The sequence below is a fragment of the Eubacterium aggregans genome, assembly GCF_900107815.1.
Taxonomy (GTDB): domain Bacteria; phylum Bacillota; class Clostridia; order Eubacteriales; family Eubacteriaceae; genus Eubacterium_O; species Eubacterium_O aggregans.
Genome location: NZ_FNRK01000020.1, coordinates 1 through 43,714, shown reverse-complemented (window position 1 = coordinate 43,714; position 43,714 = coordinate 1). Strand labels below are relative to the sequence as shown.

Genomic DNA, 43,714 nt, shown 5'->3' with positions numbered 1-43,714 from the left:
TCAATTCAAGTCCAAAGTGCTGTTTATTCCTTATTCTATGCGGGTTTCGACGTTTCAACATCGTCGTTCCTCGTGATGTAAGACGGGAATGTAGGATATAACAGTCTGCGTCAATCTCCCGGAACATCCGACGCACAACATTGCCTTTTCCCTGCTTGTACTCATATCGGACGATTGCCCCCGCTTCCCGGGCAATTTCATCGGTTCCATCGGTCGAATTGTTGTCATAAACATAGATTACCGCATTTGGCATCGATTTTTTGAAATCTTTGATAACTTTCTCAATTGTTTTTGCCTCGTTATAGCATGGGATTAGAATTGCTGTTTTCATTGGGATTTTTCCTGTTTTTCTAATTCCCGTACCCTTTTTTCTAGTAGAGCCACTGCTTGTATCAACCGCCTCGATTTGGCATTGAGATGCGAAACAATTGCCGTTAGCGATAATAATATCAACAGAACAAACATAGCTTCAATCACAAAAACAACATTAACAGGATCGATCACCCCTATGAACCTTGCCAATTGGTTAATAATTTCAGGGAAAACAGCTATGATTAACATAACCAAAGCAGAAATGAGCCAAACCAGAGTATATCTAAGATTTAGATTTTTTTTACGAAGCATATTTATAATAATTGCCAAATATATGAAAATTGCTATGACTAAAAAAACTCGCAAACTAGTATTCATTTTTTTCCTCCCTTCCTTTTGTCACCAATAATTCCCAGTCGGTAAATAATAATAGCCAATGATACTTTAATCATATAGTAAATCGACTTAAATGCATTTATCGAAGATTCTCCACCTTGTCTTTCCTGCATTACAACGGGAACTTCTTGAATCTTAAAGCCGTTTAACACTGTGGCAATGATTGCCTCTGGCTCTGGATAATCCTGTGCATAATCTTTTGCAAAAAAAGAGGTTAACTCCTTGGATGTCGCTCTAAAACCACTAGTTGTATCAGTTATTTTCACACCACAACAAAATTGGATTAACTTTTTCAAAAAAACAATTCCAGCTCGGCGCATTGCCGATGACTGAAAACCATCCTTGGTAATGAAACGCGATCCTATTACCATATCTGCTTGTCCTTTCAACAGGGGTTGTATCAATATCTCTAAATATTCAGGATCATGTTGACCGTCACCATCCATCTGAATGGCAATATCATAATCGTTCTCAACAGCATACTGATAACCGGATTGCACTCCCCCACCAATTCCCAAATTAACGGGCAAGGTTAAATATGCAAAATCATTCTCTTTGCATATTCGCTCCGTTTGATCTGTAGAACAATCATTAATAATAATGTAATCCACTTGAGGTACACATTTCTTAAGATTCTTAATCACTAACTCAATTGATTCTTCCTCATTGTATGCAGGAACAATTACTAAAACTTTTTTATCATTTATCATTTTACCACGTTTTCTCCTGACTTTTTTTGTAGAAGCATCTCGTCAATTCCTTTTTAAAATTAGATTTGATTCATAGAATATTGTCCAGATGATTAATGAGTAGCCCATCTTTTTAAGAGTATATTCTGTCATCCTCCTAATACCCATTCTTAAACACCGCTGCTGGCGTCATAAACAATATTTTTACATCAAACCACGGTGTCCACTTTTCGATATATTCAATATCACACCGGATTCGCGGCTCAATATCTGTATCTCCCCGCCAACCATTCACCTGGGCCCATCCGGTAAGACCTGGACGCACGTGATGCTTAATCATATATTTGGGAATCTCGTCCTTAAACTTGCTCACATAAAAGGGACGCTCCGGGCGGGGACCGACAATACTCATATCCCCTTTAAGCACATTAATCAGCTGTGGCAGCTCATCAATACTTGTTTTTCGGATAAAAGACCCAAACTTCGTCTTTCGGGGATCATCCTCAGTGGTCCACACCGTATTTCCAACCTCTGGCATATCATTTCGCATCGACCGGAATTTATAAATCTCAAAATCCCTTCGATTCATGCCCACGCGCACCTGCTTATAAATAATCGGACCCGGCGATGTCAGCTTTACCAAAATTGCCGTCACCAATAGTAACGGGGACAACACAATCAAAACAAGCAAAGAGAAGAGGATATCGAACAACCGCTTGATAAATTTATTAAAGGGCTCGTCCAGAGGAATATATCGTGTATTAATAAGCGGAATCCCATCCAGCTCATCAAAGGCGGGCTTGGATCCCTGAACCAAGTTAAAATAGTCCGGGATAATCTGGGTCTTAATCCCCTGGTATTCACATTTATCAATCACCTCATCAATTCGGCGGTAGCTGGTGTTCGGCAAGGCGATTACCACCTCATCCACACGGTATTCCTCCAGGATTTCATTCATCTCCCGGGTCGATCCTAAAATTGGTATCCCCTCTTTCTCGCTTTTGGGATAATAATCATCGACAAAGCCACAGATTTTATAGCCGAGCTGGCGATCGTTCATCACCTTCTTGGCAAACCGTTGTCCAAGGGCACCGGCCCCCACGATGATGATGTACTTAATATTAAAGCCGCGCTCCCGCATGCTTCTTAAAATCTTTCGAATAATTCCCCGCTCAGCCGACACTAAAACCACAGAGAAAATATAGAACAGCCCCAGCATATATCGGGAGAAATGAATGCTTTTTCCCGTGTATAAAAATGCCAATAGAATCAAAATCCCAATGGTATTTGATAAAATAATCTCCTGACATTCCTTGGTAAAACGCTGCTTCCGATAGGGTTTATACAACCCAAAGATAAGGAATAAAACCAAGTAGACGGGTACCACAAAGGCAAGCAACGCCATATAGGCTTCAAAACGCAGAGTCCGTATGCCATCATTAAAAAAGGGCGATGCAAACCGAATATACCAAGCTAACAGCAGTGCGCCACTGACCACAAGCATATCTGCCAAAACCTGGAGAAAATTAAAAAAATGTTGGTTGCTTTTAATCATTAGTCCACCTCCTTATCGATTTCGCCGAAGGGCAAGCTTTTTCATCACCTGGGTTCCCCACAAGACGGCATTGGTGGTCAGGGGATTGTACTTTCCACGATAGTGCTTTTGATAAAAAATTCCCATGGAATCATAAAAAGCCTCAATGGTTTTGGGGTTCCGTTTTCCAATCCCACTAGCCTTTTTGTAATGAAAAATCCGAACCTTTGGATAATAGATAATCTGAAAACCCGCTTTTTTAATCCGATAGCACCAATCCACATCCTCACCATACATAAAATAGTCTTCATCTAAAAGGCCAACCGCATCAATAGCCTGGCGACTCACCATCATAAAGGCCCCCATAATGCAATCAACCGAGCAGATTTTATCCTCATCGACAAAGGTGAGGTTGTACTCCCCAAAGCGTTTGCTTTTAGGAAAGCGTTTGTCCAGCTTCAGAGAATGGTAGATCCCATTCGTCGGTGTGGGAAAACTCCGTTTACAGGCCAGATCCAAGGCCCCTGATTCCAGAAGCACCTTGCATCCCAAGGCCCCCACGTGTCGATGGTTTCTCATAAACGCTAACGCATCACCAATAGTATTGCCCTCCACAATGGTGTCGGAATTCAACAGCAATATAAAATCTGCCACCGAGCTGCGTATTCCCATATTATTGGCCTTGGAAAACCCGAGGTTCTCAGAGTTCTTGATGATTTTTACCTGGGGATAGTGTCCCTCAATCGCTTCAATACTGCCATCCTCCGATGCATTATCCACCACGATGACCTCAAAATTGATCCCCTTCATATTGGCTTCGTAAATGGAATCCAGACAGTTTGATGTCAGCTCCAGGGTTTTATAATTAACGATGATGATTGATAAATCCATCTTTACCTCATTTCCGATTGCGCTAATGTTTCGCTTTTGCTTTTAATAATATAGATCGGGCGTCCCTTGGTTTCCAAATATGTTTTTGCCAAATATTGACCGAGGATCCCAATACAAAAAAGTTGTACTCCCCCAATAAAAAGCACAATACACACGAGGGAAGGATATCCTGCAACAGGATCCCCCCAAATCAAAGTTTTTGCAATGAAGAAACCAATTAATCCAATGGCCAATAGGCAGAGAATGAACCCCATTACCGAAGCCAAGGACAGCGGCACTGTTGAGTAGGCAACCACACCATCCAGGGAATACAAGAAAAGATGCCAAAAGGACCATTTGGTTTCTCCCGTCACACGCTGTCTATTTTCATATTCCAGCCATTTCGTCTCAAAGCCAACCCAGCTAAAAATCCCCTTTGTAAAGCGATTGTATTCTTTTACGGACAAAACCGCCTTGACGACATCGCGCGTCATCAACCGATAATCCCGGGCCCCATCAACAATGGTCATCTTTGACATGCGATTCAGTACGTGATAATAGCGCCGCGCAAAAAAAGAACGAATGAAAGGTTCTCCTTTACGGGATACACGCCTGGCTGCCACACAATCATATCCTTCTGCGACAATGCCCAAATACATCTCGGACAAAAGCTCCGGCGGGTCCTGAAGATCCACATCCATCACCGCAACAAAATCACCGGATGCATGGGACAATCCCGCCAGAATCGCCGCTTCTTTTCCAAAATTTCGGGAAAAACTCAAAAATTGTATCGCGCCATCTTCTTCAGCTAGTGTTTTTAAAATATTGATGGTCCCGTCACAAGAGCCATCGTCGACAAAAAGTAGTGTGATTTCAACGCCAAACTCAGTACTAAATTGAGAGCGAATCGGATTCATCGCTTTGTAAAAGCAATGAATCGTTTTTGCTTCATTATAACAGGGGACCACTACCGTGAGCCGTTGATTATTCATCGTCGATACTTCGTTTCTAATTGTTTTAGTAATCCATCGATCAGCATTAATTCTATTTTCAAATAATTTAATGTACGTTTTGCCTTAAAGGGTGATTTCTTCAGTGATTTAACGCCTTTTAAACCCGCCATCAATCCACTAATATACTCTTTACCATATCCACGTACTGCAAACATCGCTGCTTTGGCTGTAAAGCCGCAGAATAGGAAAGGGAAATTCAATAATAATTGCCCTAAAGGCATATTTTTATAGACTAAATAAATGTTATTTCGTGCTGAAATTCGAACCTTAAAGGGTGAGTATTTATTGCCATCAGCGGTTGTTGCACTGCCGATGTGGTAGCAAATGGCCGTCGGCTCATACCAATTTTCATAACCATGGATTAATGCCCGATAAGAAACGTCCACATCCTCAAGATATGCAAAAAAACGCTCGTCAAAGAGACCGATTTCATCAAATACTGATTTTCGGTACAAAGCGGCGCCAGCACACACAGAAAAGACCTTTGTTGGCTTATGATACTGGGAAATTGGATTCCCGTCACCTCGCTTAAAAGCCCATCCCAGAATATTATAAAAATCACCAGTGTCATCTAGCTTATCCCGCTCATTAAAGCGAACCATGCGTGACGAAATGGCAAAGCGGCGTTTATCAACATCAATCGCCCGGTACAGAGCCTCTACAAAATCAGATTCAACAACAACATCGTTATTTAAAAGAAGTACAAACTCACCATAGCAAGCTTGAATCCCACGGTTAACCGATGCCGCAAATCCAGAGTTCACTTCATTTTGTAACACTCGCACATTTTTATAATCTGAAAGTATAGCCATGCTATCATCACTCGAACAATCATCCACTACGATGATTTCTATTTCGTCGTTACACTGCCCCATCAAGCTATCCAAACAGGGCTCTAGATACTTTTCTCCATTAAAATTAGGGATAATAATCGAAATTCTTTTAAATTCATCCATTTTATAATCATAACGTAAAAAAGGTGTAAACACAAGAGATGTCGCTCCAAAACTAAAAATAATACCCCTCACAGCTTTGTCTTGATTGTTTATCTCAAGGTATTTGCTATAAAGGGCATTGTGATTTAATTATTGTAATTTTTGTTGAATCCCATTCGCATGGTACCATTTTTGAGATGGTTCTGATAGCTTGACGATGATCACGCCATCTTTTTCTAAGATACTCCCCTCATTCGGCCATGTTGCCATCATCTGTGACGCATTGACAGCTGCCTGTTTTTGATCTGTTGAGGATGGTAATACGGTGTAACCCAATGTTTTTAAAAAGCCACTGATTCGTCCATTATTCCCATCATCCCACAAAAAGTAGGAGCCTTTCATTCCCAATGTATCATGTTGATCCATAGCGATAGCATCCGGCTGCTTTGCACCAATGAATACCACTGGCTTTGAATGATAATCGTATCCTGATTTTTCAATTTCTAGCATAATTTCATTCCCAACGGTACAGTCATACTGGTAACGGATATAATCGTTGAAATAAATACGATTCATATTGGATAAATTGAGGAATAAAAGATAAATCACCAGGACGATCACAACCTGATGAAGACGCCTATGCTGCTTAGTGGCATTGAGTATCAAAACCATCTGAAGCGCCCCTGTAAGACATAGGCCAAACAACATTCGTCCCATGGTATTATTGGTCCCCATTAGTACGTACATAATAAAAGGTCCGCATACAAACATAATTGCATAAAATAGGAACTGCGCTTTTTCTTTCATTTCTTTAATGGTAAAAAAGGTGAATATAGCGTAGCAAATATAGGCAATGGTCAGTATACAAATGACCGTTCCACCAAAAACACTCTCTGCCCCGAGGAATGGAGACCCAAAAGATACCCGGCAAATATTATAAAGTGCCTTAAAAAAGGTAAGAAAAACACTTTCACCACTCCACCAACCAATAAAGCCCTCGGTAATATATGAATCATAGGAGCCGCGTATGGTGACAATGCTGAAAAAAACAATAAAATAAGCCACTGTGGAAATAATAGCAATCATTGCCGATTTCCAGACGATTTCAAAGGTTTTAAAGTCACGATTTAAGACTCGGATAAAGCAAAGACCGACGATGGCTGTAATGTACAAACCCAGAATTGCTTGGTAAATGGAAATTCCATAAAACAAGAGGACAATCGCCCAAATCAAATTTACTTTTGACTTTGTTTTTAGCCATAAACGCGTATTCCCAAAAGAAAAAGCCGCCGCTAGCAAACCCGTGGCCACGGGAAAGCTGGACATGGAAAATGCCATCATGTCACCTGCCACAAAGGGAATCGTTGCATAATAAACTAAAAAAACAATCTTAACAAAGACCTTAAGCTCCTGCAATTCTTCAGAGAAAATAAAAAGAAAAATAAGACCGGAAGAAAACCATGTTAGAATTGCAAGAAAATCCCAAAGAAAGGGGATTGGCGCACCATTATGAGAAAATATCAAATCGAAAATATGAATTGCAATTCGCCCCTGCTCTAACCAGCCTAAAGGTTGGGTCCCATTTAAGAGCCAAGTCTCTTCATCAATGGATACCGTGGGGTTGAGCAAAAAAAAGCCATAGGCCAGAACAACACAAAAAAAAGCTATAATAATAGTTTTAAAGTTAACACGAAGGTATTCTTTTAATCTCACTGCCATCAGTCTCTCGTCACCTCATATCTTCCCAGCATTTAGCTGCTATTTAAAGAAACACTGATTAAATAAGACCCGAGTCAAACAGTCGCATTAATCAGTGATTCTTTCGCTCTATCAATATATTACCATATGTATGTAAATTTGTCTTTTATTTTCCAGAAGGAGACGGCATTCTCTCCACAATTTGTTCCAATACTAATCAGCTCCGTGGCCCATAACACCACCTTCACCCCTCGCTAATGATTGCATTGCATACGTATTAACCCAAAACTGTCCGTCTTCCTCTCGAACAAACCCGACTCTAGCTGTATAGTCACCTTGAAGTAGTAGTGTTACAATAAATTCAGAATCGCCCCCATAAGCAGTAGGTTCACCTACTTCAACGGGTGTACTGACATCCGTATACTCTCGTAAGTTTTTAATGAGATTGGTACCATCTGACATAATCAATGATTCTTGAGTATCTAAACAGGTTTGTAAATCAGTACTAAATCCCCTTGTCGACAAAGATTTCACTTTATCGTAGTCTGAATTAAATGCCGCTTGATAAAGCTCCATTGCCATCATTTTCATTTTTTCAGACTCTTCTTTTGTCAACCCTTCTGCTGCCTGAACGGGAATCGTTGGTTTAGGAGTTACTGACACGGATGGAGTTATTACTGTCTCTTTAACACTACTCTCTGGATTCTTCTGTTTTAGGATACTCCATAATCCTATAAGAATTATTACCAAAACCAATATTAAGACACCTAAAATAATTCTGCTATTTTTTTTCATAATCCCCACATTTATAGATTCTTATACGCTCTATTCATATCAATTAACCCACCAAGGCCAGGAATTTGACCTTTAGAAGAGTATTGCCAGATATCAAAAGATTTATTAAAAGTTGGTTGATCGTTATATTGAGCAAGCCAAATTTTATAGCTACTCAATCGATCATAATCCAATTTATTTGTAAACCAGTTTAAGTTCGCATAGACCATCGGCGTATAACCACCAGCTTTTATCGTATCGCAAAAAGCAATTGTAATATTCGTTAATTCCGTCTTGCTCAGCCCACTTTGGCTTCCATCTTCTATATCAAAAGCAACAGGCAAGTCCAATGCACGTCCATTTAGAATACTCAAAACAAATTGAGCCTCTGCTTTTGCCTCTGCAACACTCGTTGCATAGCTATATTGGTACGTTCCAATTGGAAGACCTGCGGCCGTTGCTCTTGAGTAATTTCCCTCAAAAGTACTATCCTTTTCACCATCCCCAGACCGGCCCCAGCCAGTTCTCAAGATTGCAAACTGAACACCTGCATTTTTTGCTGAATTCCAATTATTATTATATCCATTCCAATATGAAACATCGACACCTGTTGAGCCTGCTGTTATCGAATAGTCTGGCGTATAAGAAACTGGCTCCATGATCCACTTTTGTGCCTTTGATCCATTCGATTGATAGCACCAAACATTTGCTCCGTTATTTGTATATCCATAACAAATATCCATAGCTAAACTGTTGCATGCCGAAATAAACGTTACACTCCCATCCACATTATCTTGAATCCTCCATTTTTGAGCTACCGTTCCATTCCATTCATACTGTTGAATATTTGTACCATTTTCTTTTCCTGCACTCACAACGTCAAGGACTTTTCCACTTTTCATATTTGTTATTTTATAATAGTTGCTTCCTACACTTTCAACATTAAATTTCTGAGCATTAGTATTATTAGAATCATACAATTGAATATTTGCACCGCTATCTACTGATCCAGCTGCAACATCAACCACCTTGTTTTGGTTTAAAGTAGATTTAAATGTATAGATGCCCGAATAAGAATCGCTTTGTCGCAATATAAAACGTTGTGCTTTTGTTCCATTATTTTGATAAAGCTGGATATTTGTTCCAGCAAAAGTTAGTGCACCATAAACATCAATAACTTTACCATTTGAATTTAAAAAAGTAACTGTCTCATCTCCATTATCAATCACTTTCCACTTTTGAGCATTTGTTCCATTTAATGAGTATTGTTGAATATTTGCACCATTTAGATTCTCATTACTTGCAAGATCCATTGCTTTGCCCGAATTGACATTGATGAAAGTCCATGTCTCATCATTGTTTTTTTGTGCCTTAAAGCGCTGTGCATCAGTTCCATTATATGACCACAGCTGAACATTAGCACCATTGTCCTTGTTAGCTGCATAAACATCCATGACCATGTTACCATTCAATGCAGAAACGATACTATAGATCCCACCATCTTTTATACCACTGTAACTGGTGGCATTCTCTAGTACCATTGTACTCACTTCAGACTCACTATTTTTTTCTTTTACTTCGATTTTGAGTGAACTTTTTAATCCTTCACATTCTGCCCATATTCTAGTTTGACCAGATGTAATGCCCGATACGCATCCATTGTCATCAATACTTACAATATCTTTATTCTCTGTTGTCCATTTCACTCTCTCGTCTTGATTGAAAAACTCTGGCACTTTTACTGTAATAATGCTTTTTTCGTCTTTATCTAACGAAAAACTCTCCACCTCTTCGAATTGGATGCCTTCGGTAACTAATTTAAATCCATTTTCTTTCACAAATTTTTCTGCATTACTTCCCACATTAGCATAAAAATTAATTGGTTCCGTTGTAGAAATATTTTCATCTCTAATACTATCCTCATCTATGTTAAAGCAACCTTTTTCAAAAAGAAGGACGCTATCAGGAATTACTATATTTCGTAATTCACGAACATGCAAAAAAGCATCCTTACTTATAGCCGTTACCGCATACTCTGATCCATCGTCCAGTACTAATTCAGATGGTATGATATATGAATAATTGCTATAGGATGCCTCTTCAGACACAGAAATCAAACGAACCTGTCCTTTTTTTTCTCCATCCGCTTTTTGCATAATGGTATAAATCATACCACTTTGTTCTATATCTTGATCTATTGTAGAAGACACTCCTTCTGCAAAAACTATATTCGAAAACAAAAGACTAAATCCAATTATAACAAACATTAATAAAAAATAACTATCTTTTCTAAAAAAGCTCAATTTCTTAACCATAATTATAAATCTACCTTTCTACGAAAAACATCATGAAATAGTTCAAATCATTAAAGTTCTTCGTGCTTATTTAATGTTTCACCCTTTTCAAAATTATGCTTAATTACAATTGTCATTTCCAGCAGTCGTATAGACTACTGAAGCACATATTTATATTTACATTTTCACCTTTCATATTTCTTTAGGCTTGCATTTGAGCATTGCAATAGGTAGTTATTTAAACTGCATAATATTTAAAAACTCTTTTTTAATTCCGAAACAAATTAAAAAAATATTTTTATGTTTTTTTCCACAATCCTTCTCAATCTTTAAGCCCTTCAACTATGAATAAAATTTTAACCACCACCTAAATATTGTTTATCATCATTAGTGCCGTACCGCAATGATGTAATTGGATATAGTACAAAATGGTAACTTGCATCTCATCTCTGCTATTTTCAGTATGGGCAAACAGCGTTCCATACAAATATAATTTATAATAATACAGTCTAATTCTCTATACTTTAGCTTGTTCAATATTTCAAATTATACCCATATGACAAACTTCCATTCTGATTACAAGGTTTTGAGATTCATACAAATTACACCTATTAATATAAATCCAATACCAACCCACTGAAAAACTGTAATACTCTCTTTCAATATAAAAATTGATGCCAAAATAATTAAAAAGTAAGAAAGGCCTGTTGTTAAAGGCTGAATATAGCTCAAGTCAAAACGTTGTACAATTACAATCCACATCAAGAAGCTCAGTATATAAAGACATAACCCAATTACTGTTGTATAGGATAATTGAAGATTAAAAAATGAATTAGAGAATGTAAAGTTATTAACATCTGAACCAATCTTCACCAGAGTCAATCCTCCAACTGAGCAAAATAAATAAAGCACTATTAAAATAAAAATCATATTTAACCTTTCTGCTTTTTTATGATATCAAAATAATCAATCTGTTAAAAACATTACCACAATGAATAGAAGTATTGAATATTATACTGAATACATAAAAAATAATTTTGTTACTACCGCAATTAGTACACATACTACAGCAGAGATTACAATCGCATTCACTCTATTCTGATTAAAATATGTCTTAATTTTCTCTGTTTTAAATAGCAAAGAGGAAGGTATTATTAAAGGTGCAAAATATCTCCCTTGAACCCCCAAAATGGTGATTGCCCGTATTGAATTAAAGGTGATATATAAAGCAGTAACTACCAATCCCCATGAAATAATAACTATAGACAAGATTACTGCTTTTTCTGACCGTTTATATTTCAACGTATCCGAATCATCTAATATTGCTAATGAAAACAATCCACAAATTGCCATCAAAGAATAAACTGATGGCAGATTCCCAGAATATGCCAGCGATACACTACTTCCTTCAATAAATGTCATTGCATTATTCTGAATATAATTAATGAATACAATTAGATAACGTAACGGATTCATTATAATTGTTAAAACTTGAGTCTTAGGGTCCATATTCGGCACTGGCCATTGGGCAATTCCATGTGTGGTTGAGTAGAGCGTACTTACTAATAGTACAAAGGTTAGAATTATACATAACAAGTATTTTGTTCTTATGCCATTTTTCTTTTGCTGACCTTCCAGGGGTCCCAAACAAATTTGATTCTTAACTCTGAAAAAGGATGGAATTTTTGCATTTGGTATAAGAAATATAAGTAAAAAAAACGGTATGTATGTAATCTTGCAAGTACATAGAAGAACAATTGACCCTAAAAATATTATTAGGTCTTTTTTACTTACCTGTTTATTGTTATCACACTTTGCTTTCATGCAAATAAACATACTTAAAACTAACAATACGGATAGATTCGTAATCGGATCGGCCGAATAACTACTCGCTGTGTATATTTGTGTCGGCAATAATGAAAAAACGAAAAAAGTTTTTTTATAACAAGGGATTTTCCTTATAATAAGTGTCATGATGCTTATATACGAAATTAACGTGAAAAAACGTCCTGTATTAAACACCAGCCAAAATGGTAACTTTAACAACTTTGCTAAAAATATTCCGAATGCTGCTGGTAAATAAGCTGTGGGCATATAACTTTCAGCTGTTGTACTAATATATTGATAATGATTATACTGATTTATGTTGAATTCAGTATAATAATTCTCTTTTTCATCCGAGGTATCAAAATTTGCTCCATTTCCATTATATGAAAGAAATTTCTCGATATTCTCCGGCCAAGCAATTTCACGTTGATTTGATAACGCAAAATCAAAAGAGGCAATTTGATATGCTTTTACAAAATGCTCCTTTTCATCAAAATTAAAATAATTAGGCATCAAATTTATAATATTCATTCCAAATACCAGTGCAATTATAAAGAAAGCAACATGTATTTTGCTAATAAAAAAACTTCTGAACAAGATTAGTATGCACAAGAGTATCATAACTGATGTACAAAGATAAAACCTACTCCAATTGAAGTCAAACGTGTTGTCAATCTTAAGGTTATCTATTTTTACTGTTTCTTGTAAATTGGAAAAGTTCTGGAAATAGATTTTAGATTTATCCCCATTTCCGTCAATATTTAAAACAATGTTACTCTTCCTTGAAGGAAATACTTGATAACTCTTAGAACCCCAAAAATCACTTTTTCCATTATCAATAATAACATTAAAATCCCCTTCTGTATTTTCAAACTCAATTTCTAAATCTAAAACATAGTCTGAACTCATAATCGATAACCATGTTTCTGCGCTCTCCTCCTTTGGTGATATTACTATTTTATCGTCGTATATGTCGATATTTTCTGAAGCTTCAATTGAATCCATTGAAACCATTCTAATTCCTTTTTGCTCATTTGGCAATCGAAAATAAGAATAATTAGAAATAATTTCTATGATTCCCCCAATAACTACTGATACAAATACAATAAGTATAAAAGTAATTATTCTAGTTTTTTTAATACTCCTCATCATGATATTGTATGATGTTTATATTAACATAACACCATAATTTCCTTTCATTCAAATATTATGATTTTAATGCATTTGGGTGATGTGAATTTTAATTTTCATCTATTATAGAATTTCTTACTGGCCCTCTATACAATATCTCATTTATTACTAATACTAAAGCACTCTTTGAAATATTCATTTCAATGACGTTAGCATTAATAATAATTGTAATTATTGCAAAATAAAACTTTGAGAAAATATAATTTGCATTGCTATTTCAACCCCCTGAATGATACAAAACAACTTGAATTCAACGCCTTACCAAGATTTAACTATAGTGGGTTAAATAAATTCTCACCTCATACCATTAAATGATAATCAAAATTAAAAACCCCGTTAATTCCTATATCTATAAATTTTCAGTTACAAAAAACCATCAGCACTCATCAGCACTTTTATAAAATAAATTTATGGTTTAATCCCAGGGTAATACTTGCGCGCATACAATTCGCAACTTGCAACTTCCTTACGTGGTCATTCTGTTTAAGCACTTTAGTACTGAAATCGCTTATTGTCAACTTCTGGACTCTAGCTATTGATGGATAATACTTAATTTCACTGATCGTGTACAGATTATCGCTCATAATCTTTTTAAACTTACACTTTTATCTCAAATCGTTCATTTTTCAAAGATAAATTAGGATTGTAAAAAGGATCATTCTGTAAATATGTTCTCCAAGTCTTTTTCATATAATTAACTTCATTAGTAAACCTCTGTTGCTTTTCTTTTGTATTTTCTAGTCCTCTAGATTTAGATTCATAATGTAGTGCGATAACATTAGGTAAACACACATTATAGTATCCTTTTCTCAATAACTTAATACACAAATCAACATCATTAAAGGCCACTGGCAAATTTTCTTCATCAAAACCATTGACAGCAATAAATTTATCCTTTTTTATCATCAAAAATGCAGCAGTAACGGCACTATAATCTGCGACTATATCTAATTTGTTAAAGTAACCGTGTTCTGTGACCGCGTATCCTTTATGCCCGTGACCCGCAACTCCTTCTGATTCAGATCCTCCCCCTAATCCAAGCACTACTCCAGCATGTTGAATTGTTTCATCATCGTATAATAATTTTGCTCCAACTGCCGCAATATGCTCCTGAGTGGCATATCCTAACATAATTTCTAACCAATGAGGGGTTAGTATTTCAATATCATTATTTAAAAAAACGATATAATCCCCCCTAGCTAGTCGTACTGCTTGATTATTAAGCTGAGAATAATTAAATGGAATTTCTAAACGCAGAACTTTGAAGGCGTTCTCCAAATATTTTTCATAATGCTTAAACAATTCAAAAGTTTCTTGCTCAACACTGTTATTATCCACTACAATTATTTCAAAATCATCATAATTTATTGTTCTGAGCAATGATTCAATACATAACTTTACATCCGCTGCATGATCTCGCGTTGGAATTATAATTGAAACCTTTGGATTTGTAGCAACCGTATAATAGGGAATGTATGTTCCGAGAGCATTCCCTTCTTTGACAATAACGTTCTTTCCCCTTCTTTTGAATGTATCTTCAAGTACCTTCTTCCCTGCGTCAAAAGCATACATCTTTGACTCTGGGTTCACTGCTGTTGATTCTTCTATCATCCGCCAATGATATAGGATTTGTGGAATATGCTTAATTTTAGTTGTCCTCTCTGTACATTTTAAAATCAAGTCATAATCTTGAGCCCCCTCCAAACCTATTGCAAAACCACCAACATCATTAATTATTTTTCTTCTTACAACCAGAAAATGACAAATATAATTTTGGGAAAGCAACGTATCTGGTGACCAATCTGGTTTAAAAAAAGCTTGACATCGTTTTCCTTTTTGATTGATTTTATCTTCATCGCTATATATTATGTCGACATCTTCATTTTGGTTTATACATTCAACAACGCTTTCCAATGCAAAAGGCGCAAGAGTATCATCATGGTCTAATAATCCAACAAACTCACCATGTGCCATGGACAGCGCATCATTAGATGCCCGTGAAATATGGCCGTTTTCTTTTCGAAATTTCACTTTGATTCGTTTGTCATTTTGATTGTATTTCTCAAGTAAAGGTTGAATATCTTGAAAATCTGAGCAATCATCAACTAGACAAAGCTCCCAGTTTGTATAGCTTTGATCTAAAACGGATTCAATGCACTCCACTAGCCACTCCCATTTTACATTATATATCGGTACAAGAATTGAAATAAGAGGATTTTTTTTAAAGGGACGAACAGATTTTACCGGAGGTTCATTATGGGCTATCCAATGGTTGTATTTTTGTCCAAAGCGATCAATTAGCTCTGTATAGAGGCGATTTGCAAATGGTTTGATACCGTGTCTCTGTAAATAATAATATCCACGAATTACTCCTTGAACAAAAGGAATTTTTTTTCCATTACTCAAATCTATGTCTCTATTTAATTTAATATAAATATCTTGTTGATTATTTTCTGAGCGCATCCTCAGTACAACCTTTTTTTTATACTTGAACCATGTTTTATCAAAATAAATTGTAAAACCTACTGGTTCTTCAATACTTAAACCCAGAAAATCCAAAACATCATTTCGATACTCTTTCTGAACTTTTATGCCATCTGAGGACTTTCCCATAACAGAAAGTGATATCGATTGTAATTTTTCAGTATCTATTCCCCATCCCTTCACTTCGATTTTTTCATCAACATGTGCGATTTTATCAATTCTATAACAGATATTATGGCTCTTTTTTATTTTCAAGATATACCCTCTCAAAGATTTTTTTCTATCTTTTTCCTCTTTCCTTTAATCTCCGATAGCAACTTGTCACAACTCGATCAATACTAAGAAGTTTTCCAAAATGGCGCAACTGCTGATCCTGCTGATCTATTATTTTCTGTTGGCGCATACAAATTTCAGCATACTTTTCATTTGAATTTCTCAGACTATTAATGTACGGTTTAATTACAGATAAGTCACTTGATATGATCCTCATTTTTAATTCTAATCGTGTGACCGTTGCATCACCTAAGTCGATAATTATCTGTGGATCTTCCGTATCAAATGCCCATAGCGTTCCTTCAACCTTAGTACCATTGGTTAATAAATAACTAGATGATTCTAGATTGAAAACTGTTTCCAATGCATCTCTGATTTCTATATACTCTATTTCGATAAGTGATGCTTTATTTGCAGGATCAATACGTAATAATCTCAGTCCATCTATTTTATTCAGGTCAATGGACAATATGATTTCCTTATCCTTTCCCTTATAGGCATGAGTCTCACTTTGTTCAGCATTAAATCCATTCCCAGTATCATAAAACACTTGCAAATAATCTTCTACATTATCTATTAATCCTTGAATATCTATCACGTTCTTCTTGTATAAATTTAAAGCATTTGCACTATTTACACCCAATACCTTAGCTAAAAAAGCTTGTTCCATACTAGCGTAGATTTGCTGTTCTTCTACCGTGATTCCAAATATTTGATAAACTTCGGCTTTATCAAATAAGGTCATTACCAAATTATGGTGCTTTACTAGTAACGCATTAAGTGCGCGATATTTAACAAAGCCCAAGGGCACAAGAAAATCACAGATCCATTCATAGTCAATAATGACCATCTTCCCGTTTTCCTTTTGCACAATATTGTCAAAAGACAAATCGATGTTGACCATCCGTGAGGCCGGCAACTCATCCGCCAACAAAAAATTTCCAAAGAAATCTATGAACCCATCCTCCACTTTAAATGGAATAGTCTCCACATGGACTTTTTCAAAAACCTCAAGGTAAAGCTTCAAAATATGGAGTACTGCATGTTTATCCCCGGCTTCCAAAGCTTTCAATATCAATTCATAAATGCTGATACCCTCTATATAATCGAAGGCAACGCCATTACTAACTTCCTTACAAGACGCTATGTTACTTTTTACAACTGCGTTTGTCTGTGCATAATACTCAAGCATTTTGGCAATATGAACTTCGCCTTCTCTATGAATTGCTCGTTTAATGACAACTTTCTTTCCCTCACAATCCATGAATATAGCCGTCTCTGTTTGAAATTGTCGTTTTCTTTCTCTCGTAATTTTAGAATATACTTTTTTCAATGTTAAACTCCAATTTCAATTAAAAATGAATTTGCAAAAAACGGATACACTTTGGATGACAAAATATTCTTATATGCCGCTGTCTCATTAAACAAATACATACGACTATTATCATACTGGTCTAAACTACAGGTTAAATCCTCCTCTTTGGGGAGATAATCTTCGGAAAAGATCATCCTTGGAAATTTATAATCAGGATGGGGGTAAAAGAACTCACAATGAGAAAACCCTGCTTGAACAATAATCTCTTCTAACTCAATTTTTGAAAAGGTCCTCACCTGACTATCCGTAGCATGGTAACCTTCTATGCCATCAAAAAACACTCCTGTATGGTCTTCACGCACACCTGCCCAATATTTAAGTCCGAATTTATTTTCAATAGCCATAAGGATTTTCCCCTGAGGTTTCAATAATTTTTTTATACGCTTCAGAAAATCTGTATAGGGACTATCCCCTGCTGTATAATATCGTGCATACTCAAATACCCCTATCAAAGTGATATAATCATATTGTTTTTCAAAACACACATCATTAAAATTTCCTACCAAAATTTTAATATTCTCATAATCTCGATTTCGGTATGCATTGATTAGGGATCGTCGTTTGGATAACTCATTACAGGTTACTTCACTGGCATTTCTGCTCAAAACTCCGGTAATCGCACCACATCCTGCTCCAATTTCCAATATTTCAGCATCTTTACCAAAAGGATACCACTCCAGAATGTTTTGCCTGACCAAAGAAAGGTGGTACAGAACCGGCCAACGATTATCCTTCGCAATAACTGTTTCTAGTTCCTCTTCAGTATTATTCTTAACTATTTCCAGGATTTCATTCTCAATATCCCCATCACTATAATCATCATTTCCTGAATAAAAACAATAATCTACTTTGACCTTACCAATCAATTCTACCACGATTTCTCCTCCAATAAATTTACCAACTCTGGCATAAATGGAAATACATCTCTGTTTTCATAATAAGTCATATTAATCGGTATCTCATCAACCACCGGCTTATATGCACAACAAATCTCTTCTAGTTTTTTTGCGATGGCTTGCGGTCTTACTTGCACAGATGTAATAAAAGGACTAAAGTCGCTTAAATCTTTATTTTCAAATTGATTAGTGAGCGTTCGGACACCGAAAGTTGCCATCTCTAAAGGAGGATAGCTAGGATGTGGTGATACCATTAAAGAGATACCAGCATAAGATTCATCTAACAACTTTGCATACTGATCAATAGTTAGCTTTCCCAATGATTTTAAAAACATCTTTTTCCCAAGATCGATTTCTTCAAAGGATTCTCCAGCAGATAAAATACTCCAAGATTGAATATCACTTTGTTTTCTAACCCATATTTTTAAGGCCTCTACAATAATTTCCATAGCGTTCCGGGGCGTCCCTGGACGTCCATAAATTAAGATTTGTTTCTTCTTTATCGCCTGTTCTTTACGCTTCTTTTTTGCAATATATTGGCGCAATCCGCTATTAAATACTGGGTCAAAACAATATTCCTTTTCAAAAACATACTTTCTTACCTTAAAAAAATCCATCAGTTGGTATGAATTAAATACAGCAATCTGTTTATGTCCATCCCGATATGTAGAATCTGCTAGCATATATTTACTAGACCAAGGATAAAAACCTGGTTCAAAATCCTGGATAAGATAAATAATAGGATGCTTGTATTCCCCCTCACTTACTGAAAAAACATTTAACGCCTCCTGCAGACAATAGGCAGTCCACCACCCGGTTTCGATAAAAAAATCATTGGGCGATACTAGAATACCATAGGGATCTCGATGAACATAGGAAATAATTTGATTTCGATCATCACACTCTTCTTTGCACTGAACAAAACGGTAAACCCACTTGTAATTTTTTTTAGCTTCCGTTGAGGGTTCTGCATCCACTAAAATAATTCTTTTGTCAAACCCGCCACATTTTGCCGCTGTATCAAAAAACTTGAGTGCGGTTGCAATTCCACCAAACACATGCTCTGGATTAATAGAAGGTAAAAGTATATTGAGTCTCTTTCTTGGATACATTCCCTTTCGAAAATGATATGGATTAATTTCTGCAATTCTTGTTTCAATTTTACTCAACGGTTTCTTCTCCTTGTTGGAATCACACAAAAGGAATCTAATTGTTCATTAAAAAATGGATCCCCCTCCGTTCTCATTTTTCCATAAAAATGATCTGATAATTTAAAATCAGAATCAGGTACATTTGATGCATCTCTGCTCTTCGATTCAAAATGATAAAGGCGTACCTTAGGATCCACAATGTTCCGCAACCCCATCCCTAGTGCTCTTAAGCATAACTCAACATCGCTGCCGCAGATGAGAAAACGTTCATTGAAAAGTCCAATTTTTTCAATGGTACGACGGCTTATCGCCATACAAGCACCTGTAACACTGGATACATTCCGAACGAGTAATGGCGAAACAAATGGCGTTCCTGTATGTTCAATCGGCGCCCCTTTATATACATGATCCGCCCATCCGTTCATTCCAACCACTACCCCTGCATGTTGTATGGTCCTGTCCTCGTACAGTAACAAACCACCAACGACGCCTACCTCATCCTGAGTTGCTTTTGCCACCATACGCTCTAACCATCTTTGTTCAATAACTTCTGTATCATTATTTAAAAATACAAAAACATCGGCCTGACTATTTTTTATGCCAATATTATTGAGTTTTGACCAATTAAATGGAATATTTGCGTCAACAACCTTAACCGGAAGCGACGACTCCTGTAACTCAAAGAGATATTGAACAGTAGTTTTTTCCTCAGATCGATTATTAATCAAAAGTATCTCGTAGTTTTTATATGTTGTTTTTTCAATAATACTCTTGATACAATTTCGAGTCATCTCCATTTGATCTCGTATAGGGATAACAATTGCGACTTGGGGACATCCTTCTACTTCATATTCAACATCATACATGAAAAAACGATCCAGTTCATTAACCCTTGCTTTCCCAATTCCATATTTTCGATTTAAGTGATCTTGAATCGCCTGTTGGCCACTAATCTGAGAATATGGTTTGGCATTTGGGTTAACCGAAGTTGATGTAGGCAATGCCCGCCATGAGTAAAGAATTTTAGGGATATGATAAACATTTGTAGTCTCTTCTATCATTCTTAAAATCAAATCATAATCTTGGCTTCCATTATACTCGCTTTTAAAGCCTTTGACCTTTTCAAAGAGTGCTCGCTTAAAGCCAACCAGATGCCCCATGTACATCTGACTAAGGAGTAAATCATAAGACCAATCTGGTTTACACAGGGGATTGCTTCTATGACCCATTATATCGACCATGTCTTGATCACTATAGATTATATCCGGATTATCCTGATCTACTGCTTTCTTAAACTCATATAAGGCATCAATCGTGATTTCATCATCATTATCCATGAGTAAAATATAATCTCCCTCGGCCATACTTGCTGCTATATTGCTTGCCTCTGAAATACCCACATTTTTATCAAGATTTCGGATTTTTATCTGCTCTGACATAATTGTTCCCAGAAATTCTGCAACCTCCTCCCTAGTGGAACAATCATTCACAATACAAAGTTCCCAATTAGGATAAATTTGTCTTTGAACCGACTCAATTGCCTTACTAAGCCATTTTATTTCCACATTATAAACAGGCATCACAATAGAGAATTTTACTTTACAGCAGCTTTGATCTTTATAAATCTGCCGAAGTGACCATTCTTTTCTCTTTCTGTTTGAATACCCTTTAACTTTGCGTGCACATACCTTACTCGCTGTAAAAATTTTTCGGATTTTTCCCATATTATTCATTTTTTTAAATTGCTTTCCAAGCTCTTCTGAATACTTACTTTTGAATCTAAATCAAAATACCCTACTGTCGTTTTATCAGACATTACCGATATTTCTGCAACATCATACAAGCGATGATATACTACTAAATTGCCTAATCGATCAAGGCCTGTACATCCTAATGAGATAAAATAGTACCCGCTTTGAAGCGGAATCTTTTGAGTAAAAGATATTTCGTATACATCTCCCTCAGATGCTACAAATCCATGCATTTTTTCAGACATATTATTGGTTCCACAAATTTCTGAACCTTTTACATTTTTTATAGTAAACGCAAAAATCGGATTGTGAATTTCTTTATAGAATTTTACCTTGAAGCAAAAACTAATTTCATTAAATTTTTCAATTTGCTGACAAGCATTGCCTTGGGCATCCTCGAAGCGAATATCAACAATCTCTGCATCCTTCGTTCCATATTCAAGTATTTTCTCTGACAGAGCAATATTTGAAGACAAATTTTTGTCCGCTATTTGCTCTTGTTCCTTTACATCATTATCATTTTGATTAACTAGAATCCTTTTGTACAAATCTACCATTTCCCGTGAAGATCCAAGTGCAACCTGTTCACCGTTATTGATGACCATCACGCGGTCGCAATATTTAATAACACTACTTAAATCATGGGTTACAAATACAATCGTCTTTCCCTTTTCTTTAAATTCTGCAAATTTTTTATAACACTTCAACTGAAAAAAAGCATCACCAACACTCAGTGCTTCATCTACAATTAAAATTTCAGGCTCTACATTGATAGCTAATGCAAAGGCTAATCTGACAAACATTCCGCTTGAATAAGTTTTTACAGGCTGGTATACATGATCACCAATATCCGCAAATTCTAGAATAGTCGGTACTTTTTCTGCAATCTCTTCCCGACTAAACCCCATAATATCACCATTTAAATAGATGTTTTCAATTCCTGTGTATTCCTGATTAAAACCTGCTCCTAACTCAAGGAGAGCAGATATTCTTCCATTAATTTCTAAATCACCTGATGTTTTCGATAAAACTCCTGTGATTATTTTCAATAATGTTGATTTGCCGGAACCATTTTTACCAATAATACCAAAGCACTCTCCTTCTCTAACAGTAAAATTAATATCCTGTAAAGCGTAAAAATCAGAATGATAATTTTTGCGAGTTAAAGAAAAAGCCTCTTTCAATCGGTCTTTTGGCTTTTTGTATAACTGATATATTTTTTGTATATGGCTAGCTCTTATAATTTCATTCGACATTTTGGGACTCCATTTTATAGCACATCTGAAAAATGTGGATTCATTTTATTGTAAATTAACGATCCTAATAAAAGCATAATAAGAGTAACTATCCAAAAATACAATGTCATTTCTCCGTGTTGCCAAAACCAGCCTTGACTTAAAAAAGACTCACGATATCCTTGTACAATATACATTAATGGATTTAACTTAAACAATAAATGGTACTCTTTCGGAAACTGATTTATACTCCATAAAATAGGTGTTCCCCACATTAACACTTGCAAAACAATTCCAATCAAGTTTGTGATATCTGAAAAGAAAGGCTGAATTGAAGCCGTTATCCATGTAATTCCTGTTAGAATGGCAATCAAGCAGAACAAATAGTATACAATCTGCAGGCTATACAATGATGGGTAAAAACCATAAAGACTTGTCAAAAGAAAAGCTATCCCTATAAAAAAAGCGTGTGTATAAAGATTCGACAATAACTTAGCAGTCGGAAGAACTTTAAAGTTAAAAACGACTTTTTTTACAAGATAACTATAATCGCGGAAACAATTTGTTGCCGATAAGATAGTGTCTGAAAAAAAGAACCATACAATAATTCCCGTAACCAAGTAAACGATAAAAGGAATACTGCCGTCTGTCATCCCCGCCTTCATACCCTTTTCGAAAACGAACCAATACACAGCAATAGTTACCATCGGTGTAAAGAATGCCCAAAAAACCCCAAAAAAAGAGCCTGCATATTTTGCTTTGAAATCATTAACTGAAAACTGAATCAATAATTTTCGATTTTTATACAAATCCCTAAAAAAGGATAGAAAATCTTTAATCATATTATCCCTTCTAAAAATAACGCTGCCGCTGTATATACTTTTTGTAAAGACCAGCGGCAGCAATCATTTAATTGTATCTTACTTATTTCTTCGAATACATCTTATCGTAATATTCCTGATACCCACCGGATTTCACCTGGGCGACCCAGTCTTGGTTGTTCAAGTACCATTCAATGGTCTCAACAATCCCTTCTTCGAAGGTGTAGGAAGGTTCCCATCCCAGTTCCGTGGTAATCTTCGTGTTATCGATGGCATAACGCCGGTCATGGCCCAGGCGATCCTCCACGTGAATTTTTAGGTCATCATTCATTTTAGATGTGTCAACTGTAATCCCCGTGTAAGAATCCGCATCCAGCTTCGCCTTCACATTTTCTAAGATCAAATCGACAATCTGAATATTGGCTTTTTCATTATTCCCACCAATATTATACACTTCCCCTACACGCCCCTGGTGGAGCACGGTATCGATACCGCTGCAGTGATCCTTGACGTGGAGCCAATCCCGAATTTGCATGCCATCCCCATAAATTGGAAGGTTTTTCAAATCCAGTACATTGGAAATCATCAGCGGAATAAGCTTTTCCGGGAACTGATACGGCCCATAGTTATTGGAGCAGCGGGTGATATTCATGGGGAATTTAAAGGTGTTCCGATAAGCCCGCACCAATAAATCCGCACCAGCTTTTGATGAAGAGTAGGGACTATTGGGCTGAATGGGTGTGGTTTCTGTAAACATCCCAGTCTTACCAAGGGCGCCGTAAACTTCATCGGTGGAGACCTGTAGGTATTTTACATCATCCTTATAGGTTGGATAACCATCGGCATCTTTACCCGTCTGCCAGGCATCCTTAGCTGCCGCCAGCAACACCTGGGTTCCCATAATATTGGTCTGTACAAAAATTTCAGGATTCTCGATGCTGCGGTCCACATGGGATTCTGCTGCAAAATTCACGATATAATCAAAGGTGTATTCACTAAATAAGGATGCGATAAAATCGCGATCGGCAATATCACCCTTAACGAAAACATAATTCGGATTCTCTTCAATATCCGCTAAATTTTCTAAATTTCCGGCATAGGTGAGCGCGTCCAGATTAACAATTAAGTAATCGGGATGCTGCTCAAGCATATATTTGACAAAATTGGAGCCAATGAATCCGGCACCACCTGTCACTAAAACTGTTTTCAATGTGTTCTCCTTTATGGTTCTCTAAAATTCCAAGGTATCTTTGATTTCCTTCAGGAAGGGCTGTTTTTGATCCTTGTCTGACAGCAGCAATTCTCCCAGTCCCTCAATGGGCCATTCTACCCCGACATCGGGATCATTCCAACGAATACCACCATCGTATTCCGGAGCGTAGAGATTTGTACATTTATAATTAAAGGTTGCTTCGTCAGTGAGCACCACGAAGCCGTGGGCAAAGCCCTCTGGAATATAAAACATGGTTTTATTATCCGCACTCAAGGTGACGCCTTCCCATTGTCCATAGGTCTTAGAGCCCTTTCGCAGGTCAACACCGACATCCCACACCGCGCCCTGGGTACAGCGCACAAGCTTGCCCTGGGAAAACTTCCGCTGGAAGTGAAGCCCCCGAAGGACACCCTTTTTAGACTTCGATTCATTATCCTGAATAAAAACCATATCAAGTCCGGCATCCTCAAAAACCTTTTGATTGTAGGTTTCCATAAAGTAGCCCCGATCATCCCCAAACACCTGGGGCTTGACGATGACCAAACCATCAATTTTTGTTTTTACAACTTCAATTCCCATTATACCTCTTCCTTTATTAATCGCAACAAATACTGCCCATAGGCTGTTTTTTTCATGGGTTCAGCCAATTTTGCCAACTGCTTTCCGTCGATAAAGCCACGGCTATAAGCAATTTCCTCAACGCAGGAGACATAGAGTCCCTGACGCTTTTGGATGGTTTCCACAAAATTAGAGGCTTCGATCAGGCTGTCGTGGGTGCCGGTATCCAACCACGCCATACCGCGGCTAAACAGTTCAACCTTTAGATCCCCACGTTTTAAGTAGGTTTCATTGACGGTTGTGATTTCCAGTTCACCCCGGGCAGATGGCTTAATGTTTTTAGCGATTTCCACGACATCATTGTCGTAGAAATATAACCCCGGCACGGCAAAATTGGATTTAGGCTTTTCAGGCTTTTCCTCCAGGGAGATGACACTGCCATCCTCCGCAAATTCCACCACGCCGTAGCGCTCCGGATCAGTAACCGGATACCCAAAGACCATGGCCCCATTCTCAAGCTCTGAGGCTGCCTTTAGAGACTGGGTAAAGCCCTGTCCATAAAAAATATTATCCCCTAAAACTAAAGCGACTTTATCCTCTCCAATGAATTCTTCACCAATAATAAAGGCCTCGGCCAAACCATTGGGGGCCTCCTGAACTTTATAAGTAAAATTCAGTCCCAGTTCTTCCCCTGTCCCGAACAACCGTTCAAACATGGGCAGGTCCACTGGTGTTGAGATGATCAGTATATCCTTAATCCCCGCTAACATCAAGGTGGATAAAGGATAGTAAATCATCGGTTTATCATAAATCGGTAATAATTGCTTGGATACCGCACGGGTAATGGGGTATAATCGCGTCCCTGAACCCCCGGCTAAAATAATGCCTTTCATCGTTCTCCTCCTTAAATCTGCTTACCCTTCAGCCAGTCCAGATACTCGACCAGAGCATCCTCCCAGGGTCTGAAGGTGTTGATTCCCAAATCACTGAGTCCCTTGTTTTTTAGTACGGAGTACTTCGGCCTCGGTGTCGGGCTGATATATTCCTCAGAGCTCACTGGATCCACCTGGATACCAATGTTACAGAGCTCAAAAATCTTTTTGGCGAAATCATACCAACTGCATTGACCTTCACAGGTGGCATGATAGGTGCCGTAGGCCTTTGTTTCAATCAGGTTCAAAATTGCTGTTGCTAAGTCCACCGTACTGGTAGGAGACCCAATCTGGTCTGCTACCACGGTAATTTGATCGTGACTTTCTGCTAAACGCAGCATGGTTTTCACAAAATTATTACCATCACCATACAACCACGCCGTGCGAACGATGAAATGCTTTGGTGCAATTTCTGACACATAGGCTTCACCGTGGGCCTTGCTCACCCCATAAACCGTTTGGGGATCAATGGCATCTGTTTCCACATAGGGGCGTTTCTCTCCATTAACCGAGATTCCCTCGCCGTCAAACACATAGTCAGTGGATACCTGAACCAAAACCAGATCCAAGTCCCTTGCGATTTCTGCTAAATTTTTAGGTCCATCCGCATTCACACGTTCTGCACCGATGCTATTGCTTTCACAACCATCAACATTGGTCATGGCTCCGCAATTAATGATAATATCCGGCGCTTCTTTTTGAATCAGCGCCGCAGTCTGTACTTTGTCGGTAATATCCAACTCTGGAATATCATATCCACTATAATCAATACACTTTGCTTGAAGCTGCCGTGACAGCTCCCGGCCCAATTGGCCGTTGCTCCCTGTTATGAATACTTTCATGGCTCTCCTTCTTATAATGCATTTTCGCATAATCCGGTATTATTATACTTTACAGAAGGCTTATTGTCTAATAATTTTCTTAATTTTAAATAAATTGTATCTTTTTTGTATCTTTTTATGCTATTATTATAAAGCTAATTATTTAAGAAAAGAACAAGAAATCAGAAAGGACTTTGTATGACCCTTAAGAAAAAAGTCATTTCAATCATATTGGCCTTACTCATGGTTGTTATTGGCAGTACCGCGGTCTACGGTTTTAGTATCTTTAATAGTATTTCAGGTGCGAGCATTGACGATTCGAAGCTTAGCATCAACAGCCTCCTTGATTCCAACGAAAAGATTTTGAATGTTGCGCTTTTCGGGGTGGATGGCCGGGATGATGTGGATGGCGACCGTTCCGACACGATTATGATTGCCAGCATTAACTTTGAAGCAGGGGACGTAAAAATCATATCCATCATGCGGGATTTAATGGTTCGAATTCCAGAAACAGATTCTAAAAACGTTTCCTACGAGAAAATTAATGCCGCTTATGATTACGGCGGTGCACAGCTGGCCGTCCAAACGCTGAATGAAAATTTTGATTTAAATATCCGTGACTACGTCGTTGTTAATTTTGATTGTCTGGTGGATACAGTGGATGCCCTGGGTGGTGTGGATGTTAATATTTCCAGTGAAGATGTGCTTTATTGGACCAATCAGTACATCTACGATGTCAATGACAAGGTGAAAAAATCTGATCCTTTTATTGAGGGAACGGGCATCCAGCATCTCACTGGTGTACAGGCATTGGCCTTCTGCCGCAATCGCTATAGCGACAGTGACTATGGAAGGACCGAGCGTCAGCGGGAGGTCGTTCAGCAAATTGCTGAAAAGGCCATGAACGTTGACCTGCTGACGGCCATCAACTTGATGGGTAAGGTTTATCCCTATGTTACCTCTTCTTTTACATTACAAGAAATGAGCACCTATGCCCAGGCGTTTTTATCCCTTGAGAACAAAAGTATTCTTAACAGTCGCCTGCCCTTTGATAGCATCAATACCACTGATTTAATCGATGGGGTCTCCTATGTCATTCCCACCACTCTGGCAGATAACGCAAGAGTCCTTCATGGTTATTTATACGGAGATAGTGTGTATGTTCCCTCGGATACCCTCCAGGAAATCAGTCAGCGGATTGTTAATATCACAGGATATAACAGTACTGTCGATTGGACAACCACCACTTGGCAGGATATAGTAAATAAACAAGGCTCAGCCGTTGATGGTGCCACGACGGTCAACGAAACAGCACCCACGGAATCTACTTCCGCTGAACCAACGCCAATTGCTGAATAAATACCGACAGCAGGCCGCCATTGTTATTGGCTGCCTGCTTCTTTTTATTCCTTGCCTTTTTAAATTTAACGCTTTTCAATAATGACTTGTCCCATGAATTGAAAACGTGTTATAATAAAGACACTACATCATAGGAGTATCATCATCATGGACGAATTCAAGAATATTTTAACCTTTGTCTCCGGACAAATTAAAGAGAATCGACTGTTAAATTATGCTGCACAATTATCCTATACCGTTCTTTTAGCCTTCATTCCCCTGATTATGTTGGTTTATAATTTAGTGAATTGGTTTTTCGCAGATTTAAATGACCGGGTATTAAATACCCTTCAATCACTGCTGCCATCCTTTCTAATGCCACTGATTGAAACGGCCAGCCACAACGCCAATGGTCCCCAAACCTCTGCCTGGGGCAATCTTGTTTTCGGGTTTCTTATCCTTTATCTTTCGGTCTCTGCGGTCCGGTCACTCATCATCACCATTACCAAAGTAATGGGCGTCCCTGAAACCCGGAATTACTTAGTCTTATGGGAACTCGGCTTTGTTTATCTCTTGTTTTTCATTGCCCTCTTTTTGGTTTTCATTGCCCTGTATTTATTTACCCAAAAGATCATAACCTCTGCCTTTGAATACATGAGCCTTGGAACACTCCTCATTCGTTATTGGCGCCTTTTTTCCCTTATTCTCATTGCCGCTTATCTGGCATTGACCCTGACCCTGCTTTATATGTATGCGCCGCCCAAACGCCTCTCTTTTCTAAATGCACTACCTGGCAGTATTTTTGTCAGCTTGGGCTGGTTGTGTGTCACCCTTTCTTATGATGGCTTTATTCAGAATTATTTTGATATTCATAGCTTAACCCTTATTTTGGAAGGTCCCTTTTCCTTTATTATTGTTATCTATTGCATCAGCCTGGTTCTAATTTTTGGCAGTGTGGTGAACCTTTATTTTGAAGATACAGGAGGAATCTCCCATGAAAAAAAACTTTAATCTGGAAGCCATCAAAGATTCCGTTCTTTATATCATTGATGATTTATATGATACCGACTTTCTAGGGGTTTGCACCCAGATGGCTTTCTATTTTTTGTTGGCCTTCTTCCCCATGGTTCTTTTCCTCATTAACTTTGTTGGTAAGATTATCGTCCACTTCGATCAGTATCTTTTTGAATTTTTAAGGGCCTATCTGCCCCAATTATCCTACGATTATGTGGTTAATCTGACTGTAATGCTAGAGAATAATATTAAAGAGAATAGCGTTCTACTCCCCATACTGACCTTTATTTTTGCCAGCATGGCCGCCCGGGCTATTATGGTCGGTATTAATCAAAGTTATGGCTGTGAAGAGCGAAGAAGCCTGCCAAAAGTCTGGCTTTTGGCCTTTGCCATCACCCTTCTTTTTGGCATCGCTTTGATTTTGATCGTGACAAGCTATGTCCTGCTCAGTGACGTAAGCACCCATCTTCTGAATGCTTTAGGCTTGGCTGTTGTCAGTGCTTTTTTAACAAAGCTGATTTCCTTTTGTTTAGCCGTATTGATTACCATTCTGGTACTCGACTGTATTTATACCTTGGCTCCCACAAAAAGAAGCTCCTTTAAAGAAAGTCTTCCGGGTGCCATTCTCGCCACGGTTGGAATGCTCATGGTTTTTCGCATTTTCGTCATCTTTGTTGACCATTCTTCCCGTTACACCATGCTCTACGGCAGCCTTGGAGGCCTTTTCGCCCTATTGGTGGCCATTTATTTCATCTGCGTTATCCTAAATATCGGCAGCAAAATAAATGTTTATTGGCAGGATTATTTCAAAAATAGAGAACACTCTGAACAATCGTAAATATAATTGATGTAAAATGAATCATTCGATACCAAAATACGACTTTATATGGTAGAATATCTCTATTGAAGACAATATATTACTATTGTTAAACAACATTTTACCAATATTTAACTCAAGGAGGATAGAAATGGACAGAAAAACCGCTTTACACCTCTTTCATGAAGGGAATTATTTCAAAAGCTATGATTTCTTCGGTGCACACCCCACCAAAACCGGTGTGGTCTTTCGGCTCTGGGCTCCCCATGCCCAGGCTGTATCCCTTGTGGGCAATTTTAATCATTGGGACCCTGAGAGCCATCCCATGATCCTCCTAGATGATTCCGGCGGGGTTTGGGAATTAGTGACCGATCAATTATCCATGGGGGATTTGTACAAATATTGTATCACCCGTTGTGATGGTGAACTGGCCTTTAAGGCTGACCCCTATGGCATCCATTGTGAAGTCAAGCCTAAAACAGCATCGGTTCTCTGGGACCTCAAGGGCTATACCTGGAAGGATCAGGCCTGGCTCTCTTCCCGGAAGAAAAAAGGACAGTCCCCCGGCCCCATCAATATTTATGAAATGCATCTGGGCAGCTGGCGGACCCACGAGGATGGCAGCCTGTTATCCTATGCTGAAATGGCAGAGCAATTAGTCCCCTACCTCAAGGAGCTGCACTATACCCATGTGGAATTTATGCCAGTGATGGAGCATCCCTTTGACGGCTCCTGGGGCTATCAGCTCACGGGATACTTTGCCCCCACCAGCCGCTACGGTACGCCCCAGGAATTCATGGGTTTAGTGGATGCCCTCCATCAGGCGGGAATCGCCGTTATTCTGGACTGGGTTCCCGGCCATTTTTGTAAGGATGCCCACGGACTGTATAAGCTTGATGGTACCAATCTCTACGAAGCAACGGAGCACCCCCAATGGGGAACCATGGAATTTGACTACGCCAAGCCCGAAGTTGTCAATTTCCTCATTTCCAATGCCTACTACTGGTTTGAAGAATACCATATTGATGGCCTGCGTATCGATGGGGTCGCCAGTATGATTTATCTCAACTACGGCTACGATGATGATTACCGCCGGAATAAAAATGGTGGCAACGATAGTCTGGAGGCCGTTGATTTCTTGCGACGCCTAAACACCGCCATCTTCAAAAATTTTCCCTTTGCGATTATGTCGGCGGAAGAATCCACAGCCTATCCCATGGTCAGCTGGCCTGTAGATCAGGGCGGCTTGGGCTTTAATCAAAAGTGGGACATGGGCTGGATGCACGACACCCTCTCTTACATGGAAACCGACCCCTATTGCAGAAATGACTTTCACTCCAAACTTACCTTTTCCATGGCCTATGCCTTTAGCGAGAACTTTGTTCTCCCTTTATCCCATGACGAAGTTGTCCATGGCAAAAAATCAATTGTGGACAAAATGTTCGGCTCCTACGATATGAAGTTTGATCAATTCCGTTTACTCTATGCCTACATGTATTTCCATTCAGGAAAGAAGCTCTCCTTTATGGGGAATGAATTTGCTCCCTTTACAGAATGGCGTTATTATGAATCCCTGGAATGGTTTTTACTGGAATATGACAAGCATCAGGCTACCCAGACCTATATCAAGGCCTTAAATAAATTTTACGCCAGGGAAAAGGCCCTTTGGGAAAAAGACCATGGCTGGGATGGCTTCCAGTGGATTGATGCGGATAATGCCGGCCAAAGTATTCTTATCTTTAGACGTATGGGTAATCAGCCGAATGATGATCTCATCATCCTCATCAATTTCTGTCCCCAAGCTTACACGGACTACCGTATTGGTGTGCCTGAGGATAAAACCTACCGCTTGGTCTTTAATAGTGATGAGGCCCAATACGGCGGAACGGGTTTTAAAATCAAAAAAACTGCCAAGGGGACAGATCAGCTCCCCTATCATAATCAACCCTGCAGTCTGACGCTGAATATTCCACCGTCAGCTGCCCTTGTGCTAAAACCTGTTGTTCCAAAATCTACTGGCAAAAGCCGTAGTCGAACAATGGTTAAAAATACATCCAAATCCCCTTCTAAAGGGACACGGAAACACTGAAAGGATAAGTAATGACAAAAAAAACACACACATTAACTGGAAAAGCACTTGCCAAGGAAAAAGCCGATTTCAAGGATGCCTTTATTAAAAAGGTTGAAGAGGTTTCTGGTGAAAAATTTGCTGAATCCTCCACTCAAAACCAATATGATGCTCTGGCCGAACTGGTCATGGAGACCATCTCTGCGGAATGGCCAGAAAATAACAGCCGTAACCGCACCAATCCGGATAAGCAGATTTACTTCTTTTCCATTGAATTCCTCATTGGCCGCCTGCTGCGCTCCTATATTAATAACCTGGGATGGGATGTCATCGTCCCCGATGTCCTGGGTGAGCTTGGACTGGACTATGAAAAAATTCAGGAGCGGGAGCACGATCCGGCCCTGGGTAACGGGGGATTAGGTCGTCTGATGGCCTGTTTCCTGGACTCGACGGCTGCCATGGATTTTCCTGGCCACGGCAACGGTATTCGATACAAATACGGCCTGTTCCAGCAGAAAATTGTGGATAACGAGCAGGTTGAAATTGCCGATAATTGGCTGCGCAACGGCTATCCCTTTGAAATTGCCAAACCCGAAAAATCGGTTATCGTCAAATACAAGGGGGATGTCCGCACGGAAATGGTCGGTGAAAAAATGGTTTTCATCCACGAAAACTACGAACCCGTCCTGGCCGTTCCCTACGATGTCCCCATTAAGGGTTATCATAATGACACCGTAAACTCCCTCCGTCTCTGGAGTGCCCAGCCCGTGGAGGATTTCGATTTGAACACCTTTAACCAGGGCCATTTTATCAAAGCGATGCAGCGTAAATCCGAAGCCGAAGCCATCAGCCAGGTTCTCTATCCCAGCGATAACGGCTTTGAAGGACAGCAGCTGCGATTGAAGCAGGAGTACTTTTTCGTCTGTGCCGGGCTGAAGCGCATCGTCCGCCGTTACAAAAAGCATAACAACGGTTCAATGGATAGTTTTGCCGATAAGATTTGTATCCATATTAACGATACCCACCCCGCACTCTGCGTTCCGGAGCTCATGCGGATTCTTATTGACGAAGAAAACTATGAGTGGGACGATGCCTGGAACATTACCGTAGGCGCCATCAGCTTCACCAACCATACCGTGCTTCCAGAAGCACTGGAAAAATGGCCCATTGATATGCTAAAAGAACTGCTTCCCCGGGTCTATCAAATCATAGAAGAAATCAACCGACGTTTCGTCAATGATATGAACTGGTTCTATCCCGATCAGGAAGCCCGGAATTACAACATCTCCATCCTTAAGGATGGTCAGGTCCACATGGCCCACCTTGCCATTATCGGAAGCCATTCTGTCAATGGTGTGGCGGCACTCCATAGTAAGATCCTCCGGGAAGAAACCTTTAAAGATTTCTACGCCGTTTTCCCGGAACGCTTTCACTCCGTGACCAATGGGGTGACTCCAAGACGGTTCCTCATGGCGGCAGATGCGGATCTGAAGGACCTCATCACTGATACCATTGGGGATTCCTGGACCGAAGCCAATAACCTGTCCGCCTTGGAAGCCCTTCTGCCCTATGCCAATGACGGGGCCTTTAAAAACAAGCTGGCCATGGTCAAACGTCAAAATAAGGAACGCTTCGCCCGATACGTCAAAGAACACCAGGGAATTAGCCTCAATCCGGACTCAATTTTCGACATTCAGGTTAAGCGAATCCACGAGTACAAACGCCAGCTTCTCAACGCCCTGCATATTATGCACCTGTACAATAAGCTGCGTTCCAACCCCAATGCTGATATTGTTCCTAAAACCTTTATCTTTGCTGGCAAAGCGGCACCTTCATACTATTATGCAAAGGAGGTTATTAAACTCATTAACGTCTTGGCCCACAAGATCAATCATGATCCACAAATGGGCGATAAGCTCAAGGTGGTGTTCGTCCCCAACTTCAATGTCTCCAGTGCAGAAATCATCTATCCAGCTGCCGAAATTTCTGAACAAATTTCCACCGCGGGTAAAGAAGCCTCTGGGACTGGTAATATGAAGTTCATGATGAACGGCGCTCTGACCCTGGGGACCATGGATGGTGCCAATATTGAAATTGCGGAAGCCGTCGGCATGGACAATGTGTTCACCTTTGGCCTGTCCGATGTCGAAGTCGCTGGTTTTAATGCCCACGGAGGCTATCGCTCCCTGGATATCTACGAACAAGATCCCCGGGTACAAGAGGTTATGAATCAGCTCATTAATGGCTTCCTGGATGGTACTACCTTCCAGAGTATTTATGATTCCCTGCTGCTCCATAACGATACCTACTTCGTACTGAAGGATTTTGCCTCCTACGCCGATATCCAGGAGGTATCCAGCCAAGTGTATCGGGATCAGACCCGATGGTTATCTATGTCGATTATCAACATCGCCAAATCGGGTATTTTCAGCAGTGACCGTTCCATTGCAGACTATCAAAAAGAAATTTGGAAAATTAAAGAATAGGGAGGAAGCAACATGAATACGGAATGTGTAGCAATGCTTTTAGCTGGTGGACAAGGAAGCCGTCTTGGATCTTTGACCTTTAACAACGCCAAACCAGCCGTCCTGTTTGGGGGGAAATATCGTATCATCGATTTTCCCCTGAGTAACTGCATGAATTCAGACATCGATGTTGTCGGGGTACTCACCCAATACCGCCCCTACATCCTTAATAACTATATCAGTGATGGGAGCGCCTGGGCCTTGGACAAAGTGGGTGCAGGGGTCCGTATCCTTCCCCCTTACATGGGACAGAAGGGTGGCCGTTGGTACAATGGTACCGCCGATGCCATTTATCAAAACATTGACTTCATTGACCAATTCAACCCCGAGCATGTTCTTATTTTATCCGGTGATCATATCTATAAAATGGACTACTCTAAAATGATCGCATTCCATAAGGAACGGGCGGCCGACCTGACCATCGCCGTAATGGATGTTCCCTGGGAGGAAGCCAACCGTTTCGGGATTGTCTGCACCAATGACGATCAGCGCATCCAGGAATTCCAGGAAAAGCCCGATGAGCCCAAGAGCAACCAGGCCTCCATGGGGATTTACGTCTTTAGCTGGCCGGTCCTGCGCAAGGCGCTTATGGACGATGCCGAAAATCCGGAATCTGAAAATGATTTTGGGCACAATGTCATCCCCATGCTTCATGAAGAAAAGAAACGACTCTTCGCCTATACCTTCTCCGATTATTGGCGGGATGTCGGAACGATTCAAAGCTATTTTGATGCCAATATGGACCTACTGGACGAATCCTGTAATTTTGATTTAAGTGATCGGAATTTCCGAATTTACTCCAATAACACCAGTCGGCATCCCCAATTCATTGGACCGGATGCCAAGGTCACCCATAGCCTCATCTGTGATGGCTGCGTTATTTTTGGTGAGGTGGAGCATTCCATCATTTCCCACGATATTATTATCGGGAAGAACACAGTTATCCGAAATACGATTATCCACACCGGTGCGGTCATCGAGGATGGCGCCTATCTGGAAAACTGCATTGTGGGCTCCCGGGGTGTCGTGCGGGGTGATACCCGAATTTTGGCCACAGACAGTGATAACCCGTCGGAAATCCATGTCATTAATGGTTAAGTTAAAGGGGGATACTCAAATGAAACGAACAATTGGATTTATTTTAAACATTGACGGTGACAACACCGACTTGAATGAACTGCTTCAGCACCGCAGCATCAGCACCCTCCCCTTTGGCGGCCGCTACCGGCTCATCGATTTTACCTTGTCCAACATGGTCAATTCCGGCATCAACCACATCGGGGTGGTGGGCTCCCATAAATACAGCTCCCTCATCGATCATCTCGGTACAGGGAAGGAATGGTCCCTCAGTCGTAAGACCCAAGACCTTTCGATTTTAGCTGGCAGCAACAGCGTCCGCTTTGGCAATTATATCAAGATCAGCGTTCGAGATCTCTACAATAACCGGAGTTTTCTGGACCGCTCAGATGTGGATGATGTCATTATTTCAGCACCAAACCTCATCACCAGCTTTGACTTTAACCCAGCCTATAAAATTCATAAGACCAACAACAGCGATGTTACCCTGATCTTCAAAAAAACCATTCCCTCCTTTAGCTTTAACGACAACGATGCCTTCGTCAGCTTTGACAAATATCGGGTGACGGATATCACCTATAAGTCCGAGGGCATGACCGATCATTGTTATGCGGATATGCTGATTATTAAAAAGGATATTCTCCTGAGCCTTTTGGATACCGCAGGACGGCTGGGGGAATGGGATCTGATGGATGCCATCCGCAATAATCTCGATACCCTTAGGATTTTCGGTGCCCCACACATTGGCTACATTAATCGGGTCCATAACCTGCAGAAATACCTGGAGTCCAATATGGATCTACTGGATTTTGACATTATGAAGGCATTATTCCTGGGTGATAATCCCATTTATACCAAGATTAAAGATAATCATCCCACCTTGTATGAAGATGGCTCCCTGGTTACTAACTCCATTATTGGGTCTGGGTGTCAGATTGACGGAGATATCCATAAAAGCATTGTCTTCCGGGATAGCCGTATTGGACACAATTGTGAAATTACCAACAGCATCATCATGCAAAAAGCAGAGATTGGGGAAAATGTCAAGCTTAAATACGTCATCTTTGACAAGGATGTTAAAATCCGGGATAACGCAACCCTCATTGGAACCAAAGACAATCCCATTATTTTACGAAAAGGGAGGAGAATTTAATCATGGATAAGCTTAAGGTATTATTTGCCGCACCAGAGTGTTACCCCTTTGCCAAAAGCGGCGGCCTGGGTGATGTGGTGGGTGCCTTGCCCAAGGCCTTTCCCAAGGATGAGGTCGATATACGGGTCATTCTCCCTAAATATGCCTGTATCCCAGAAAAATATAGTAAAGAATTCAAGCTATTGGATATTTTCTACGTAACCATTGGCCGCACAGACCAGTACGTCGGTATTCAGAAATACCGGATGGACGGTGTAACCTATTACTTTTTGGATAATGAGTATTATTTCAAACGTCCTGAGCTTTATGGGTACTACGATGATGGGGAGCGCTTCATCTATTTTTGCCGGGCGGTTCTGGAGGCCATTCCTTACATTGATTTTTATCCGGATATCCTCCATTGCCACGACTGGCAAACCGCACTGATTCCCTATCTTCTAAAGGAGCAATATCAGTGGCACTATCTGAATACCCGCAGTATTTTTACCATCCACAATATGAAATACCAAGGGCTCTATGGCTTTGATGATTTACAACATCTGCTGAATTTCGATTATTTCCCGGCCGCAATGGAATACTATAAAAAGATCAATTTGATGAAGGGGGCGCTGTACACCTCCGATTTAGTGACCACCGTCAGCCCCTCCTACGCCGAAGAAATAAAGGATCCCTTTTACGGCGAAGGTCTGGATGGCGTCATCCGGGATATAGCAGACAAGGAAGTGGGCATCCTAAACGGTATCGACGAGAAGGAATACAACCCCCAAACCGATCCTGCCATCTATGTGAACTATACCCGCTCCCTGAAAAAGAAAACCGAAAACAAGCTGGCCCTTCAGGAGGAACTGGATTTACCAGTTACCGCCAATAAGCCCATGGTTGCCATGATTACCCGTCTAGTGGAACAGAAGGGGTTAGATCTGGTGGCAGCGGTCATCCATGAAATTTTGCAGATGGATATCCAGCTGGTTATTCTGGGAACTGGTGATCCGGCCTATGAAAACATCCTGCGGGAGGTGGCCTACACTTATCCGGATAAAATGCGCACTATCATTGATTTTAATGAAGGCCTCTCCCGGAAAATTTATGCCGGTAGTGATTTATTCCTCATGCCCTCTAAATTTGAGCCCTGCGGCCTTTCCCAGATGATTGCCATGCGCTACGGCAGCATCCCCGTCGTCCGGCAAACCGGGGGCCTTAAAGACACGGTCCAGTATTTCAACGGGGACACTGGAGAAGGCAATGGCTATGGCTTTGCCACCTATAACGCCCACGATATGCTTTACACCCTCCAGGCCGCGGTCGGTCTGTACTACGACTATCCGGAGCTTTGGAAAACTTTAGTAAATAATGCCGCAAAAACAAACTTTGATTGGTCCCAGTCCGCCCAAACCTATCTTTATTATTACAAAAAGGTTGCCGGTAAGCTGGTTTGATTAACTTCCGACATAATTCCTGGGATTTAGCATTCCGCGAGCCCTTCGGAGCCCTTCCGACGGGCTCGCTTGTTACCATCAAAGTGTATGCCGAAGATGCCGCCAACATTAAACTGCGGACCTATTATCAAAATACAGAGCGTTACTTCGACATGCAGCCCACCGATCCAGGATCAGACATTTATATCTGTAAACTTCCCTTGCCCGAGCAGCCTGATCTGCTTTGGTACGACTTTCGATTCGATTCTGGTGGACAAACCTATACCTACGGCACCCAGGGTGACCACTTAGGGGGAGAGGGGCAGATTTATGAAAGCTGTCCCCCCTCCTTTCAAATCACCCTTTATGAACAGTCCCATGAGACGCCTCGCTGGTATACCGATGGCATTATGTATCAGATCTTTCCCGATCGTTTTGCCAGGGGGAGTACCTATCAGCCCACCTATTTTCCCCATGCCATGGTTCATGGCTGTTGGTCCGATTCCCCCCATTATTTCCGGGGCAAGGATGGTTCCATTGACTACTGGGATTTTTTTGGCGGGAATTTAGAAGGAATTACCGAAAAGCTGGACTATTTGTCTAGCCTCCATATCAGCATCCTCTATCTGAACCCCATCTTTGAAGCCCGGAGCAACCACAAGTACGATACTGCTGATTACACCCGAATTTCACCGGAATTTGGCGATGAAGCCCTTTTTAAAACCCTCTGCGCCGAAGCCGAGAAGCGGGGCATCCGTATTATTTTAGATGGCGTTTTCAACCACACTGGGGATGACAGTATCTATTTTAATCGCTATGGGCACTACCCGGCAGTGGGGGCCTACGAATCCCTGGATTCACCTTACCATAGCTGGTATCGCTTTTCAGAATTTCCGGATGTCTATGAATCCTGGTGGGGGATCACCTCCATGCCCAATGTGGAGGAGCTGGACACCAGTTACCAGGATTTTATCTTTAAAGGGCCAGACTCAGTGATTCGCCATTGGGTACGGGCCGGGGCCTCGGGCTGGCGCCTGGATGTGGCTGATGAGCTTCCCGATGATTTTATTGTCGGCCTGAAAAGGGTTCTTGTCGAAGAAAAACCGGATGCCGTCCTCATCGGAGAAGTCTGGGAGGATGCTTCCAGAAAAGTGGCCTACAACCAACACCGCCGGTATTTCATGGGACAGGAGCTGGATGCTGTGATGAATTATCCTTTTCGGGATACCTTTATTGAATTTTTCACAGGCCAAATCGATGCCGGGGCTGTCGGCCGCCAAATGATGGCCTTGTATGAGCATTACCCCAGACGACAATTTATGGGTAACATGAATCTCATTGGGTCCCATGACCGCACCCGGATCTTAACCCTGCTGGGTAACCCACCGACCCTAAGCACTGAAGCAGAAAAGGAAGCCTTTTCCTTATCTGCCACCCAGTATCAACTCGCCCTCAAGCGGTTAAAGGCTCTGGCTTTGCTCCAGATGACCTTCCCTGGGGTTCCATGTATTTATTATGGGGACGAGGCCGGATGCCAGGGCTTTGAAGATCCCTTTAACCGGGGAACCTATCCCTGGGGACAGGAAGACGAGGAGCTGCTGACCTGGTATCAGTCCATTACCACCATTCGAGCGGAGTATGAGGCTTTTAAACACGGGCGATGGTACCCCTTACACTCTGAGCCCGATGTCTTTGCCTTTGTGCGCAGCCTTGTGGGAGATGCCTTCCTCTGCCTGTTCAATCGGAACAAACGGGCCTATATCCCCTTTGAAAATCCTGATTTAGTGGGGCGGCTGGGGACCAATCTCCTCACCGGAGAAACCCAGTGCATGAACAAAATTCTCCTCCATCCCCTGGAGGGTGTTATTTTTAAGCTGGACGGCGACGATACCCCTATTCGCCCCCTCTTAAAATAAAAATAGGGCGATCACATTAAAAACAGCTATACGCTATTTCCCTGTGACCGCCCTATTTATTTTTTATCAGCTCAATTATAATTCCTCGTAGACGATATTTTCTTCAAAATCATCCGCGACTACCCGGCCATGTTGATCAAGATAGGCACGATAGGCCGCTTCTTCATTGTCACTTTCCAGTCCAGCACTAACGAATTCGTTGTTTGTTCGGTCACAATAATAAACAGCCTTGGGATAAACCACGACAATCTCATCAAACCGGTACTGTTCATTTTCCCATCGCAATTCCACCTCGTGCTTTTCCTGGCAAAAAGGACAGAACGTCATCTTTAATTCCATTGTACACCCTCATTTCGGAAATCTATTGCTTCATTCTAACCGATGCCCAGCCGCGGTGGTCAATATAAAATCCAGCTGGCTTAATTTAGGCTTCTGTATGGGGGTCGGTCTCTGCCCCTTCTGCTGCTGACCCTTCTGCATCCTCTGTGGATCCCCCTTGGGATTCCTCTGTATTCTCATCCCCAGGCTCAACCACCGTGGCCTCTTCAACGGCATTGGGGGCACCGCATTCCGGACAGAATTTTGATTTAACCGGAATAACGGCCCCGCAATGGGCACAGAGTTTTTTCCCTGGGTCCAGGGGGTTTTCGGCTGCGGCTTTTATTGCGGCAATCCGAGCTTCCATTTCGTCAATGTTTTCTTGTATTTCAGCAATTTGGTCGAAGTAAGCTTTCACTTCATCATCTGGAGTGCCGTCTTCAGAAATCTTTTTATAGTAGTATTCTCCGATTTTTTGTTCCGCTTCAGTGATAATTTTTCGTTGGGCCATAATCTTAGTGACAAGTTTCGTCGCCTCCAAAGTTCCACTGGTTTTTTCACCAACATTTTTAGCGAAATCATTTAACGTATTAAGTAATGCCATGATTATACCTCCATATTGTTTTGATTTATATTACTATTATAATAACATAAGATTAAAATCCACTGTAAATTTTCGCCTTTTCAACTGACAGTTTATGGGAAATGTCTGGTATTTACCGCCATACGTATACCTTTTTATTATTTAAGTTTACATACTTTGCGCTGTATGCTATAGTATAAAAAACAATCATAGCGAGGTATTGTATATGACAGAAAAACATCACTCCTCAATCAAAACTAAAAAAATGGTGCTTTGTGCCCTTTTTGCGGCTTTGGTTGCTATTGGCGCCTTTATCCAGATTCCCGTTCCAAATCTGGACTATTTTACCCTCCAGTTCTTTTTTGTTCTACTGGCCGGTATGCTCCTCGGCCCTCGTCTTGGGCCCCTTTCCATTGCTGTGTACGTCGCCATTGGACTACTGGGCATTCCTATTTTTGCCGCCGGCGGCGGACCAGCCTATATCCTGCGCCCCAGCTTTGGATACCTCCTCGGCTTTATTGCCGCAGCCAGTGTTACCGGTTTGATTGCTGGTCAAAGTGACTCCCCCCATTTCAAACATCTCCTCATCGCCAGTCTTGGCGGATTTCTCATCACCTATGGCATTGGGCTGACCTATAAATATTTCATTTTGAATTTTTATATGGGAGAGCCCATGCCCCTGGGGTTAATCTTTTTGTCCGCCTTCCCCCTGGATATTCCCGGGGATCTGGTCCTTTGCCTCATTGCCTCCCTTGCAGGCACCCGGCTGATTCCCCTCCTTCGGAGGTCTGTCAATGCTTAATACCCTAACCCAAAAAATTTTAAAGGGCGGACAGGTTACCCGTCAGGAGGCTTCCACCCTATCCCAGGTCCCATTGAATCATCTGGCAGATGCCGCCACACAACTGCGAAAGCACTTTTGCGGTAATACCTTTGATCTCTGCACCATTGTTAGTGGAAAGGGAGGCCATTGCTCTGAAAACTGTAAATTCTGTGCCCAATCCAGCCATTACGAAACCAGTGCAGAAGTCCATCCCCTTTTAGACACCCAGACCGTTTACGACACGGCCAGGCATTGTGGGGATCAGGGTATCCTGCGCTTTTCCAATGTTACCGCCGGACGCCGTCTCTCCCCCCAGGAGGTGGAAGTCGTCGCCGCCCAATACAAAGCCATCCACGCCGACCTCCCCATTAAGCTCTGCGCCTCCCATGGCCTTTTAGAAACTGAGGATTTTAAAAAACTGAAGGCTGCCGGTGTCACCCGCTACCATAACAACCTCGAAACCTCCCGTGAATTCTTTCCCAAAGTCTGTAGCACTCACAGCTACGATGATAAAATCAGAACCATCAAAGGGGCTAAAGAGGCTGGTCTTGAGGTGTGCAGCGGTGGTATCTTTGGCCTGGGTGAAACCCTGGAAGACCGTCTGAATATGGCCTTTACCCTCCGAGAGCTTGAGATTACCTCGGTCCCCATTAATATTTTAAACCCTATTCCCGGCACGCCGCTGGCAGAGCAGCCCCTATGCTCCGGGGATGATGTTCTGCGCAGTGTATGCCTTTACCGCTTCATCCTTCCAAATGCCGCCTTGCGTCTGGCTGGCGGCCGGGGGCGCCTTTGTGATAAGGGGGAGAGACTTTTTGCCACTGCCGCCAATGCTGCCATCACCGGAGATATGCTCACCACCGACGGTATTGATGTCAAAAGCGATCAGGCTATGCTGGCCCGTTTAGGCTATGTCATTGGAGCCCTCTAATGGGAAAAACTCTTTTTATTGCCGGAACAGGAACAGATGTGGGTAAAACCTATGTCAGCGGTCTGCTTCTAAAGGCCCTTCTGGATGCGGGTATCCAGGCCTCCTATTACAAGCCCGTTCTTAGTGGTGCCCTTTCCCGAGGCGGTCGATTAATTCCCGGAGATGCGGTCCAGGTTTGTCAGATGGCAGGGCTTCACCACGACCCGGGTGACTGTGTAAGCTACTGCTTTGAACCGGCCCTGTCCCCCCACCTGGCGGCCAAGGAATCGGGCGAAACCATCGAGCTTTCAAAAATACAAGGGGACTTTGCCACCCATAAAAAAAACACCGATACCCTCGTTGTAGCCTACATTCCCGTCTTACATCACGAGGAACGACGATGTTGAAACGTCGAAACCCGCATAGAATAAGGAATAAACAGCACTTTGGACTTGAATTGAAGCTCGTTATGTGATATAATGAAAGAAACACGTAACGAGGTGACGGAGATGTCAATTGTCCATCAACACGATAAACGCAGTGGAATCACTTACGTCTATGAATCAACATCCTATTGGGATAAGGAAAAGAAGCAAGGGCGTTCGCATCGAAAGCTTATTGGCCGACTCGATCCTGAAACTGGTGAGGTGGTTGCGACCGATGGCCGTGGCAAACGCCGAGGACAGGCAAAGCAGATGGATGCACCACCACCAG

At 40.8% G+C, this 43,714-nt stretch carries 36 protein-coding genes and 2 pseudogenes; 13 read left to right on the top strand and 25 right to left on the bottom strand.

The genetic code is table 11. The features are described 5' to 3' along the window. The 23 genes and pseudogenes from BLW33_RS10725 to rfbD form a co-directional block, all read right to left on the bottom strand. Positions 1–331, bottom strand: a 331-nt coding sequence (locus BLW33_RS10725) for a glycosyltransferase (RefSeq protein ID WP_143032626.1), incomplete at its 3' end; no start/stop codon positions are given. After that, complete coding sequence (locus BLW33_RS10720; RefSeq protein ID WP_090308687.1) at positions 328–690, bottom strand: DUF2304 domain-containing protein; 363 nt, start codon at positions 688–690, stop codon at positions 328–330. The genes BLW33_RS10720 and BLW33_RS10725, both read right to left, overlap by 4 nt. Then, on the bottom strand, positions 687–1,418 hold the full coding sequence (locus tag BLW33_RS10715) for a glycosyltransferase family 2 protein (RefSeq protein ID WP_090308684.1): 732 nt from the start codon (positions 1,416–1,418) through the stop codon (positions 687–689). The genes BLW33_RS10720 and BLW33_RS10715 overlap by 4 nt, the downstream gene beginning before the upstream one ends. Before the next feature lie 136 nt (positions 1,419–1,554). Beyond that, positions 1,555–2,952 (bottom strand): undecaprenyl-phosphate glucose phosphotransferase, encoded by a 1,398-nt coding sequence (locus tag BLW33_RS10710; RefSeq protein ID WP_090308681.1) that lies wholly within the window; start codon positions 2,950–2,952, stop codon positions 1,555–1,557. A gap of 12 nt (positions 2,953–2,964) precedes the next feature. Further along, a complete protein-coding gene (locus BLW33_RS10705) occupies positions 2,965–3,822 on the bottom strand; it encodes a glycosyltransferase family 2 protein (protein ID WP_090308678.1) in 858 nt (285 codons plus the stop codon). 2 nt (positions 3,823–3,824) lie between these two features. Next, entirely contained in the window at positions 3,825–4,793 is a 969-nt protein-coding gene (locus BLW33_RS10700) for a glycosyltransferase family 2 protein (RefSeq protein WP_090308675.1), read from the bottom strand. Beyond that, the gene (locus BLW33_RS10695) at positions 4,790–5,770 is read right to left on the bottom strand and encodes a glycosyltransferase family 2 protein (protein ID WP_090308691.1); all 981 of its coding nucleotides are present in this window, start codon (positions 5,768–5,770) and stop codon (positions 4,790–4,792) included. The genes BLW33_RS10700 and BLW33_RS10695 overlap by 4 nt, the downstream gene beginning before the upstream one ends. Positions 5,771–5,899: 129 nt before the next feature. Continuing rightward, a complete protein-coding gene (locus BLW33_RS10690; RefSeq protein WP_090308673.1) occupies positions 5,900–7,468 on the bottom strand; it encodes a glucosyltransferase domain-containing protein in 1,569 nt (522 codons plus the stop codon). A gap of 192 nt (positions 7,469–7,660) precedes the next feature. Continuing rightward, positions 7,661–8,242 (bottom strand): hypothetical protein, encoded by a 582-nt coding sequence (locus BLW33_RS10685; protein WP_143032625.1) that lies wholly within the window; start codon positions 8,240–8,242, stop codon positions 7,661–7,663. A gap of 11 nt (positions 8,243–8,253) precedes the next feature. Beyond that, positions 8,254–10,536 carry an RICIN domain-containing protein gene (locus BLW33_RS10680; RefSeq protein WP_090308667.1) on the bottom strand — a complete coding sequence of 761 codons (2,283 nt, stop codon included), beginning with the start codon at positions 10,534–10,536 and terminating at the stop codon, positions 8,254–8,256. 555 nt (positions 10,537–11,091) lie between these two features. Continuing rightward, positions 11,092–11,448, bottom strand: a pseudogene (locus BLW33_RS14620) (DMT family transporter); the annotation flags it as partial. A gap of 78 nt (positions 11,449–11,526) precedes the next feature. After that, the gene (locus BLW33_RS10670) at positions 11,527–13,494 is read right to left on the bottom strand and encodes a DUF2142 domain-containing protein (RefSeq protein ID WP_090308662.1); all 1,968 of its coding nucleotides are present in this window, start codon (positions 13,492–13,494) and stop codon (positions 11,527–11,529) included. 636 nt (positions 13,495–14,130) lie between these two features. Then, positions 14,131–16,272 carry a glycosyltransferase family 2 protein gene (locus BLW33_RS10665; protein WP_090308659.1) on the bottom strand — a complete coding sequence of 714 codons (2,142 nt, stop codon included), beginning with the start codon at positions 16,270–16,272 and terminating at the stop codon, positions 14,131–14,133. Positions 16,273–16,297: 25 nt separating this feature from the next. Continuing rightward, positions 16,298–17,623 (bottom strand): hypothetical protein, encoded by a 1,326-nt coding sequence (locus BLW33_RS10660; RefSeq protein ID WP_090308656.1) that lies wholly within the window; start codon positions 17,621–17,623, stop codon positions 16,298–16,300. A gap of 2 nt (positions 17,624–17,625) precedes the next feature. Further along, a complete protein-coding gene (locus BLW33_RS10655; protein ID WP_090308653.1) occupies positions 17,626–18,540 on the bottom strand; it encodes an SAM-dependent methyltransferase in 915 nt (304 codons plus the stop codon). Beyond that, a complete protein-coding gene (locus BLW33_RS10650) occupies positions 18,534–19,730 on the bottom strand; it encodes a rhamnosyltransferase WsaF family glycosyltransferase (protein ID WP_090308651.1) in 1,197 nt (398 codons plus the stop codon). Before BLW33_RS10650 ends, BLW33_RS10655 begins: the two co-directional genes overlap by 7 nt. Next, positions 19,727–21,445, bottom strand: a complete 1,719-nt coding sequence (locus tag BLW33_RS10645) for a glycosyltransferase family 2 protein (protein ID WP_090308649.1) — start codon at positions 21,443–21,445, stop codon at positions 19,727–19,729. Before BLW33_RS10645 ends, BLW33_RS10650 begins: the two co-directional genes overlap by 4 nt. Further along, positions 21,442–22,719, bottom strand: a complete 1,278-nt coding sequence (locus tag BLW33_RS10640; protein WP_090308647.1) for an ABC transporter ATP-binding protein — start codon at positions 22,717–22,719, stop codon at positions 21,442–21,444. Before BLW33_RS10640 ends, BLW33_RS10645 begins: the two co-directional genes overlap by 4 nt. A 14-nt stretch (positions 22,720–22,733) precedes the next feature. After that, positions 22,734–23,540, bottom strand: coding sequence for an ABC transporter permease (locus BLW33_RS10635; protein ID WP_090308644.1), 807 nt, complete (start codon positions 23,538–23,540; stop codon positions 22,734–22,736). A gap of 82 nt (positions 23,541–23,622) precedes the next feature. Beyond that, on the bottom strand, positions 23,623–24,729 hold the full coding sequence (gene rfbB, locus BLW33_RS10630) for a dTDP-glucose 4,6-dehydratase (RefSeq protein WP_090308642.1): 1,107 nt from the start codon (positions 24,727–24,729) through the stop codon (positions 23,623–23,625). 21 nt (positions 24,730–24,750) lie between these two features. Next, positions 24,751–25,311: a dTDP-4-dehydrorhamnose 3,5-epimerase gene (gene rfbC, locus BLW33_RS10625; RefSeq protein ID WP_423230249.1), complete on the bottom strand. Its 561-nt coding sequence runs from the start codon at positions 25,309–25,311 to the stop codon at positions 24,751–24,753. Then, complete coding sequence (gene rfbA / locus BLW33_RS10620) at positions 25,311–26,183, bottom strand: glucose-1-phosphate thymidylyltransferase RfbA (RefSeq protein WP_090308638.1); 873 nt, start codon at positions 26,181–26,183, stop codon at positions 25,311–25,313. Before rfbA ends, rfbC begins: the two co-directional genes overlap by 1 nt. Positions 26,184–26,194: 11 nt before the next feature. Next, the gene (rfbD, locus tag BLW33_RS10615; RefSeq protein ID WP_090308635.1) at positions 26,195–27,064 is read right to left on the bottom strand and encodes a dTDP-4-dehydrorhamnose reductase; all 870 of its coding nucleotides are present in this window, start codon (positions 27,062–27,064) and stop codon (positions 26,195–26,197) included. Positions 27,065–27,241: 177 nt separating this feature from the next. Between rfbD and BLW33_RS10610 the strand changes: the two genes are divergently transcribed. The 9 genes from BLW33_RS10610 (at position 27,242) to BLW33_RS10570 (ending at position 40,366) form a co-directional block, all read left to right on the top strand. After that, the gene (locus BLW33_RS10610) at positions 27,242–28,402 is read left to right on the top strand and encodes an LCP family protein (RefSeq protein WP_090308633.1); all 1,161 of its coding nucleotides are present in this window, start codon (positions 27,242–27,244) and stop codon (positions 28,400–28,402) included. 147 nt (positions 28,403–28,549) lie between these two features. Beyond that, positions 28,550–29,392 carry a YihY/virulence factor BrkB family protein gene (locus tag BLW33_RS10605; RefSeq protein ID WP_090308631.1) on the top strand — a complete coding sequence of 281 codons (843 nt, stop codon included), beginning with the start codon at positions 28,550–28,552 and terminating at the stop codon, positions 29,390–29,392. Further along, positions 29,376–30,233, top strand: a complete 858-nt coding sequence (locus BLW33_RS10600; RefSeq protein WP_090308628.1) for a YihY/virulence factor BrkB family protein — start codon at positions 29,376–29,378, stop codon at positions 30,231–30,233. Before BLW33_RS10605 ends, BLW33_RS10600 begins: the two co-directional genes overlap by 17 nt. A 130-nt stretch (positions 30,234–30,363) precedes the next feature. Continuing rightward, a complete protein-coding gene (gene glgB / locus BLW33_RS10595) occupies positions 30,364–32,301 on the top strand; it encodes a 1,4-alpha-glucan branching protein GlgB (protein WP_090308626.1) in 1,938 nt (645 codons plus the stop codon). Between the two features lie 11 nt (positions 32,302–32,312). After that, on the top strand, positions 32,313–34,766 hold the full coding sequence (locus BLW33_RS10590) for a glycogen/starch/alpha-glucan phosphorylase (protein ID WP_090308621.1): 2,454 nt from the start codon (positions 32,313–32,315) through the stop codon (positions 34,764–34,766). 12 nt (positions 34,767–34,778) lie between these two features. Beyond that, positions 34,779–35,903 carry a glucose-1-phosphate adenylyltransferase gene (locus tag BLW33_RS10585; RefSeq protein WP_090308618.1) on the top strand — a complete coding sequence of 375 codons (1,125 nt, stop codon included), beginning with the start codon at positions 34,779–34,781 and terminating at the stop codon, positions 35,901–35,903. Between the two features lie 19 nt (positions 35,904–35,922). Continuing rightward, positions 35,923–37,035: a glucose-1-phosphate adenylyltransferase subunit GlgD gene (gene glgD / locus BLW33_RS10580; RefSeq protein WP_090308616.1), complete on the top strand. Its 1,113-nt coding sequence runs from the start codon at positions 35,923–35,925 to the stop codon at positions 37,033–37,035. Positions 37,036–37,037: 2 nt separating this feature from the next. Further along, the gene (gene glgA / locus BLW33_RS10575; protein WP_090308613.1) at positions 37,038–38,471 is read left to right on the top strand and encodes a glycogen synthase GlgA; all 1,434 of its coding nucleotides are present in this window, start codon (positions 37,038–37,040) and stop codon (positions 38,469–38,471) included. 83 nt (positions 38,472–38,554) lie between these two features. After that, positions 38,555–40,366 carry a glycoside hydrolase family 13 protein gene (locus BLW33_RS10570; protein ID WP_242911659.1) on the top strand — a complete coding sequence of 604 codons (1,812 nt, stop codon included), beginning with the start codon at positions 38,555–38,557 and terminating at the stop codon, positions 40,364–40,366. 75 nt (positions 40,367–40,441) lie between these two features. Here BLW33_RS10570 and BLW33_RS10565 read toward each other — a convergent pair whose 3' ends face one another. Continuing rightward, the gene (locus tag BLW33_RS10565; protein ID WP_090308610.1) at positions 40,442–40,705 is read right to left on the bottom strand and encodes a hypothetical protein; all 264 of its coding nucleotides are present in this window, start codon (positions 40,703–40,705) and stop codon (positions 40,442–40,444) included. A gap of 85 nt (positions 40,706–40,790) precedes the next feature. After that, complete coding sequence (locus BLW33_RS10560) at positions 40,791–41,288, bottom strand: zinc ribbon domain-containing protein (RefSeq protein ID WP_090308608.1); 498 nt, start codon at positions 41,286–41,288, stop codon at positions 40,791–40,793. A 205-nt stretch (positions 41,289–41,493) separates the two neighbouring features. On the opposite strand from BLW33_RS10560, the gene BLW33_RS10555 reads away from it, so the two are divergent. The 4 genes and pseudogenes from BLW33_RS10555 to BLW33_RS10540 form a co-directional block, all read left to right on the top strand. After that, entirely contained in the window at positions 41,494–42,069 is a 576-nt protein-coding gene (locus BLW33_RS10555; protein ID WP_090308605.1) for a biotin transporter BioY, read from the top strand. Further along, positions 42,062–43,021 (top strand): biotin synthase BioB, encoded by a 960-nt coding sequence (bioB, locus tag BLW33_RS10550; protein ID WP_090308602.1) that lies wholly within the window; start codon positions 42,062–42,064, stop codon positions 43,019–43,021. Before BLW33_RS10555 ends, bioB begins: the two co-directional genes overlap by 8 nt. Beyond that, positions 43,021–43,407, top strand: coding sequence for an ATP-dependent dethiobiotin synthetase BioD (gene bioD, locus BLW33_RS10545; RefSeq protein WP_090308600.1), 387 nt, complete (start codon positions 43,021–43,023; stop codon positions 43,405–43,407). The genes bioB and bioD overlap by 1 nt, the downstream gene beginning before the upstream one ends. Before the next feature lie 72 nt (positions 43,408–43,479). Further along, positions 43,480–43,714 (top strand): annotated as a pseudogene (locus BLW33_RS10540) (hypothetical protein); the annotation flags it as partial.

Coding starts and splice junctions, on each gene's coding strand:
- BLW33_RS10720 (WP_090308687.1), bottom strand. CDS start 690: ATGAATACTAGTTTGCGAGTTTTTTTAGTCATAGCAATTTTCATATAT.
- BLW33_RS10715 (WP_090308684.1), bottom strand. CDS start 1,418: ATGATAAATGATAAAAAAGTTTTAGTAATTGTTCCTGCATACAATGAG.
- BLW33_RS10710 (WP_090308681.1), bottom strand. CDS start 2,952: ATGATTAAAAGCAACCAACATTTTTTTAATTTTCTCCAGGTTTTGGCA.
- BLW33_RS10705 (WP_090308678.1), bottom strand. CDS start 3,822: ATGGATTTATCAATCATCATCGTTAATTATAAAACCCTGGAGCTGACA.
- BLW33_RS10700 (WP_090308675.1), bottom strand. CDS start 4,793: ATGAATAATCAACGGCTCACGGTAGTGGTCCCCTGTTATAATGAAGCA.
- BLW33_RS10695 (WP_090308691.1), bottom strand. CDS start 5,770: ATGGATGAATTTAAAAGAATTTCGATTATTATCCCTAATTTTAATGGA.
- BLW33_RS10690 (WP_090308673.1), bottom strand. CDS start 7,468: ATGGCAGTGAGATTAAAAGAATACCTTCGTGTTAACTTTAAAACTATT.
- BLW33_RS10685 (WP_143032625.1), bottom strand. CDS start 8,242: ATGAAAAAAAATAGCAGAATTATTTTAGGTGTCTTAATATTGGTTTTG.
- BLW33_RS10680 (WP_090308667.1), bottom strand. CDS start 10,536: ATGGTTAAGAAATTGAGCTTTTTTAGAAAAGATAGTTATTTTTTATTA.
- BLW33_RS10670 (WP_090308662.1), bottom strand. CDS start 13,494: ATGATGAGGAGTATTAAAAAAACTAGAATAATTACTTTTATACTTATT.
- BLW33_RS10645 (WP_090308649.1), bottom strand. CDS start 21,445: ATGAATAATATGGGAAAAATCCGAAAAATTTTTACAGCGAGTAAGGTA.
- BLW33_RS10640 (WP_090308647.1), bottom strand. CDS start 22,719: ATGTCGAATGAAATTATAAGAGCTAGCCATATACAAAAAATATATCAG.
- BLW33_RS10635 (WP_090308644.1), bottom strand. CDS start 23,540: ATGATTAAAGATTTTCTATCCTTTTTTAGGGATTTGTATAAAAATCGA.
- rfbC (WP_423230249.1), bottom strand. CDS start 25,311: ATGGGAATTGAAGTTGTAAAAACAAAAATTGATGGTTTGGTCATCGTC.
- rfbA (WP_090308638.1), bottom strand. CDS start 26,183: ATGAAAGGCATTATTTTAGCCGGGGGTTCAGGGACGCGATTATACCCC.
- rfbD (WP_090308635.1), bottom strand. CDS start 27,064: ATGAAAGTATTCATAACAGGGAGCAACGGCCAATTGGGCCGGGAGCTG.
- BLW33_RS10610 (WP_090308633.1), top strand. CDS start 27,242: ATGACCCTTAAGAAAAAAGTCATTTCAATCATATTGGCCTTACTCATG.
- BLW33_RS10605 (WP_090308631.1), top strand. CDS start 28,550: ATGGACGAATTCAAGAATATTTTAACCTTTGTCTCCGGACAAATTAAA.
- BLW33_RS10600 (WP_090308628.1), top strand. CDS start 29,376: ATGAAAAAAAACTTTAATCTGGAAGCCATCAAAGATTCCGTTCTTTAT.
- glgB (WP_090308626.1), top strand. CDS start 30,364: ATGGACAGAAAAACCGCTTTACACCTCTTTCATGAAGGGAATTATTTC.
- BLW33_RS10590 (WP_090308621.1), top strand. CDS start 32,313: ATGACAAAAAAAACACACACATTAACTGGAAAAGCACTTGCCAAGGAA.
- BLW33_RS10585 (WP_090308618.1), top strand. CDS start 34,779: ATGAATACGGAATGTGTAGCAATGCTTTTAGCTGGTGGACAAGGAAGC.
- glgD (WP_090308616.1), top strand. CDS start 35,923: ATGAAACGAACAATTGGATTTATTTTAAACATTGACGGTGACAACACC.
- glgA (WP_090308613.1), top strand. CDS start 37,038: ATGGATAAGCTTAAGGTATTATTTGCCGCACCAGAGTGTTACCCCTTT.
- BLW33_RS10565 (WP_090308610.1), bottom strand. CDS start 40,705: ATGGAATTAAAGATGACGTTCTGTCCTTTTTGCCAGGAAAAGCACGAG.
- BLW33_RS10560 (WP_090308608.1), bottom strand. CDS start 41,288: ATGGCATTACTTAATACGTTAAATGATTTCGCTAAAAATGTTGGTGAA.
- BLW33_RS10555 (WP_090308605.1), top strand. CDS start 41,494: ATGACAGAAAAACATCACTCCTCAATCAAAACTAAAAAAATGGTGCTT.
- bioB (WP_090308602.1), top strand. CDS start 42,062: ATGCTTAATACCCTAACCCAAAAAATTTTAAAGGGCGGACAGGTTACC.
- bioD (WP_090308600.1), top strand. CDS start 43,021: ATGGGAAAAACTCTTTTTATTGCCGGAACAGGAACAGATGTGGGTAAA.